Origin of the sequence: Microcoleus sp. AT8-A3 (genome assembly GCF_036705675.1) — a bacterium.
In the GTDB taxonomy this organism is placed as follows: Bacteria; Cyanobacteriota; Cyanobacteriia; order Cyanobacteriales; family Microcoleaceae; genus Microcoleus.
Window position 1 is genome coordinate 1 of record NZ_JAUBVD010000014.1, and the last position, 57,671, is coordinate 57,671.

A 57,671-nucleotide genomic window follows, 5' to 3' on the forward strand; every position below is an offset into this window, starting at 1 on the left:
AAGTTCAATCGCTTTATTATAATCGGTGATCGCCCCTTTTTTATCTCCTAATTCGCTACGGACTGCACCCCGGTTGTTGTAGGCTAAAGCATTCATGTTGTGACTATCACCTTGTACCTGCGTTTTGATATCTGAAGAGAGCGATTCTGGCTTGACTACTTTTATTTTGCCTACTGGAGAATTTGCTATAACTTTTCCGTTAGAATCTGCTATTATTATTGTATCAAGGGGACGACCTAGTGTCTTGAGATAAGATTCATTTTCCTCGCCAGCTATAGCTAAAGAATATATTTGGTCATAATGGTATGACAAATTATGATCAGAATGGTATTGACGGCCATTCCACATTTTGGGGTATAAGTAAGTGCAAATTTTTATGCAAGCAAAAGCCATCCTGTATTCTCGAAATAGGCATAATAGCTTGGCAAGACCGTACCAAAGCATAAACCATGTTTGATTATGACTAAATACTTGATCGTAGTATTTGAAGGCTTGATTGAGATCGCCAGATCTCTTTGACATAATCGACTTATCCACTACGCTTAATAAATCGCTCTGAATTTCAGTGAGGTCAGACAATGACTTCACTTTATTTAGAATATAGGTAGCAGTTTGCTCTTCCCGATCAATGGCATTTTGAATAAACTGAAAAAGTTGACTTTCTGTCACGGATCTATATTTATGGTATCTAGGAAGACTTTCTTCAAAAGCCCCACCCTGATTTAGATAAAAATCTAAATCTCTGAAATACTCTGCACGTTCTCCATAACACTCATAGTTTTCTTCTGTGCCTATTGGATCATTTTGAGAAGTGGGCTTCCCATAATCAGGGTTAAGTTTCTTACGTCGTTTTGCCTCTCCCATAAATTTAACCCTGGTCTAATTAAAGTTTGAACTTGTCTGACTACTTTAGCATTCCACATATTTTATTTCCTGTCAACTCATCAAAAAACACTACTGCCCCAAATCCACAGAGGGCATCGCCCCGCACCCTCACAGAACTCAAAATCTACTGGCAACTCCTAGACTGGGAAAAACACCACATCCTCATTTTAATTTAAGATCAATAACCTTCGTGAATTGATTTACATTCCCAAAATAATCCAGGCCCAACCGTCAAAACTTGTTCTGTTGGCATGAACAATTCCCAATCGGGAAGTCCAGAATCATCTTGGAAATCTGGCTGTAAAATTAGTTGGTAATCACCCTCAAAAACTAGAGTGAGACTAATATTATGAGCATAAATCGCAAAATCAATCAATTCTTTATTTTCCAATTGCTGCAAAACTTTTTTGACAGCATCTATTTCTACCTCATCTATTTCTACCTCATCTATATCTACTGGCAAGGAAGAAGTTAAAATGCGATCGCCTTGCTTGAAAACCCAAGGTGTTGCCCTTGTGCCAAATTGCCAACTACCTTTGCATAGATGTGCTAATTTTGGGTGAGTATAGGCAGACATCTCACCGAAATCTAGCCGTAATTCATCCCCATAACTAAATATAACCTGATGACAAATTTCTCCGATCATCGGTTTAGTAATGACTGAAATAATTTGCTCGATATTTGGCTTCTGATTAGCAATAGATGTTTGAATAGCCATTTAAATATCCTCTAAAAATTCTTTAACCATTTTTTTTGATTACCCGCGAATTCAAAGAAACCAGGTTTTTGGGAGTTTTTAGGAGGTGTAACGAAGTATTCAAGGGAAAAACCCGGTTTCTGGCCACCCGTGCATCATGACTATCAAACACTATTCACTATAATGATTCTTACAAGCTGCGATCGCAATTTCGACCTCCGTAACTTGGTAAACCAAACGATGTTCGTTATCAATGCGCCTCGACCAAAAACCACTTAACTCGTATTTCAGAGGTTCAGGTTTGCCCAATCCTTCAAAGGGCGATCGATCTATATCTTTAATCAATTCTACAATTTTGCGATAAATCTTTTTGTCTAATTTTGCCCATTCATTAAAATCTGCAAAAGCAGAAGATTCAAAAATAATTCTTCTACTCATTACAAATCCTGTAAATCGACTTCAACTAAATTTTGTCTGTCTTTAACATTTTCAATAGCTTTCAACAGTTTGTTTTTATTGACTTCCGATTTCAAAAGATATTCGGTTTCATCGCATTCTGAGACAATTATTTCAATCTCTTTATCTCCAAAAATCGCTTTGATTTGTTCTAAAAATTTACGATCTAGTTCGCTGGCTTTTAAACGATAAACTGTTGACATCGTTTTTACCTATTTTTGATTTCGATAAAAATTAATATTGCCTTTAAATACAGTAGTTTGAAGTTGACACTAAGGGCTGGCAATTTTGCCAGCCCTCAAGTTGTTTTACCGTTTGACCAACTTCTTAGAAACCTTCCGCAAACGAATAGATTGTGGTGTTACTTCCACCAATTCATCCTGGCCGATGTATTCCAAAGCGCGCTCCAAACTCATATCGACTGGTGCTTGCAATTGCGCCAATTCTTCACCACCAGATGCGCGGTGGTTTGTCAACTGCTTCGACTTGCAAATATTCAGCTCCATGTCTTCATCTCGGTTGTTTTCTCCGATAATCATCCCTCTGTAAACCTTGGTTCCGGGGGTAATGAAAAATACGCCGCGGTCTTCAGCATTTTTCAGTGAATAAGTAGTTGCAACTCCTTCTTCAAAGGAAATCAATACTCCGTTGCGACGGGCGACAATTTCTCCACCGAGGGGGCGATAGTCGAGGAAGCTGTGGTTCATAATTCCAGCGCCGCGAGTCAAGCGCATGAACTCGCCTCGGAATCCAATCAAACCGCGAGCGGGGACTGAAAATTCGATTTGGGTGCGACCGGTGCTGCTGACGTGCATATCTTGCATTTCTGCTTTCCGCTGACCGAGGCGTTCGATGCAGCCGCCGACTGCTTCTTCGGGTACGTCTAACACCAAACATTCAAAGGGTTCGCAGGGACGACCGCCGATTTCGCGGTAGATTACTTGCGGTTGAGATACTTGGAATTCGTATCCTTCGCGACGCATATTTTCGATCAGGATTCCGAGGTGGAGTTCGCCACGGCCGGATACGAGGAATTTGTCGGGAGATTCGGTTTCTTCGACGCGCAAGGCGACGTTGGTTTGGAGTTCTCGCATTAGCCGATCGCGAATTTGCCGAGATGTCACAAAACTTCCTTCTTGACCGCAGAACGGCGAATCGTTCACGGAGAAAGTCATCTGCAAAGTTGGTTCGTCTACCTTGATTAAAGGCAGCGCTTGCGGGTCGTTCGGACAGGTAATTGTTTCGCCAATATAGGCATCAGCAAAACCGGCAACGGCGACAAGATTACCAGCAGAAGATTCTGGGATATCAATCCGCTTCAGGCCTTCAAAGCCCATCAATTTGGTAATTTTTGATTTGACAAGCGCGCCGCTTTCGGTGATTAAGACTGCTTGTTGACCGATTCTAATCGTGCCGTTGTGGATGCGGCCGATGACGATGCGACCGACGTATTCTGAGTAATCTAAGGTGGTTACTTGCAGTTGTAGTGGCTTGTTGGGGTCGCCTACGGGGGGTGGTACGTGGTCGAGGATTTCTTCAAACAGGGGCTTCATATCTACCCCTTCGTCTTCGAGGTGTTTTTTGGCGTAACCGCTTAAGCCGGAACCGAAGAGATAGGGAAATTCGCACTGATCGTCGTCAGCACCTAGTTCGAGGAACAGATCCAAAACTTTATCGACGGCTTTGTGGGGGTCTGCTCGCTCGCGATCGATCTTATTCACAAAGACGATCGGGCGCAGTCCTTTTTCGAGGGCTTTTTTGAGCACGAAGCGGGTTTGCGGCATCGGGCCTTCGTTGGCGTCTACGATCAGCAGACAGCCGTCAACCATGCCGAGAACTCGTTCGACTTCTCCGCCGAAGTCCGCGTGTCCGGGGGTATCGACGATGTTGATCAGGGTTTCTCCGTACCTGACGGAGGTGTTTTTGGAAAGGATGGTAATGCCACGTTCGCGCTCGATGTCGTTGGAGTCCATGACGCAATCTGGGATTTCTTCCCCTTCGCGGAAGATCCCGGACTGTCTGAGGAGAGCGTCCACAAGGGTGGTTTTGCCGTGATCGACGTGAGCAATGATGGCGACGTTGCGAATGGGAAGACTCATAATGCGTCTGGAACGTTAAACGGATCGAACTAAAGATTTCTTAATAATTGTAGCGCATGGAGTCAAGGGGCGATCGGGCAATCTGCGGGATTGGCCTCTTGCCTGACTTACTGAGACCCGCATTTTTATAATTTGAGTTATAATAAGCACCAGTGTCTGCGAATCGCGATCGCGGTAGCTCAGCAGCGCTATAGAGCTTATACGCTGACATGTAAAGCATTTAACTTCAGCTAAGCAGGGTCTTTGTATCCAGGAGTTTAAAAAGTGGTAACAATTATAACCAGAGCAGACGATTCGCGGTTTCAACAAGGGCAAATCACCTATCAAGGCAGATATTTAGATGAAATAGTAGCGTTGTTCCCTAATTTCCCAGCTATCACTCTTGACTCTATTGAAGATGTAATAGGTATTTATTGGAAAAAAGAGGAGAATATTCGGAAAGCTAAACAACTCAGAGTAAGTTCGTTTTATCGAACAGACACGCAAGTAATCATTCGGTTTTCTGTTGTAGCTGATTTAAATATTACGTCGGGGGATTTTTACAAACGTCTTCGGGGGCAAATGATCGGGGCAGGAGCGCTCGAACAAGGTGCTTATTTACCTTTCTGCTGTGTGCTGGATAACGACCAAATGAGAGCTGTAATGAAACCACCTAATTCTGGGGATTCAACTCTAACAAATGAAATTAACTTGTTGAAAAATCGCAGTGATTGGGGCGGTATATATAACAAGTTTTCCCCCCTGGATCGTCTCAGCCAGCACCCCCTATGGACAGATGCCGAAATCTTGAGCGAAGTCGGATTTGCCTGTGGGAAGTTAGCCGAGGTTTCGGTAGAAGATATTCCTCGAAAAGAGCCAGAAAAGACTGAATTTTTAAATCGCAAGAGTAAGTATCGCAGTGAAGCGGAAATGCTGCGCCTGCGGTGTGTCGAATTACTGCCGAACAATCCTACTTATTTAGCAAATTTAGCATATTTACACTATCAGAATGCGATGGAACTAAAAACACCTAGAAATAGGCGTGATGGAAAACTTCGACAAGAGGCAGAGCGAGCAATTAAATATTACGATATGGCAATTTCCCTAGCTCCTAATCGCATCAAAGACCACTACCGAAAGGGATATTTACTTGCAGAAGTCCTACCTAACACCTATTGGAAAGAGCGAAATTTAGAACTTGCAAAACAAAAACGTCTAGAAGGAATTGAATCTTTCGAGAAAGCTCTCCAAATTTGGGAATCACTAGATCCTACCAATCCACAGCAAAACCGAGAGCGCAGCCGTTGTCGCAAAGAATATATCAAGTCGCTATACAGCCTCGGCTCTGCCTACTATCAAATGATTGTCAATGAGTGGGACAAAGCAGTTTTTGCATTGAGATTGCGTCACAATATTCGTGAGGAAGATTGTATTACTTACGTTCCCAAAGATTTAGAAAATGCTAACAATGCGTGGCGATATTTTTATAAATGTTGGGAATGTGACAGGCCGGAGGGTGAATCTGCCACAACTGCAATAAATGGTGTTTGTGAGGGTGTTGAGAAGTTGTATTCTCTCGGCAAAACGGCATTTGTTCAATACTGGATTTTGAGCGGTTACGGTCAGTCAGACAAACCCGAAGCTATTGATTATCGCGACCAAGCGGAAAAGTATTTAGTTCAGTCGCTCAACTTGCCTCGTTCTCAGGAAAAGCAAAGGCAAAAAAAAGATTATATCGCTGAACGGCTGGCAAGACTTTACATCACCAAAGAAGAGTATGCAAAGGCTATTCAAATCATTGAAAAGTACCGAGAGCGTAAATTAGACTCCTATGTAATTCATACTTTATCTCTGGGACTAATATTGTTAGGTAGATCGGAGCAAGCAGAAAAAGAATTACAAGCAGCGCTAAATGACAAAGGAAATGTAGATCAAAAAACTTCTAAGTTTTTAATGGGTTGCTCTTTTTTGGGCGCGGGTAAATTCGACCGGGCAAATCAAGTATTTCAGGAACTAAAACAGGAAAAAGAAAAAGATATATTTCTAATTGGAGAAGCATTTGCTGTGGCGAAGTTGAACAGAACAGCAGATGCGATCGAGTGTCTGAGGCAAGCTAATGAAATGAATCCTTGGCGGCTCTCTGTAGGTAAAAGTTTGGAGCAATTGTCAAAGGGAAAGGTTCGCGCCGTGAAGCCCTCTAGATCGCAAAGGGCATTAGATGTGGAAAGCTGTAGGGACGTAGATGTGCACGATTCCGATGGCGAGGGATTAGAGTATTATAGAGCGGTAATGCAGGATGTTTTCGGCTACGATCCAGACGAAACCGACGAGACTTTTGAACAATATTTGGATACTCATGGATATTAGTAGATTCAATTTCCTTAACTCCGTCAAGACTTGTAGTCATTAGAATACAGGGGTCGATAAAATGCCTAAAAGTGTCCCTTACCATCCGTTTAAAATTAAAACTCTCAAAGACCCCAATTTTTCTGCTGGCTACCTCACAGAGATATTTGAGGAAGAATCAGGAGATTTGGAATTAGGAATCATGCTCAAAGCACTTCGAGATGTATTTGAGGCTCTTGGGGAACCAATTATGTCAGATGAGTAGGCCTCATTGCATCTGGAAAAATTAGCTGTTTTGCTGTCGCATCATGGAAGCGTGACAATTTATGCTTTGGCTAATTGGCTGAAGGTTTTGGGATTGAAGTTAACAGTTGCGGTTGATGAAGGGGAGAAAGGGGAAGACGAAGGTTCGGTTAGTGATGTTGCAGAATTAGCTGAGGTTAGTAAGGTTTGATTTTGGGAGCTCGCTCTTTTTATTAACCGGAGATGAACGCACATTAACGCGCTATGGGAGAGGATAATGCGATCGCCCCTTCTCAAAAAGCCGCTAAACACTCTTTCGCTACACAATAAATATTCCGCAGCCACTTTACCTGCGATGCTAACAACCCTTGCTTAATCTTACCTACTAATTTGCCCCAGTTGTAGAGTTCTTCCACACTACGAGACTGGCGAAATTTCCCCTCATAAAAATCTACCCAAAATATCGGTGCTCGGTGTTGGCTGCTTCTCCAGCGTTTCCGCCACCGAATGCAATCTTGCAGCGTCGGCGGTTCGACTCCTAAAATTGGCGGCATATCTCCGTAGCTGACAAACCGACTAATCCCAACTCCCACAACGTGGATGACGTAAGCCCAGCAGCGAATCTCGCGGATCTGTTCGGGCTTGACTTTCAAGACTTTGGCCACTGCTTCTTTGGTTACAAAGCGAGAGAGTGGATTTATTTGCTTGGCTTCTGAGTTTTGTTTTGGTATCATGGTTGGTGACTCGGTGACTCCGACTTGTTTGGGGTGACTGCGACTTGTTTGGGGTGAATCCGACTTGATTTGGGGTGAATCCTACTTTTTGTTGGTGAATCCTACTTTTTGTTGGTGAATTCCAATTTGTCGGTCATTTGAATAAATAGCTGTTCGCTCTTCAGTTTTCGAGGCCGGGGGGCGATCGCTATTTATGATCTAACTATTTCCAGGCCAATACTGGCCTAGTGTCAAGAATGGGATGGGTTAAGTTCGGGATTCGAGAGCTAGCTGCCGAGAAGGGTTGGAATCTGACAGAGGTTTCTGATGGATCGGGAGTTGACTACAGCACGCTTAAGAATTATCTCGTTCACCCGGGTTAGCAACGGTTGACGTTACTCATTTGCAAAAATTAGCTCGAACTTTTGACCTGTTGATTGAAGATTTGTTTGAGGTTGTGGAAGATTAGGCGCCGGGAATGCGGTTGCGGTGGTCGGCGCTTTCAATCTCATATATAGGTGAGGTGAAATTTCACCCTGATGTCAAGAGGGGAATTGGTTAAATTGCGGATCAGAGAGTTTGCTGCTAGGGAAGGCTGGACGCTGAAGGAAGTAGCCGATCGCTCTGGAGTATCCTACAATACTGTTAAAAGTTATGCCCGATCGCCCGGTATGGCAATGGCTGACATCGGTGCTCTGCTAAAATTGGCGCGGACGTTTGATGTGTCGATCGAAGAATTGTTGGATTTTGTCGAACAACAGTAACAAATTACACTTAAAATAAACCAGCGCTACCAGCGCCAACCAGTGCGACATCGCAGGGACGATCGACTGTGGGCCCAAGCAACAGATGCGAGAGTTGGCGGATGGGACGGGGCGAAGTGTGAAAGAGATGATATATTCTCAGCGGCAATTGTAGCTGTTCGATCGCCCATATCGATCTACAATTTGTAACGTTGAGCCTTATTGAAGTGCAGGAGTGGAGCTGGCTTGGATAACGCTAGTCTGTCAAGAAAACCCCCGCAAGCCTCGGAGCTTGTCGCCGACGAAATTCCAGAAGCAGTGCGAGATCACCCATACCCAGAAGCAGGGCAGAGTCAGTCTAAGAAAAAAGGGCTGATTTGGAAACTGCTAGGGTTGGCCGCCTTAGCCTTTGGGGTCAGCATCTGGCTGCACCTCAACTTTAACTTGTTCCCAGCCACCAGTCAGGCAGAGCAAACTCAACAAGACTCAGCGCCCACCAGTTCCGCGTCTCCGTCTGTCCCGAGTCCAGCTACCACCCCAAAAGTCCCCGCACTCCCAGAAAACCTGCTGGGACACTTGCCGTACCCAGAAGCACCAGCCAAAGACTTGGTAAGCGTCACCTCCGACGGTAGCGTCAAACTCCGCACCTCAGCAGCAGCAAAATATCAGGAAATGGTCAACGCCGCCGCAGCATCAGGCATCTATTTCGCTCCCATATCCGGCTTTCGCTCGCTGCAAGACCAACAGCACGTATTTTTTGATGTGAAAGCCGAACGCAGGCAAAACGCCAGCAAGCGAGCCGAAGTCAGCGCCCCTCCAGGTTACAGCGAACACCACACCGGTTATGCGATCGACATCGGCGACGGCAGCGCCCCGGAACACAACCTCAGCCCCAGTTTTGAAAATACCGAAGCATTCAAGTGGTTAGAAGCCAACGCCGTCGCCTTCAGCTTTGAAATGTCCTTCCCCAGAAACAATCGCCAAGGCGTCAGTTACGAGCCTTGGCACTGGCGGTTTGTGGGCGACAAGCAAAGCCTCGAAACTTTCTACAAAGCTCATTCGATGAAAAAGTAGAAGGAAGAAGGAAGAAGGAAGTTCGGCAACGGATTCGCTTGCGCGAGATGTAACGGATGTAACGGATGTCCGTCAGAAGAAGGAAGAAGGAAGAAGGAAGAAGGAAGATTTTCCACATCTCCCACTGCCCCACTCTCCCACTGCCCCACTATCCTACTCTCCCATTCCCCTACTCCTCCACTCCTCCACTCCCCCCCACTCCGTTGAGCCAAACTCGTGATTGCAATCTATCCAGGCAGCTTTGACCCCATTACCTTCGGTCACGCAGACATTATCGAGCGGGGATCTAAACTGTTCGATCGGGTAATTGTTACCGTAGTCAGAAACCCCAGCAAAACCCCTCTCTTCACCGTAGAGGAACGGATCGAGCAGATCCGGCGCTCTACCCAACACTTGCCAAATGTAGAAGTAGACAGTTTTGAGGGTTTGACAGTAAACTATGCTAAGATTCGACAAGCCAAAGTGCTGCTGCGGGGGCTCCGGGTATTAACAGATTTTGAAATGGAACTCCAGATGGCCCACACCAATAAAACCCTTCTGGGTGAAATTGAAACAGTTTTTTTGGCAACTTCTAACGAGTACAGCTTTTTAAGTAGTAGTGTAGTTAAAGAAATAGCCAAGTTTGGTGGCTCCGTAGATCATCTTGTTCCGAAACACGTCGCCCTAGATATTTACAAATGTTACGCCAGCAGGAACCAACTCGCATCGAACCCGACATTACCGGACGCGGCACTGAGAACGAATCACCTCAGAACACAGCCACCTTCGGAGATCCCACCCGAACCGCAGGAGTAGACATCCAGCGGGAATTGAATCGGCTTGAGGAAATTGTTCTCGACAGCCCGCGAATTCCCATGACCAGACGCACTCTGGTGGATGAAGAACAGTTGCTCGATCAGTTAGACTTGGTGAGGCTAAATTTGCCGATCGCCTTTCAGGAAGCCGAGACGATCATCCGGCACAAGGACGACTTGCTTCAAGAGGCAGAACTTTACGCTCAGGAAGTGATAGAAGCAGCAGAACAGAGAGCGGCAGAAATTTTAAACGATATGGGCCTGCTCCAGCAGGCGAAGATAGAGGCAGATCAGTTGCGCCAGCAAGTTTTGCTCGACTGCGAGGCAATTCAGCAGGCGACGCTGGCGGAAGTCGAACAAATTCGCTACCAGGCTCAAGAGGAATTGGAAGAGATGAGAGTCAGGGCGATGGCTGAATGCGAGGAAATTCAAAACGGAGCCGATGATTATGCCGACCAAGTGCTCGATAATATCGAGCACAAGTTGAGCGATATGCTGCGCGTGATCCGCAACGGGCGCGATCAGTTGGATAGTGTTTCTGCGTCCCACATTCATCACAACAACGGTTAGCCCACAGTGAACTCATTGCTTGAACATTTCTAAAAGTCTACCTAATTTAGGTAGATTTTTTTTCGCAGTAGATTTTTTTTCGCAATAGTCTCTATAGCAATCCTCGCATAATTTGTGAATTTCTTACTCCCTCCCCGAAACCGCGGGGAGGGTTGGGATGGGGTAAAAAATTTACGACTCTTTTAGGATTGCTATATAGCACTCCTCGCATCATTTGCATAATTATTGTAGGGGCAATCCCACGCCCGGTTGCCCGATAGATAGGGGGTAGGCACTCTTAGGAATGAGAATTAAATAACTTCCACTCTTGAAAGTGGGATGGGCGGGACGCCCGTCCGTTTTGGACGGGCTATAAGAGCCCATCCCACAATAACAATTAAAATTGTAAGTTATTTAATTCGCGATCCTTAGCACTACCCCAACAAATTTATCTGAATCATTTAGGATTGCTATATGTGTTGTTAGTGTTTTATAAGTTTATTGACGCGGTAAATCCCCTGCTGAAGCTCGGCTTTTTAGTTACGGGGACTTTGTTAGGTTGTTGGGCGATTATTTACCTGTTGCAGAAAGTTTTGCCCAAAAATTACAGCCAGTACATTTTGGGAATTTAATCAAATTTTGTGTTTCAGCGGATGTCTTCATAAAACTGCTTGAGATACCGGGGAGAAACGCCAAAGCCCCACAAAAAACCAATCGCAAGATAGATCGCAATAGCTTTAAATTCGCCCCAACTCGCAACTCGTCGATCGCTACTTTCCACTACCCGATTGACTAACTTAAGTCTCCCGCGTCGCACTAACTTCAAACACAAATCCGCTTCCTCCATAATTGGCAGCGCAGCATCGAAACCCTCGCATTCCCAAAAATCGGTACGGCGACAAAAAATAACTTGGTCGCCAAACAGCAGGCGCAATCCTTGGAAAAATAAATGAGGTCGAAATAACAGCGGCGCGTAATAAGTTTTGAGGTAATTGTGGAGGGAAAAACCCCATTTTGTTTGCTGCGAACCAGCCATCAGGGAGATAAACCCGCCACCGGAAATTTCGGCATCGGACAATGTTTTCTGGATAACTGCTACAATGTCGTCGGGAACTAAAGTATCGGCGTGCAGAAAGCACAGAATTTCACCGGTGGCGACTTGAGCACCTAAGTTCATTTGCAGGGAACGTCCGGCTATACTGCTAGAAATAACGCGGATGCCGGCGGAAAGTGCGATCGCCGTTGTGTCGTCTTGACTGCCGCCGTCTACCACCAACACTTCCCAAGCGGGAGGATTAAGGATGCTGAGTTGGCGGAGGGTGCGTTTCAGACAAGTCGCTTCGTTGAGGGCTGGGATGATAATAGAAACGCGATCCATCGGGTTGAAATTTATGCCAGAGATATTATAATAAAAAACTGTGGCGATTCACAACTAACGAGAACATAGAACTTACGCGCGCGGATTCAGAAACCTGGTGTCGGCCTGCGAACTCGTCAATCGATTTTCGATTTTCGATTGTAGATTTTCGATTGACTTGCGCGAGATAAATGCTCTTTCTTGAGGATTTTCTATTTTCGATTGTGGATTGATTCCACGGGTAAATCACGTGGCGGGTACCACATGAAGAAATTCTTGGTCACGAAACATCCGATTTTCTACAGAAATTGGTTTTTTTGGCGTCAGTCCTATAAAATCACGCAAAAGTGCAATCGCCATCTATATTTTCCACTAATCAGGAATGAAAAAATCGTGCAGAAAACAGAAGTAAAAAATGATTTAGAATTTTACGACGAAAATGCTGATAATTGGTGGGACGAAAAATCTAAAATCTATGCTCTTTACCACCTAAATAAACCCAGATTTGAGTTTTTTGACAGACACGCGACTAATTGGCAAGGGCTGAAAACCTTAGATGTCGGGTGCGGGGGCGGCTTTTCTTGCGAGTTTATGGCCGAGAGAGGTGCTATTGTTTCTGGAATAGATCGATCGGAGAAATGTATTGTAGCCGCTCAAAATCACGCAGTTACCAGCGGTTTTGAGATTGACTACAGGCAAGGTTTTGCCGAAAATATGCCCTACGATGACAATACCTTTGATGTGGTAATTTGCGTGGATGTTCTAGAACACGTTGCTGATTACAAACAAGTTGTGTCTGAGGTTCACAGAATTCTGAAGCCTGGAGGATTGTTCTTTTTTGATACCATCAATCGAACTTTTTCCTCGCAAGTGGTGATGATTGGCCTGATGGAAAATATTTTGCAAGAAATTAGGCGGGGGGTTCACGATTGGGAAAAGTTTATTACGCCGGAGGAACTGTCTGCGGTAATGCGAGATACGGGTTTTGGCAATATTGAAATTAAAGGTTTTGATATGTTTGGAGAAATGGGTTCTGTTTTAGCCCAGATGCACGGTTTTTGGGGGAATTTTACACGCGGAAAGCAGTTGTTTCCTTCCGGGGCAGTTTTCAAACAAGCGGCTCAACTTTTAACAGTTAATTTCGCTAACTATATTGATTACAAAAAGTCTGGGTTGTTTAAAATCCAAATCAATGAGGATACGTCGATTATGTATGTTGGCGTTGGGGCGAAGAATTAGTCGGTTGATTGTTGATTGTTGTCATTAGGGGCGAGTTTGAGACGGATTTGGGCGATCGACAAATCCGGCTATAACCCGCCTCTATTGCATTTTTTAGGGTACGCACGCAGCGGTACACCTTATCCTGTTGAGTGCAATACACATATTCCGTAGGCACTGCGCCGTATCCTTACTGTATTGCGGGCAATTGAGAATTGCTATATTGGCGATCGCACTACAAATATAATTTTAAGACCTAATTGCAAATAATTACTAACTATTTTTTAAGTTAAGCCCTTGCGTCGCGCTGTCTTAGCGTCCACAAACACCGCTCCGTGTGAATTTGGGGCTGCTTGTGCTGAGTTTAAACCTAGTCTGACAGCATTATGTAACAAATCTTAATGGTAGACTCTTGACAATTTATCTAAATTGCATAGTAGCTTATTGAATATTAATTGCAATAAGTGCCGGAAGTTAACAGTACCTGGAGGTCAATCACCGTGACAGCAGCAATAGTTTCCGCATCCGCCGATCGAATCAGCGACGGACAACCCGCCGACAGCCAAAAACTGATGAGTTTGGGTAAAAATTCCGAAATACCTGACCTCGATAACTCCAAAGATGTAACCCTCGCCGTCTTAGAAGGAGGGGGAACTCTCACGGTGTGCGATCGAACAGTCACTTTAAAACCCGGAGTATTTGTGTTTGTACCCGCAGGCATCCCGCGCAGTCTAAAAGTACAAACGACGCTGAATCTGTTACTAATTGACGGAGAAGCAGACCCAGATATGAGCGAGTCAGCTTGGTTGATGAATTTTCAAATTTAACCCAATGAAAAAACAGTGTCCTTGCTGTCTTGACTCCCTGATTTCTCAGGTTTGCCACAATCGCGTCTACTGTTTTTGCATGAATTGCAGGCAGGAAATGCCAAATCCTGACTCAAAAAAAAGAAATCTCAAACCCTGTCAACTTCTACCTTCGGAGTAACAATGTCGAAATCAATTGGTCTTTTCTACGGAACTACAACTGGCAAAACTGAGTCTGTGGCTGAAATGATTCGGGATGAATTTGGTGGCGATATCGTGACTTTGCACGAGATAGGCAGCATTGAAAATGATGATTTTGCTGAATACGAATGTCTGATTATCGCTTGTCCGACTTGGAATATCGGCGAACTGCAAAGCGACTGGGAAGGCTTTTTCCCAGAACTTGATGATATTGATTTTAGCGGCAAAAAGGTGGCTTATTTGGGAACTGGCGACCAAGAGGGCTACCCGGATAATTTTATGGATGCAATGGGGGTTTTGGCTGAGAAAATCACGGAACAGGGCGGCGAAACTGTTGGTTATTGGCCGGTAGACGGCTATGATTTTAATGAATCTAAAGCGGTAGTTAATGGCAAATTTTTTGGTCTTGCGATCGATGAAGACAACCAATCCGATCTGACGGAAGCACGGGTAAAATCTTGGGTATCTCAACTCAAGACAGAATTTGGGATCTAGGATTAATGGTGGGCAGGTTTTGCAATTACTCGTTACCAGGATCTGCCTCCAATTTTACTCCGCGATGCAAAGCCTTTGGACATCGGTTCCCAAGAAGAGTCTGGGAACCAGTTAAAATTATTAATAGCTCCCTTTTCTAACTTAAAAGTGATGAGATATACTTCAGATGATGTGCTATGGCTAAGTGCCAGTCCGAGTTTGCAATTATTCGATATTTCTCTCATTAACTACTTAAATCATTCAGTACCAATACAAATATGGGAATACGAACAAACGGAAGATGAAGCTTGCTCTTTAGATGTCGCCGTTGATCTACTACATCACTATTTGAAAGCGCGGAATAGCCCAATTCATCTAATCGGTCACAGTACCAGCGGACTAATTGGTTTAATGTATGCCCGCCGCTATCCTCACAAAGTCAGCTCTTTGGGACTTTTAGCTGTCGGCTTGCCATCTGCTATTAATTGGCAAGCTCATTACTATACACATCTTTCAGCTTTTTCCTGGAGCCGCAAACAAATTTTAACTCAAATGGTTGGCGATATGTTGGGAGAACAAAATCAGTATATTAATCAAAAATTTGTATCATATTTTGAAGAAGATTTAGCACTTTCGCCTTCGCCTCACTCGTTATTTAGTACGACTAATTTATCCGATGGGGGTGTAGAAGTACCTTTGTTGTTATGCAGTAGCAAGACGGACTTTGTAGTATCTCCTATTGTCATGCGCCCCTGGCTTAAGTTTCTGAAAAAGGGCGATCGACTTTGGGAATGTAAAGAGGGTAGGCATTTTTTTCATCACTTCTATCCAGAACAAGTTGGGGAAGAAATACTAAACTTTTGGCTGTCTCTACACAGCCGCCAACCGATTTTAGATTTGAGGTTCTAGATTCGCGCCACTATTGAGATAAATAACTAACAAGTTTTGGGGTGCTAAAAGCAGTCTCCTCGCCAGCCTGCCAAAATTTACTACAGATTCAACTCTTTATATATCAAGACTTTGCAGCAGTAGCAGCTCCCCGTAATGAAAATTTACGGTTAATGTATTATGATATATTAATGAGTCTTATTCTTAATAATTATGAAAAATATAAGGAGTGCGATCGAGGGCGACAACAGCTCAATCAAGATCCCGCCGTACTTTCGAGTACCGCTGAGCCTCAAAATTATCGTGCCGTTTCTAAGTGTATCCGTCACTCTATTGTTATTAGTCATACACACAGTTAAAATCGGATTTGCCAACACTCTCGAAAAAGGAGTGCGCGATCAAGTTGAAAACCAAGCATTTTTAGCCGTGCGAGACTTCAAAAGTCGATCGACTCAATTGATAATGCAAGCCAAACTGCTATCAGAAGAAGCCGAACTTATTCGCGCTATAGAAAAGAAAAACACAGACATCTTGCGTCAAGATATATTATCTCTAAAAACCACATTTAAACTAGATTTAGTCAAAGTAGTAGATGGGCGGGGCGAAATGGTAGCAGAGTTGCGAGAAGATTCGCTCATACATAAGAAGTTAATCAATAGCGCAGCGATAAATTCAGCACTTAAAGGCTTAGAAAAGTCAAATATTGTCAGCATTGATGGCAAACCGCAAGCATTGCTAGTAGGATTTGCACCGATTAGAAGCAAGAATAGGATAGTTGGTGCTGTAGTCGTCGGTGACTTAGTGACAGACGAAAAATTGGATAGAATCAACATTGATACTAAGAGTAAAAACTACTTCGCAATCTTTAAATCAGGAGAATTAATTGCTACTAATTTTCCCCAAATTCGCTCTAAATCTTGGAAAAAACCTACACCACAGACATCGACTACTAAAATAGATATTGAGCGCCTGTCTTACATAATGAAAACGGTAGAAATCTCCGAAATAGGCGATAGCATAGCTCTAGGTGTGTTTAGCCCAATGGCGACAGTGCAGCAAACGCAATTAACTTTATCTCAACGGCTAGATAGTTTCTTTTGGGCAGGGGTAATTCTAGCCACGATTGTTGGTGCTGTAGTTAGCCGAATCATCGGAAAACCAATTCTAGATTTAACTCAAAATGTGAATTGGATGGCAAGCAATGAATACTTTTCTGGTAGAGTACCCATTCCTTCCTCTGATGAGGTAGGTCAACTTGCGGAAGCTTTCAACTGTATGATAGAACAAGTAGAAAATCGCGATCGTACACTAAACCTACAATTGCACCAACTGCAACAAACGCTTCACGATTTAAAAAATGCCCAATCTCAACTAATTCAAGCCGAAAAAATGTCCAGTTTGGGGTTGATGATGGCTGGTATTGCTCACGAAATTAACAACCCAGTTAACTTTATTTATGGCAACCTCTCTCACGCTAACCAATATACTCAAGATTTGCTCAGGCTTGTAGGACTTTACCAGCAGGAATTTCCGAATGCAAGCGCGCCGATTCAAGACTGCATCGAGGAAATTGAACTCGACTTTTTATCAGAAGATTTGTCGAAGTTACTATCTTCGATGAAAATGGGTACTGAGCGAATTCAGCAAATTGTTTTGTCCCTGCGAAACTTCTCTAGGTTAGATGAAGCTGAAATGAAACCAGTCGATATCCATGAAGGAATTGACAGCACTCTATTAATTTTAAATAGCAAAATCAAAACAGCGATTAAAGTAATTAAAAATTATGGGAAATTGCCCTTGGTAGAGTGCTATCCGTCGCAGTTAAACCAGGTATTCATGAATATCATAGCCAATGCTGCTGATGCACTGTTGAGCAATCCAAATCTGCGAAGCAATGAAATTGAAATCCTCACAGAAATAGCAGGAGTAAATCAAGTGGTGGTGAAGATTAGAGATAACGGTAATGGGATTGACCCGGATGCAATTAATAAGCTATTTGACCCATTTTTTACCACTAAACCTGTGGGTAAAGGAACTGGTTTAGGGCTGTCAATTTCCTACCAGATAATCGAGAAGCATCAAGGGAAAATAGAAGTGAATTCGGAAATAGGGCAGGGAGCAGAGTTTGTGATTTATTTGCCGATTAAAGCCCGCACCAAAGAAGCCGCTTGTTTGTGCCAGAGTTAAGACAGTTGCTTGAATTGAATATCAGTTAGCTATTTGATTAGAGGAGACGGCATTGCCGTATCCCTACCGCAAAATAATCATGAACTCGCGAGGAGGATACGGCACTGCTGTTTCCCTACCCCGATTAATTGTAGGGAAACGGCAGTGCCATTTCCTGATTTCTGAAGTCCTTACTACAAACTTAATATCACTTAATGGCAAGTTGCAGAAACTGGCTCTTTTTCTGACACCGACTCGCCAGGATTTACCCATACATAAATCTCCGTTGCATCGTCGGCGCAACTGCCACACCCGCCGCACTTTTTGGCTTCTGCCATTTTGCTAATTCTGCCTTTACGAATTAGGCGGTTTAACATTCCGCGCAAAGCATCGCCATCCATGCGAAAGTGGATTTTTAGATCCGCGATAGAGGCTCTTTTGTTGTCAGCAATAAATTTTTGGATTTCGCTTAAAATCATGGCTTTTCTCCTTTGTTTGATTCTTAAACGTAGTTAACAGTTAACAGTTAACAGTCAACAGTCAACTAACTACTGATTGCTGCGCGTCGCTTGGGGCGTATTGCACCGATCATTTTTAATCCCGCAAGTGTCAGCGCCATAGCTATTACCAGTCTCACTACCCAAATAACAGAAGATTCTGGATGCTCTGCATATGTCGCGACTTGATAATATAGGACTGCAATCCAGTAACCTAAACCAGTAGTCCATAAGCCTGCGAATACAGTCCATCCCAAGTTAGTTTCGCGGTAAAGCGCAGCCGTTGCGGAGACGCAGGGAAAGTACAGCAATACAAAAAGCAAATAAGCAAAAGCTGCTTGATTGGAACCGAACCGCTGGGACATTTGTCCGTAGGTGCTACCAGAGATACCTTGGTCTTCTTCCGCTTGTTTTTGGTCGGTAATATTAGTAGAATTTAAGCCGAGGGGATCGAAAAGTTGACCGGGAAGTTTTGTAAGATTCTCTGGTATGCTAAAAAATGCTTGGCCGATATTTCCCCAGAAACTAAATTCTTCTTCTTTCTCCGGTTCTCCACTTGCTGCTTTTTGTTCGTCTGCTAGTTGGGTGTACAAGGAATCTAAGGTTCCAACCATTACTTCTTTGGCAAATATTCCTGTTAGCAAACCGACGGTGGCGGGCCAGTTTTCTTGGGTGATTCCCATTGGTGTAAATACAGGTGTTGCCGCGTGGCCGACTGCACTAAGAATTGAGTCTTTGCTGTTGTCTTTGCCGAAGGAACCGTCGGTGCCCACTGAGCTCATGAATCCTAGTATAACCACCATGATCACGATCGCAATTCCGGCCTTTGTGATAAAAGCTTTCAGTCTGTCCCAAGTACGCAGTAACACTCCTTTGAGCTTGGGAATGTGGTAGGGCGGCAATTCCATAACAAAAGGCGCGGCTTCTCCTTGGAGGATGGTATTCTTGAGGATTAGTCCGGTGAGAACAGCGGCTAGAATTCCGATTAGGTAAAGTCCTAATACCATGTTTTGACCGCCGACTTGGAAGAATGCGCCGCAAAATAGGGCGTAAACTGCTAATCTGGCACTACAAGACATGAATGGATTCATCATAATCGTCATTGTACGATCGCGCTTATTTTCCAATGTCCGCGTCGCCATAATTCCGGGGATATTGCAGCCGAAACCGACTATCATCGGCACAAAGGATTTACCGGGAAGTCCGACAAATCGCATCAATCTGTCCATCACGAAGGCAGCCCGCGCCATGTAGCCGGAGTCTTCTAAAACAGACAAACACAAGAACATCATCCCAATTTGGGGGATAAATGTAGATGTGGTTTGAATGCCACCACCAGCACCTTTTGCGAGAAGTCCAATCAACCATCCTGGTGCGCTGATACTTTCTAAAAGTTTAGCGAAACCATCTACAAAAATTGTCCCCAAGGCGATGTCAAAAAAGTCGATAAACACTGCACCAACGTTAATCGAAATGGTGAACATTAGGTACATTACCGCTAAGAATACGGGAATGCCTAAGAAACGGTTGAGAACAATTTGGTCAATTTTGTCAGAAACGTTGGTTTTGACTTCTCTAGAACATTCGGTGACGCCTTGGGTTAGGTTGCGGATGAAGGTGTAACGGCTGTCGGCGATGATAATATCGAGGTCGTCATCGAGGGTTTCATGGACTCGGCGGCGGTGCGGAACGACGATTTTTTCGAGTTCTGTACAGGCGAGTTCCGGGGCGACTTCATCCTGATATTCTAACAGCTTCAGGGCTGTCCAGCGGGCATCTACGGTGCGATTTGGGCTGTGTTTTTCGATGTGCGGGATGAGTTGGACGATCGCATCTTCGATCGTAGCCGGATAAGCGACATAGGCAGATGGTACGATCGGCTGAGACAGCGCCCGATTAATCGCATCACGCAACAGAGGCACTCCGTCATTCGAGGAAGCACTCATCGGCACTACCGTACAGCCGAGGCGTTCTGCAAGTTTATTGACCTTGATTTTGAAATCCCGTTCTTTGGCAACATCCATCATATTCAGCGCCAAAATTGTCGGTACGCGCATCTCCAAAATTTGGGTAGTGAGATACAAATTGCGCTCTAAATTAGAAGCATCAACAATATTAATAATTAAGTCAGATTCCCCAGATAGCAAATAATCTCGCGCTACCAATTCATCGAGTCCAGTATCTCCATCTTCCGCATCAAGAGAATAAACTCCCGGTAAGTCAACAATCGTAATTGCTAAACCATCGTGAGTGTATTTTCCCTCTTTGCGTTCGACAGTTACTCCCGGCCAATTACCTACTCGCTGCTTGGCACCAGTCAGGGCATTAAATAAGGTAGTTTTGCCACAGTTAGGATTGCCTACCAATCCAATAATTTGCTTAGCCATTATTTAACCTCTTCTACAAATAGAGTTTTAGCTTCATCTTTGCGTAAACTGAGTTTGAAACCCCGCACGAGGATTTCGATGGGATCTCCCAAAGGTGCGTAGCGGGTGATAGTAAATTCAGTTCCCGGTGTCAGCCCCATTGCCAACAATTTGCCCTTATAGGCGCGGGCTGTTTTCTCATAGCCAATGACGCGGCAGATTGCGCCGACAGCTAAATCCCCTAGTTGTTTTTTCTCGTTCATCTGTTGTTTGAATGCAGTCTAAATTGGTAAAAATTCAATGAAATTTCAGAATCTGCGAAAATCTCTCTCTTCTGGAGACTCTGCGCCCTCTGCGGTTAATAAAAAAAATCTTTTTCACCAATAAAATAGGATTGCTGTAGATGCAATTTTTCTATGGCAATTTTGAATTCCTACACATAATTTTCTGTGCCATCCCTGCCCCCAAACCGATGCGGTTGTCCCCAATTGCCACGATGACGGAACCGCCAGATGTGCTGACGATTTGAACTTCTATAGTGGGGACTAATCCCATACCAATCAGACGGCGTACCGTGCCTTCTGAACCTTTGAGTTTGACAATCTGCAGTGTCTCGCCGATGCTTGCCATTGCTAGGGGAAATGATTTACCTTCACCCAAAGCAGGCTGAGTTTCTGTGCTGCTGTCTTCGCTTTGAGAGACTTCTGGTGTCTCGCCGTAAAAGGTGAAACCCCCGAAAGACTTGGGGTTTAACTCTTGATTCTGTTGGCTGTATGCTTGGTTTTGTTTCATGGGTCTTCTCACAGTCGATCGGTTTTAGCAGCAAGTTTTTTGGCGTTACTCCCAGGAAACAATTGAGATATATTCTCAATAAACTTTACACCGCAGTCCACGCATCGCCAAACTTCGGTTGTCAGGCTACTTGTTTTCTGGGAAGATTTCGGATACAGTTGTTCCCCGCGATCGGAAATTTGATGCTTTTTTTGCGATCTAGAGTTGAAATCTCTCTTAGGTTAGATGCCAATTTGCGGTTAAATTGCGCGATGGTCAAACTTACTGCTCTTAAGCATCTTATCTGAAAAATTGTTTATTAGCAACAATTCTCAAATATATTAACCAGAAACAGAATCAGCCATTGGTGGGACGCCGCGATACTAAATATCGATCGAATTTTAATGACTCGCCCCAACTCCTAAAATAGCGATCGAGCAAGCATATATACTTAAATGTTAGGGCGGACAGAGTGGCATCGCCCCTACCGATTCACAATTTATCAAGAATTATGCCAGCAAGTTTTCTGCCAAAGTCGATCGCACAACTCACAGAATCTACCTCAATTGCCTTAGCCCAAAGCATTCAACGGGAGGCAATTACAACTCCCCTATCTTCTGAACCAATTGCCACAACCTACGTGCGCCAAGGCAGCGGCAACACACCGATTTTGCTACTTCACGGCTTCGACAGTTCCTTGTTTGAATTCCGCCGCCTGTTGCCGCTGCTGGCTGCCGAAAATGAAACTTGGGCGGTTGATTTGTTGGGTTTTGGCTTTACAGAAAGAGCAGCAGGTTTGGCATTCAGCGCGAGGGCAATTGAAAGTCACCTTTACTATTTTTGGAAAACGCTAATTTCGCAGCCTGTAATCTTAGTCGGTGCTTCAATGGGAGGTGCAGCAGCAATTGATTTTACTCTCAATTATCCCGAAGCTGTAAAACAATTAGTGTTAATAGATAGCGCAGGTTTTGCCATCAGTTCTAATAAGGGGAAGTTTTTAATTCCTCCTTTAGGATATCTGGCAACTTCATTTTTACGCAATCCCAAAATTCGCCAGCGAATTAGCGTCAATGCTTATTTCGATAAAAATTTGGCTTCTGTTGACGCTCAAACTTGTGCTGCTTTGCACTTGGAAATGCCCAACTGGAATCAAGCTTTAATTGCGTTTACCAAAAGCGGCGGTTACGGTGGTTTTGGGGAAAAATTATCGCAAATTCAGCAGCAGACGCTGATTTTGTGGGGAAAACAAGACCGGATTTTGGGGACGGCGGATGCGGAAAAGTTTGCAAGGGCGATCGCAAATTCTCAACTAATTTGGATACCCGACTGTGGGCACGTTCCCCACTTAGAAAAGCCACAGATTACCGCGCAGCATATTTTAGAATTCATCACCAAAAGCGGACTCACGCAAAAAAATTAAACCTAGGGTGCGCTGCGGCGCACCTTACATATATGGTTTCCCTGGAAAATTTGGTATAGTTTGAGGTCAAATAGACAGGTTTCAAACTTTCGGCAAATACTTTTGTACGATCGTCCATCCTGTGAGCAACACAGTCACAAATCCCCCAAACAAGGCCAAATTAGTGCCGATGTGGAGGGGACGTGCCCAAGGATGTTTAGGGCCAATTTGCAGCCCGCTTCCAACAGAAACCAACACCAAAGCCACAACAGCTAACCCCGCCGGTAAATGAGCCGAGTGACCCAAATTGCCGTAGTATCCTAGGGTGCCGACTACACCAATTCCCAGCAGTAAAATTACCAAAGTCGCCATCCCCGCACCAGTGGCTAAATGAAAGGGACGCAGCCATTTTGGGCGCGGTTTTTTGGTACTCCTAGCGGCAAACATCCACGTTCCAGTAACGGCCAGCAACAGGTAAGCCAACAGGGAAACACCCATTGACCAAGCCGCTATTTTCCACAACCACAAGAAAGAAGGCAGATTCATCGGTTGCATCCCTAATTAGGATTTTCCACAAAAGGTTTCTTTCCGATTTTACCTGGACTTGAAAGCAAAAATGAATTATTTTGAGATCGAGTGCGATGTGCGATCGGACTATCCACAGATTGCATCAGTCTTACCTTGAAGTCAAACCCACTTTCTCCGATACTCAGCTTAATTTACGCTCGATATTGGTGGAGCACCTTTTTAGGAGCCACCTTTCCATTCTAGCTGGCTGGTTTTGCTCTCCATGAAAGGCATTTTATAAAACCCTAATTTTTGTTCTAAGATTAACCGGAAAAAAGGCAGACCTTCAATCAAATATCTTTTCCACAACCTTCTCGGTTCACTTAACAGTCTGTACGCCCATTCTATGCCGACTTCGCTCATCCATTTTGGAGCTCTGGCTTTGCAACCAGCTTCAAAATCAATGGTTGCACCTACGGCTAAGAAAATTTTGACGTGTGTTAATTTGCTCCTGTATTTAACCAGCCACTTCTCTTGCTTTGGCGCTCCCACTCCGATAGCCAGAACTGTCGCTCCTGATTTATTGATCGCATCAATTATTGTTTCACATTCTTCCTCATTTTTTTCAAATCCAAAAGAAGGAGAAAGTGCTTCAACCACTATTTGTCTACCAATTTTTTGGTTAATTTTTTCCTGGGCTTTCCTAGCAATACCTTCAGCCGCTCCTAGCAAAAATATTTTAATCTTCTCGTTATCTTTGTGATACATATAAAATGCCGGAAACAAATCCGAACCAGAAATCTTTTCTTTGAGAGGAGTACCCAAAAACTTGGAGGCATACATCAATATTTGACTGTCGCAGACTCTGTAAGTAGATGTATTGTAAGCTTCATAGAAGTCGCGGTCATACTGCAACTTAATCAAGTGGTCTACATTTGGTGTAAATACGACACCACCTTCGCCGTCGAGTTTTTCAAACAACTCTGTGATTGACAAGTTATCTATCGAGACATTCAATAAATTAACTGTTTTCATTTATTATGCCCTTCCCGGTTTATATTAAACTACAACTCAAACTATTATAGCCCACAATACAGTTGCGTGTTGTAACTAGGCGCTTCAGTGAACATAGTTTTCTCAGTATATCCTCCTATGCCCTACCTGTCTAGTCAGGATTTTTAAAGATTATGTAAAGAATCAGCTCGTTTTAGAAAAAGTGTATAAAGCCAATTTTTAAGTTTATAAGTCGCAAGACAGTTTCAAGTAAAAAGCCATCCAGTGCTAATACTTGTTGAAGCATTGCAAATGAATGTAAAAAAAAGAGTTTATGAGATTAAGAGTTTAACCTAGTGACAAATATCTGGCAACTTCCGAACGGGATTTCATCCAAAAGTGGTAGATTTTTGAGTTTTTGGTCTCTAGGGAAGGCAATATAGTCTCCAGCTTGAAGTGAAGTGGCGATCGTATTCCTGAAAATCATCCTGATTTTTGGTGAACCAGCGAATGTCTTCTTGGTGGCGAACTGGTTTTCTTGGCCTTAAGACTTTCTGGAGCTTTTAAGACGAGACCCGATATTCCTCCAGCAATCAGCGCAAAAATCGGGTTAGTCATAGCATTCAAAACACAGTCAAACACGTACATAGTTAAGGCTACTCCCAGGACGGCAGCGGGCGCTACTTTGGGATTTGACCAGGTTCTGGCGGGATACTTGAACAGGGTAAAGACGATAACAGGAAGTAACAAAGAAGAAAATAAACTAGCTAAACCGACTGCACCGTTGACGCCAAATGCAATAATCCATAAGCTGTCGGTGACCGAGATATCTTTACCCGACTCGTCGTAAACGCGGTTTCCGCCGGAATCTCCCCAGCCAAAAAGAAATCTTTGCCGCGCTTTTTCCCCCAAAATCTCTTCCATGTCAAATCTAAACTTCAGAGAGGCGGAGCGTTCTTCGCCAAATATTGGAGTGATGAAGTCCATCACGTCTTTGCTCGAAAATTGACCCGATGCAGCGACGTACAGATAAAACACTATATATCCAATTATGAATAGCAGGGGCAAAGGGGTGCGAAACCACTTGGCAGAGAATAATACGAGTAACCCCATTGCAAATAAACTGTAGGCGCCAGTAGAACGGCATAGGAAAAAAGCGATAGTTAATATAATTGCTAAAGTCTTGATGTTACGACCCTGAAACTTTTTGAGCGTCCCAGTTTGCCAAAGCCAAAGTGCGATTAAGGCGGCTGTCATCATCCATAGACCCACCATCAAACCGTGCTGCATAAATACTACCGGTCTCCACCCCCCCAGGCGCCTTGCTTGACCCCAGTCCTCAAAGGCATTGACGCCGTAAATCATTAGGTGCAGAATTGGGCCCCTAACCCCTTCAATTAAAGTAAAAGGAATGTAGGCCAACCCACCTGCAAAAATCCCGATCGCCAATTGTCGCAGCCCGTCTAAACTACCTAGATACAAGCGTCCTAAAAAATAAGGCAGACCCCAAGTAACGATTTGGTTGATAGTCGGAGAAATTGGACTGCCGCCATTACTAACTTGTGAAACAATTGGACACAAACAGTAAATTACCACTGGCACGTCCAGCCAACCGGGCTTAAAAGATGTGAGGCGCGCAGGATCGTAGATAAGAGTCCCCAACAAAACGCCGTAGCAAGCAGCCGAGATTTTGGTATAGGATGGCAATGAGGGGATGGGATAAGAAGCTTGCGGCAAAAACAGCCACCCTACCACAAAACTTATAATTACTGCACGCTGAGCCGGAAACCTCACAAACAGGTAACAAACGACTGGAATAAAGCCGAACAGAGCAAGTGGGATTAATGCAACCATAGGTATTTTTTGGCAGTAAAATTTTAGAAAGACAACTCAAATTGCCCGCTCAAAATTCTTGATTAAACGATCGCCCAACCCCAATCTTTTCAATCAACCTCAATTTTACGTGTTGTTGGTTAATTGTGCCTGACGTTCCAAAGCAGTGTACAGTGCCGCATCGAGGAGATTAGTTGCATCGTCCATAACAGCAAGTTCGCACTTACCAGCCTATTTTTGCCTTTTCTGCGGGGTGCGGATCTCTGCAGGAGGCGATCGTCACTTGATAGTCTAGCCGATCTTACTTTGTCGTCAGGGACAAGTCCCAATTACAAATGGGCAGATGTTTGATGACTAGACAAGTTTAGCCTGTAACGGAGCCAGCCTGAAAACCTCCGTCGCCCTCTGGTTCAGATTTTGGCTGAGCAATTTATAACCAGTATTCCCACGTCAGTGCGGTCAGAACTCGTGTCGAGACTGCTGCGTAGAAAACAGGACACGGGCGATTTTAGTTGTGGCAGAAGAAACCCACCAGAGGATATTGATTTTCTCCCCAGAATCCCGCACCTAAAACGCCCGTAGCGCCGAGTTTCAAATGGCGGCGCGGCACTTAGCATCGAACTGGAATTTTTTCCTTCGCAGAGTAGGGAGAAAAGGAATCTACGTTAACGTCGCGCTGTTTAGATTTGTCTACAGCAACTTTCAATGCCGCTTCAAAATGATCCGTGGCATCTTCCCAAGTATAGTTGTTCACCTTGGCATAGGCGGCTTCAGACATGGCTTGCCACTTGGAATTTGGCATCTGACAGATAGACTCTATGGCTTTTGCCATTTCTTCGGGATCTTCTGGTGTTACAAGTATGCCAGTACCGCCGCTCAAAATTTCAGGAGCAGCACCTGCTGGGGTACTGATGACGGGAGTGCGGCACGCCATCGCTTCGATAATTGGCAAGCCGAAGCCTTCTGAGCGGCTCGCCAGCAGCCAAGCATCGCATTTGCTGTAATAGTCTTTGATTTTGTCTTGGTCGGGTTGAATTACATACTCGGCATTGGCCGGTAGGGGCAATTCCGAGGATGGGGCCCCTGTACCGAAGGCAACCAGACGCAGGTTGGGGATCTTTTCTGCCGCTAGGGAAAAAGCTTTGAGGGCGATGTCGGTTCCTTTCCAGTAGATTGTAGAGTACATTAGGCCAACTGTAGGAACCGATTGTTTGTTGCGAGGACAGGCGTAAAATTGCTTGGTGTCCACGGTAGGAGGAGCTAAGGAAACTTCGCGATCGCCATATTTAGTCCGAGCTAGGTCAACTAACCACTCAGAGATCGTAATTTTGTGCATGGGCAGCATCCAGGTTGCTTCTACTCTTCCTTGAGGTAGATAGTCAAAAATTTCGTGGTGCTGGATAAAATAAGCTTTTGCTCCTTTGCTAGGAGAGAGTTTGGCTACCCACTCGGCGGTTTCCCACCAGGTGGCCACTACTACGTCAGCGTCAGGTACATCTTTGTCTTCTACGGGGCGGTAGCGATCGGTAATTTTGTGTTCTACACCTAAGTTATCGAAAAATGAGGGTTCATTTTCAGGTGGGGAAATCCAACCCCCTCCTCGCAGCAGCGACTTGACTTGCTGGCGCATACTCGGCTGGGGACTGGGTACAGAGATGACGAACACGGAGTGTCCTCGCTTTCTCAAAAGTTCTGCGAAAATAGATATTACTCGTATTCCACCAGTTAGAGACAGAGTAGGAAGAACAAAGGTGATTTTCATTTTTAAGTCCCGCTGAAGACTTTTACTCGCTTTCGGCGCTGCTAGCAGCGCTGATGTTAGAGCCCAAAAGGAAAGAGGGGCGGGTGAATATTAATTACCGCTTTCCTGGTGTTTACATAGAATCGAACCGATCGACTGTTCGCAACACCCCAATATCTATCTGCCACAACTTGAATGTCGTTGCATTGATCATAAGGATTGATGTTAGCCAGAAACAGTTCCCATCGGGATAATTTGCAGATCGGCGAAAGTTCAGCCCGAAGATAGATACCTCATCAAATAGAAGCTTGTTTCGCGACAAACACCAAGCTCTGTAACAGCCTCTGTTCAAGATAACATCATTTGAGCCAACAGATAGGAATGTACGGTAAACCGAATAGCAGCAAACTTTTCATGTGAGGGATAAAGGTAGCATCTGCAACAATCTTCAGTAGATTGACATCGCCTTTGGCAAAATTTTATACTGGATTCAAGAGGGGACTTCTTACCTTGAGAATGTTGATCGATCCATGAAAATAACAGATATAAATACCATCAGTGGCTGTAATTTTTTGGTAAATGTGCTGTAGGTATTGCTTGACACAATATCCTATTTGGTCAAGATTCAGAGATGGTGGTTTTCTCAGAAACCTGCAGGGGCGCGATCGCGCGAATCATCGTCGTGGAGCCGCGAATGAGGGGATAAAGCGGATTTTTAAAGCGATCCCCCTCGCCCTCAGTTTTCGTCTGTTCATAAAAAAACCTAGTTGATGCGTCCACTGTTTGAAAAAATAGGTTTCCCAATCGTGCTACAGAACATAGAGTTTCACCAATATAAATTTAATTAGCGGCATGAGTTTTAAATTTGTTAATAAAAGGCGATCGCCTGAAAAAGTTCCCACAAGAGACTGCCAGTGGGGGGCAGAGTATATGTAGCGTTCCTGCCCAATTCCAGTCTAAGTAATTACCGTAACAAAAATTCAGCAGCAAATTATCAAATGACCCTATCAAGATCCAAGGAATACTCAAGGTGGATTGGTCAATATCGTGCAAACTTTGACTCCTAAGTAGTAGCAGCAGCTTCGTGGAATGTATCAAACGATTTCGCCTACAAAAAATTTGATGTTATGAAATCATAATTTTTCCTAAGTTGGCAATTCCCGATGACAATCGGTGTGATCTTGGGGGCCGGGCCGCCGATGCTTGTAGCGATATGTTGGCCTGTTTTTATGCAGCTAAAATTATGCGATCGCCAGCAAAACCAAACCTAGAATTAAAAGCAGATGCCTGAACGGAAAGCATCTTCCGGTGGGAAGATATGAACTTCGATTATTGCACAGCATCAATCAATAGCCGAGTTCGGATATTCCGGCTGCTGAAGAATGGATTAGTTTCACAGTCAGCGATACTGGAATTGGAATCAAGCCAGAGCAAATTGAGAGAGTATTTCAAGCTTTTACGCAAGCGGACGATTATACTCCTCGCAGGTACGGCGGTACGGGTTTGGGACGGGCAATCGCCCAGAAATTCTGTGTGATGATGGGGGGAGATATTAGTCGGGAGAACGATTTGGGAAAAGGGTCAATGTTTACTGTATAATTGCCGACGATTGTAGCTGAAAAAGCAGCTAGTTAAAAAGGATTTGCCAACCAATAATTGCCAGGGCTAAATCTGCGATCGCGTGGCTGATATAACTCGACCAAAGCGAACGGTAAGTCAGATAAGAATGCGACCAAATTATCCCGGCGGTGAAGACAGCTAAGGAACCTAAGATCACAGCCTGCCAGTCGCTGTAAGCTGCGATTACAAAAATGTGGTGGAGGGTGAAAAATAGCGAACTCAGAAATATTGCTTTTGTACCCGGTATGAGAATCTGGCACTTGTTGCAGACAAACCACCGCCAAGTAAATTCTTCAATCAGCGAGTTAACTAGCACAAAATATGCTTCGACAATCAAGTAAATAGTAGGGCTGCTAATACCTAACTGGTACGATTTTTCTTTAGCAACTACAGGATCGATCCACTGCTGACCAAAAAGGCTATAGATACCCAGAATTACCGCAAACATGAATATTCCCCAAATAGATCCAGCCAGCAATTCTTGGGGCTTGGGCAGGGATAAACTGAGCTTTTTGCGATCGACAAAAACAGACCACGCGATCGGAAAAACCAGCAACCAAACTTGACAAAAGACTGAGAGTGTTTGTCCCCAGCTTCCAGGGGCAAGATACAAGGCTGCTATGATACCGATACTAGCGGCAGGGACAAGCAATGTTAAAGCCAATAGTGCTGTTTTGCGATCGCCCATGTCCAACATTTTGCACGATTCCTTAAAAAATTGGATTGAGATCGAATGAAAAAGCTTGGTGGAGGCGGACAGATTATACCACTTTCAAGAAACAATGCAACTGTAGGGCCGCGATCCAAACCCTTATGCAGTCAGTCATTCTCACGTTTTTAATCTAAAAGGTATGAGTTGTGTGCAGTTTATAAAATTTGCGTTTATTTCTTGAAACTAAAAATTGGTAAAATGGCGATCGCACGGACGATCCTACTAACCCGGCATTACTCTAAATCTACTCAGTTGTCTGCTTTCTGAAATCCGAGCGATCGTTCTATTTCAGGTTCAGCACCATTTTGCAGCCAATCAAGGGGTTTTTCTGCTATTTGGGCTGGGTTTACCCATATAATATCTTTTAGCGGATCAACATCTACTGCTACTTTAGCAAAACATTGTCTCACTTTGTTATCAAGTGAAATTACTGTGCGATCTGTAGCGATCGCAGCTTCCACCAAGCGCAAATCTTTAACCATTACTTCCCGCTCTTTATCGCTCTCGGCTATTGCTTCAACTTGACACCACAAATCATTATCTACCTCGATATCGAAGAAACATAATTTATTCTTGGCCACCATCTGGGACCGCCATTTACGAGCAAATTTTGATTGATGTTTGTTCCACTCATCTCTAATATCTGGAGTCATCACAATTCGGTGAGAAAGATCCAAGACAGCTTGGAGAAATTTCCGACAGTAAACCGATGTGGGATAGGTTGCATCTTCTCTACCAGTAGCACGCGCAACAGAAGCATCTATTACCAGGCGTTTAGAAACTTTATCTGCCATATTAACGCTTCCACAAAACAGCTTCTGCTGCATCCAAATAGCGGCTTTCTAGATGCAAAGAAACATCGCCCAAATCTTCAGGCCACTCTCCAAAAGCTCCCGTCTCGTCTAAATCGGCACTGGTGACTTCTGTAACACCATCGTCGCGCCGTTTAAACCAGTGAAGTTTTACTAAATCCGGTAGTATTTTACCCTCGGCAACTAACGATTGAACTGCTAAAAGCAGCAATTCGCTGTGAGTTTCTAGAACTACTCGCACACCTCTATTTGCAGAATCCACTAAGATTTGTGCTAAAGCAACTTGAGCGCGAGGATGCAAGTGAATTTCCGGCTGTTCTAGATAAACTAATTGTCCTGGTTCTGCTACAAGCAAAGCAACTAAAACAGGCAAGGTTTGCGATACTCCCAAGCCAACATCAGCAATACTAACAGTATCGCTTGCACTCCCGCTGCGGGATAAACGACCTACTAGCAGTTCAATTTGTACGTCATTAATCTGTCTGGCTTCAACTTTCCAGTTAAGTCCTAATAACTCAAAAGCTTGACCCAATTTTATCAGTCGCTCGTCTTTTGTTTCTTGCCAGTAATTAACTATACTAGCAACATAATTTTCAAAAAGACCCGGAAATTCACTGCCAACTCCTGCGGTATTGTAGGTGCGTCCTGGATTGCCTCTCAACCCGGGAACGTGGACTATGCGGCGAATATGTTTGGGGAAATTCGCCGAATAGAGTGAATCAAACTGACTGTCGCCAAATTTCAAATCTAGAAAACATCGGACATTACTCACACTCAATAATGGCGGTTCTTCGTAGGAGTTATTATCTAACAATAAATTGTAAGTTTCAGCCAGATATTCGGAAATAGTTTTCAACAATTCTTGATGCTGCATTCCGGGAAATATAGTAATATTTTCACCATCGTAATAAGGAATACAGTAAGTCGCTTTAACAACTTTAATCCCGTGCTTTGGCTGCTTTCTGAATAAGCTGATAAAAAAATTATCTGTGTCTATATTCAGCCTGAGAGAAAACTCATCCCTGTATTTTTCTGGAGAAAGTTTAGACAATACCTGTTCTGCTGATGTAAATTTAACATTAGGCCCGTCAAGTTTCAAACCACCTGGGTCGTAAGGGGCTTCTAGCGTTTGCTTCATCAGCAATAGTGGCTGCATGATGCTAGACTTACCAGAACTGTTGGCACCGGCTAGAATTGTCAGCGATCGCACTTCAATCTGGCACTCTTCGTAAATAGACTTGTAGCCGCATACTGCAATTTCAGTAATTCCCTGTACAGGCTCTTCGTTCTCGGTTTCAAAGAAAGTGGATTGAGTCATAATATTATGTTGGTCTTTGCCGCTCCAAATACCATATTATAATCTAATCCCTAGTAGCTGTGTATTTTGGCTGAATGACGATCGCAATTGATTTTGGAACTAGCAACACCGTCGTCGCTCGCTGGAATCAAGTCCTCCAGCAGCCCGAAACTTTAAAATTACCGGGATTGTCGGCAATCTCGGCTCAAAATCCGCCCCTAATTCCGAGTTTACTCTACGTTGAGGACGCTGCTGCAAATAAAGTAATACTCGGTCAGCAAGTCCGCGACAAAGGTCTGGATTTGAGCGGAGATTCTCGGTTTTTTCGCAATTTCAAGCGGGGAATTGGCACTTCTGTTCAGGGTTTTGTGCCAGAATTTGACGGGCAACTAATTACTTTTGAACAAGTAGGCGAGTGGTATTTGAGCCAAATTGTAAACTCAATTCGCGAAGTGCCTTTGCCGATCGACTCTTTGATTTTTACAGTGCCGGTAGATAGTTTTGAAGCTTACCGCCATTGGTTGGGCAAAGTGTCTCAATCTCTGCAAGTAGAACAGGTGCGGATGCTGGACGAACCTACGGCGGCTGCTTTGGGTTACGGTTTAGCCGATCGCGAAAATCTGTTAGTCATTGATTTCGGCGGCGGAACTCTCGACCTTTCTTTGGTGCGTTTGGACGCTTCCTCCAACAAAAAGCCCCTCGGTTTTATTCTCAAGTGGGGCGAAAAGCTATTAGCTGAATCTTCAGCGCAAAAAACAAAAGTTGCCCGGGTTTTGGCTAAAGCCGGACAAAATTTAGGCGGTTCTGATATTGATAATTGGCTAGTTGACTATTTTGTTCAAACAAAAGGGCTGGCAAAATCTCCGATTACAACGAGATTGGCAGAACGGTTAAAGATTCAGTTATCTTTAGTAAATCAGGCAGTTGAGGTTTATTTTGATGATGAAAATTTTGAGAGTTACGAATTAGAATTAGATCGATCTCGTTTTGAATCTATCCTCGGTGAACATCAGTTTTTTGACAAACTCGACGAGTGCATGAATCAAGTATTGCAGCAAGCGCGGCGCCAAGGCTTAGAAATTGGCGACATCGACGCAGTTTTGCTAGTTGGCGGTACTGTACAAATTCCCGCTGTTCAGCGTTGGGTGCAGCAATATTTCGAGCCGACAAAAATTCGCTGCGACAAACCCTTTGAGGCGATCGCCCAAGGTGCTCTGCAACTGAGTCAAGGCATAGAAATCAAAGATTTTCTCTATCACAGTTACGGAATTCGCTACTGGAACCGCCGCGACAATTGCCACAGTTGGCACAGTTTAATTAAATCCGGCCAGTCTTATCCGATGAGCGAACCGGTAGAATTAGTCTTGGGGGCTTCTTTAGAAAGTCAGCCAAGTATAGAATTAATTATCGGCGAATTGGGAGCGGAAACTGGCGGCACGGAGATATATTTTGATGGCGACAGACTAATTACTCGCCAACTCGCGGGCCAAACATCGGTACAGCCCTTAAATGATAAAGAAGGAGCCCGCAGCATCGCGCAATTGACGCCGCCTGGGTATCCGGGGAGCGATCGCATCAAAATCTTCTTCCGCGTTGACGAACAGCGCTTTTTACGAATTACCGTGGAAGATTTGCTGACAAATGAAACTTTGTTAGAGGATAAACCCGTGGTGCAGCTAAGTTAAGCATTCCTGAACGCATAGGAGCTCAGAAACCGGGTTTTTTAGGAAAATCATTCGTTGCAGCCCGCCGATTAAGTGAAAAACCCGGTTTCTTTGATGGAGTGTGTCCAAGACTAAAATTATTAAAAGCAGATGAACTACAAACTAGAATGTTCACTCTCTCCAGAACTAGAAAAGTATCGCGACAGAATCGAAGCTACCATTAAACCTTACATCGAAATTCAAACCCAGAATAATGATGACGTTAATTGGTGGCAGAGTAAATTTGGGGGATTGCCCTATTTACCTAAAGGCTTTGAATATCCCAAAACTTGTGACGGTAAATATTTATTTTTGCTAGCGCAACTCAACTTTGATGAAATACCGCCTTTAGATGGTTTTCCCGATCGGGGTATCTTACAGTTCTATATAGCTGACGATGACCTATATGGTTTAAATTTGGACAATTCTGCTAATGCAGATAATCATACAATCGAAGACAGATTCAAAATAATGTATTTTCCTCAGCCCGACTTCAAAGTTGAAAACATTATTACCAATTATGATTTTTTGCCGGAACCAGAATATTTTCCCGTGCATGGCTGCTGCAACTTGCAATTTACTAAAAAATATGCGCCGATTAGTATCAGTGACCGCCAATTTACCCAACTTTTAGGAGAAATTGATGAGTTTTTTACCACCGAGCATAAAATTTACCTTGAGTACCAAGACATATCATCTTTTCGAGGTCATAAAATAGGTGGTTATCCTGATTTTACACAAGAGGACGTAAGAAAATATAGTAGTAACTCCGAGCAAAAACCAAAGCTAGACATTCTTATATTGCAAATGGATACCGATTGCAATGAGACAGTAGATATCATGTGGGGAGACACTGGTGTAGGTAACTTTTTTATTGATGAATCAGCACTCAGAGAATTAGATTTTAGTGAGGTTTTATATAATTGGGATTGTGCTTGAAGGCAGTAATGAAGTAAGCAAGCTAAAAAAAACCACAACTGATGAAATCCGATCGAAGAAACCGGGTTTTTGACCGAATCTACGGCTGTAACGCAGTATTTCCCAAAAAAACCCGGTTTCTGACCACCGGTGCATCAGTTCTAATAATGTTCGACTATGCCCAATTCCCTAAACCTGAGATTTGTGCACCACCACGGGTGTTCCCACCGAAGCCCATTCAAATAGCCATTTAGCATGATTGACAGCTACATTTGTGCAGCCGTGAGTAACGGGATTGCCAAACAAATTGTGCCAGTAAGCGCCGTGAATTGCCATGCCTCCGTCGTAATACATTGTATAGGGAACGTCGGGCACGTCGTAGTCATCCCCAGTCATTCTAGTAACGCGGTGTTTGGTTTGAACGGCAAAGGTTCCCGTGCGGGTGGGAGTCGATGATTTGCCGCTGGAAATAATTACCGCGTAAACTGGTGTATTTCCTTCCCAAGCTATTAACCTTTGTCTTGACAAATCTATTTCAATCCAGCGTTCGCTGGATTGCTGCAACAGCATAATTTTATTTGCAATTATGTTGTGCTGTTCGCTGGCAAATGCGGTCATTGAACCGCCGCAGAATGCAGCAAAAGTGAGGGCGCAGCCGGCACAGAAAGTTCCAGCGCGGCGGAAGTAAGTTGAGTTGATAATGCTGTTCATTTCTCACACCTCGTACTATTTTAGATTTTAGATTTTAGATTTTAGATTGGCTTGTCCTATTTTAGATTTTAGATTTGAAATGTTGGATTTGGAAACAGGGCTTAACAAGTTGTTAAGTTTTGGGAGAGAGTTTGGGCAATTTGGACGATCGCCCGCCAATCGCTATTTTCCACTAAGTGTTTAGGAAATAAGTCTCCGGCTAAACCAACGGCGATCGCCCCGGCGTCAATAAATACTTTCGCATTTTCCAGCGTCACCCCGCCAGTGGGAATTAAAGGAATGTTTCCCAGGGGGCCTTGCAGGCTTTTCAGGTAAGCCGCGCCTCCCAAAGCCGATATCGGAAACACTTTAACGCAGGTAGCGCCTGCTTGCCACGCGGTTACAATTTCCGTGGGAGAAAAAGCACCGGGGACGATCGGCACTCCGGCGTCAACGGCTGTTTTAATCATAGCTAAATCGGTGTGCGGAGTAAACAGAAATTGAGCGCCGCAGTCTATTGCTTGTTGCAACTCTTCTAAGTTTAATAAAGTGCCGGTGCCAATACTAAAACTAGGGAATTCGGAGCGGAGTTCGGCAATTAATTCAGCAGATTTGTGGGTATTCCAAGTAATTTCAATAAACTGGATTCCTCCTGCTGCTACCGATGATGCCATCTGCCGAGCGAGTTCTTTTTCGGAGGAACGGATGACTGCGATCGCCCGGTGTTTTTTTAGTAGTGTCAACCAAGATTGATCATTCATACAATTTTAGATTTTAGATTTTAGATTTTAGATTTGGGAAGGCTCCCAAATTGTAAACTCATATGATTGTGACTCGCATCTAATTTTAATACAGGTTGCTAACTTCGATATATGGCAATTTACAATATGTGCGGCGTTCAATTTTTAACGGACAATCTAGGCAACAAAACCGCTGCAATTGTTGACCTCAAAAATCACAGAGATTTTTGAGCTGACGTGCTGGCTGAATGCGGCGAACCGACAGATTTTCAGTTTTTATATCAATTCCTGTTGTATCGGAATGATGAAACCACAGAGGACACAGAGGATACAGAGAAAGGGAAGAGAGAGATGAATAATACGGATTTGATATTAGTTGAGTCTCAAGGCTAAAAAGTCGTGGTGCTGCTTGACTTCCAGTACCCAGACGATATCTGGGAGGATGTTGAGGACTGTGTGATTATTGAATCTAGAAAAGATGAACCAAGATTTCTCTGGGAAGAATTTAAGCGCTAGCTGCTGGAAAAAGGTATGCTGAATGTCTGATATCATGTCCGATCGATTGACCGTAATATCCCGGCCGGGCGGGTTTTTGAGATTGTCAATTATTGGCCGATATTATTGGTGAACCCGCCCCTACCTGATTTCGGGCGAAGCGACCGGACATAATATCATTCTTTAGATTTAATCTAAAATCCAAAATTTAAAATCTAAAATCGATCGATCGCACTCATAAAAAAATCGGGGCGATTCCAGACAATCCCAGAATCACCCCCATTATCGATTTCAAACTTTAGATTTAATCTAAAATCCAAAATCCCAAATCCAAAATTGATTAGGCGATCGTCGCCATTTTCACATCGCTATTAGCTAACAAATTTTGCAATTCATCCGCATCCACAGTTTCCTTTTCAACTAGCATATCTGCCAAAGCATTAAGGACGTGGCGGTTGCCGACGAGTACATCTTTAGCGCGACGGTAAGCTTGCTCTACCAACAAACGCACTTCATCGTCGATCGTCGCTGCGGTTTCTTCAGAGAAATCGCGTTCGGCCATGATATCGCGACCCATGAACATATTGCCTTGTTGGCGACCGAGAGCTACAGGGCCTAGCCGATCGCTCATTCCGAAGCGAGTCACCATTTGGCGCGCTACTCTGGCTACTTGTTGCAAGTCGTTCGACGCACCGGTTGTTACTTCTTCTTCGCCGAAGACAATTTCTTCAGCAATGCGGCCGCCCAAAGCTACCGCCATTTGATTTTGCAAGTAAGACCGAGAATACAAGCCAGAATCCATCCGATCTTCGCTGGGTGTGAACCAAGTCAAACCGCCAGCGCGGCCGCGGGGGATAATGCTAATTTTCTGCACGGGGTCATAATCGGGCATCAGCGCGCCGACTAAAGCGTGACCGGCTTCGTGGTAAGCTACCAAAGTTTTGCGCTTTTCGCTCATCACGCGGTCTTTCTTTTCTGGGCCAGCGAGCACGCGGTCGATCGCGTCGTTGACTTCATCCATCGAGACTTCGGTCAAGTTGCGGCGGGCGGCTAAAATTGCTGCTTCGTTGAGTAGGTTGGACAAATCCGCACCGGTGAAACCGGGTGTCCGGCGGGCGATTTTTTCCAAGTCCACGTCTTTCGACAAAGTTTTGCCGCGGGCGTGAACGTTGAGAATTTCTAGGCGGCCTCCGAAGTCGGGGCGATCGACCACAACTTGGCGATCGAAGCGACCCGGACGCAGCAGCGCCGCATCGAGCACGTCGGGGCGGTTCGTAGCAGCAATCAAAATGATGCCAGTATTACCCTCAAAGCCGTCCATTTCTGTCAGCAACTGGTTCAGGGTTTGTTCCCGTTCGTCGTTACCACCGCCCAAACCAGCTCCCCGCTGGCGGCCTACGGCGTCAATTTCATCGATGAATACGATACAAGGAGCGTTCGATTTAGCTTGTTCAAACAAGTCGCGGACGCGGGAAGCACCGACACCCACGAACATTTCCACAAATTCTGAACCGGAAATCGAGAAGAAGGGAACGCCTGCTTCTCCAGCCACTGCTTTTGCGAGCAGGGTTTTGCCTGTTCCGGGAGGGCCCACCAGCAGCACGCCTTTGGGGATTTTTGCTCCGACTGCGGTGAAGCGATCGGCATTTTTCAGGAAGTCCACGACTTCTGCGAGCTCTAGCTTGGCTTGTTCGATGCCCGCTACGTCGCCGAAAGTCACCTGAGTTTGTGGCTCCATTTGGACTCTAGCTTTGGATTTGCCGAAGTTCATGGCTTGGTTGCCGGGCCCGTTTTGGGCGCGCCGCACCAGGAAAAACAGTCCCACCAAGAGCAAGATCGGGAAGAACAGGCTGCTGAGGGCTTTTACCCAGAAGCCTTCGTCGCTTTGGGGCAGAACTGAAATATCTACGTTATTTTTGGTCAGGATGTTGATCAGTTCGGGGTCGTTGGGCAGGTTAACGAGTACCTTGTTGCCGTCCTGGGCTGTGACCAGGGCTTTGCTGCGATCGGAACTGATATTTATTTTGTCTACTCTCTTGCCTTCGACTTCCTGAATGAATTGACTGTACTTCCAAACTTCCCTACTTGGGGGCTGTTTGTCAAAAAATGCCGTTGCTAAGGCAATGACTACAATAGCCAGCAGTGCGTACAGGCCAGCGTTTCTCCAGCGTTTATTCACCGAGGTCGATCCTCCTAATTTTTAGTCCCTGTGATTTGGGATTTTTTATTTATGTTCATCAATCTTAACGTAATTGTAACTTGTTTTTGTGTGGTGAGGATTCCCGGCCATGCTGCGGCGGTCTCAGGTGAGGTCGTGGGAACGGAACAGCCCTGGGCGTCGTCAGGAGATGCGGGTGCTGCAATCACGAGTTACCTATACCATAAATAAAAAATTGTCAAGCCTTTAGTCGCAGTAATTTTTAGGGAGCTGATTCCTGATAAGATATCTGAGTCAGGGCTATATTGTTGTGGAATGTTCCTGTTTATTCACAAGCCATATGGTAAACCCTTGAGGAACCGTCCGAAGAGTTCAATCGTCAGCATAAAAACAGTCTAGCCGATCGCACTGCAATCACTTAGGACTATTATAAACTTAGTTAAGTCTCATAAATATTCGGCATTCCAACACAGGCAGTTACTTGAATAAATTTGTAAGTTTAAATAATTAAAATGAAATGCAATATTTGTGATTTTCCAACCAACACCTTTGCTGCAGCTAGGGTACTAAAAAAATATAACGTCGAGTATTTTCAATGCTCAAATTGCGGCTTTGTTCAAACGGAAGAACCCTACTGGCTTGAGGAGGCTTATTCAGAAGCCATAGCTAGCAGCGACGTGGGAATGTTATCGAGAAGCACGATGTTCTCAAACGCCGCCAATAATATTATTTTTAATTTATTTAATCACCAGGCTAAGTTTTTAGATTATGGAGGTGGCTACGGTGTATTTGTTCGGATGATGAGAGATTTTGGATTTGATTTTTATTGGTACGATAAATATTGTAAAAATATATTATCTCAAGGATTTGAGGCAGACGAAAACAGCAGCTACAGCTACGAATTAGTGACAGCTTTTGAAGTATTTGAGCATTTTGTTAAGCCGCTGGAGGAGATCCAAAAAATCTTCAAATTTTCCCGCAATATTTTATTCAGTACCAAACTGCTGCCAGCCAACAATCCCAAGCCCAGCGAATGGTGGTACTATGCGCTAGATGAAGGTCAGCACATTTCTATTTATACCAGCAAGGCACTCTCGATAATTGCCGAAAAATTTAATTTAAACTTTTACTCTAACGGCGATTCTTTGCATATTTTTTCAGACAAGAAAATTCAGCCTCAACTTTTTCATAGCTTATCATCTTACAAAGAGCCGGAATTGAAAAAACCCTCATTACTCCAACAGGATTACGAGGAAGCCCTGAGAAAAATCGCAGACAGAGAGAACCGCAAATCAATGATAACTCCCGCAGCCATGCCTCCTACTAAAACAAGTAGAAAAATTGTGATAGACGGCGTATTTTTTCAGCTCAACAGCACGGGCATTGGTCGCGTCTGGAAATCGCTGCTAGAAAACTGGGCAGAAAATGGTTTTGCCAAACAAATTATAGTTCTTGACAGAGCGGGAACCGCCCCCAAAATTCCCGGCATTCAGTACCGGAATGTAGCTCGCTACGACTACAGCCAAACCGATGCTGACCGCCAAATGCTCCAACAAATCTGCGATGAAGAAAAAGCCGATTTATTTATTTCTACTTATTATACAACGCCTTTGTCAACGCGATCGGTCTTCATGGCTTATGACATGATCCCAGAGTTGATGGGGCAAAATATTGGTCATTCCGAGTGGAGAGAAAAGCATTGCGGTATCCGCCACGCCTCGGCCTACATCACCATTTCCGAAAATACAGCCCGCGATTTAGTAAAGGTTTTTCCGCAGATTTCTTCAAATTCGGTCGCTGTAGCGCACTGTGGCATTGATGCCAATTTTTCGCCATCCGATAGAGAAGAAATTTCAGGCTTTAAGTCAAAATACAGCATTACCAAGCCCTATTTTCTTTTGGTAGGCGAAAGGGTAGGCTGGCATGGTTACAAGAACGGAATATTATTCTTCAAAGCCTTTTCTCAACTTGCCAACAAGTTTGACTTTGATATAGTCTGTGCAGGTGGCAAACCTGCATTAGAACCAGAGTTGAAATTGTACTGTTCTGGGAATACTGTCCACACGCTGCAACTAAGCGACAGCGAACTGAGAGCTGCTTATTCTGGTGCTTCAGTGTTAGTTTATCCGTCGAAATATGAAGGCTTTGGGTTGCCAGTCCTTGAGGCAATGGCTTGCGGTTGTCCAGTCATCACCTGTCCAAACGGTTCGATTCCTGAAGTAGCAGGAAAAGCAGCGGTTTATGTAAATGGAGATGATGTTATTGGGCTTGTCAATGCTTTGCGGGAAATACAGAATCCCGGTGTCCGCAACTCATTAATTGCGGCGGGTTTAGAGCAAGCTAAGAAGTTTTCCTGGTCGAAAATGGCTGCAATTGTTAGTTCAGCTTTGGTTCAAGTAGCCGATCGCGCACATTCGGAGAATGCTTCCGTTCAACAGCAAACTGATGCAGCTTTGCAGAGGGAATTCGGGAATGGTGAGAACTCCCAGCCTGTCCCGTCCGCTTTTAAAGTATCTGCTATCGTTTCTACTTACAATTCCGAAAAATTTATCCGCGGCTGCTTGCAGGACTTGGTAGAGCAAACGCTGTACAAACAAGGCCAACTCGAAATCATAGTAATTGACAGCGGTTCCCAAGAAAACGAACAGTCTGTTGTGCGGGAATTTCAAGCGAAATATCCGAATATTGTGTACGATCGCACTTCTGACCGCGAAACATTATATGCAGCCTGGAATCGAGGCATTAAGATGTCGCGCGGAGCTTACATAACTAATGCTAACACCGATGACAGACACCGCCCCGATGCCCTAGAATTCATGGCGAAATACTTGGATGAAAATTCCCCAGTAAGTCTGGTTTATGCTGACCAATTAATCACCAACACAGCGAACGATACTTTTGCAAAAACCCAAGCAGAAAAGCGTTGGAATTGGCCAGCCTTTGACTACAGCGAACTCGAACGGCGCTGCATTATTGGTTCCCAACCGATGTGGAGAAAATCGCTGCACGAAAAATACGGCTATTTCCGAACCGAATTTACGGCTGCTGGCGATTACGAATTTTGGCTGCGGATTGGCAAAAGCGAAAATATTGTCCACTTGCCAGAAATTCTCGGCTTGTACTGCGAAAATCCACAAGGTTTGGAACATTCATCGCCAATATCGCAGCAAGAAACTCGGCAAATATGGGGTGAATATGGGATCACCCGCCGAGGTGTAAAACCAGCCATTACAGTACCTGTTTCCATCACTCCATCACAGCTAAATGCCATGCCCTACCGCACCTCCGCAGAAACACTCGTCAGCGTCATTATCCCCTGCTACAACCACGCAACTTTACTCAGAGAAGCTGTTGAAAGTGTTGTCAGTCAAACTTATCCAAACTGGGAGTGCATAATTGTCAATGATGGCAGCACTGATGATACCAGCAACTTCGCCAATTATTTAATTAAACTGTATCCTCAAAAATCGCTTCGCCTCATAGATAAACCCAACACGGGACCCGCTGATTCGAGAAATGTTGGCGTTCAGCAGTCGTCAGGAAAGTTTATTTTATTCCTAGATGCGGATGATAAACTTCATCCCAAATTTCTAGAGGAGTGCGTGGAAATTTTATTAGCAAAACCAAAGGTGGGTTTTGTCTATACAGATGTGCAGCACTTCGGAGCAAATTGCGATTTAGTTGTTCACGGTGACTTTGATACTAATCGATTTTTGAGAGACAATCAAGCCCCTGCTACTTCCCTATTTAGAAGGGAGATTTACGAGCAAGTAGGCGGCTTGAAAAAAGTAATGAAGCTGGGATGCGAAGATTGGGAATTTTGGATTTCTGCCTATGAAAAAGGCTGGTTAGGCGATCGATTACCTAAGCCTTACCTCTATTACAGGCAGCACGGCGACGGATCTAGCAGAACCCAAAAAATGGCTGGCGATCGCCCAAAACTAGACTTAATGAGAGCCACAATTATTCACCTCCACTCTCAACTTTACAAACCAGAAGAAGTGCGTTGGTCACAGCAAATTTTGCAGCAACACGGCAATTTAATAGCTAATGAATTAGTTGAAGTTAACAAACCGGAACAATTTTTAACTTTGCTGTCCCAATATGTGGGAGAGTATCAAAAAGACCAAGCTAATGAAGTAAACCTCGCTAACCTCCGCCAATCCCGGCAGCAACTTGCCAATTATTGGCTGAATCTGCCCGCAGAACAACTGGCAAATGCCTATGGCGGTGATGCAGGTAAGGCGCATCAGCTACTGCTAAACAGCAATATCAAAGATGAAGCGCTGACAGATGCCGAAAAGACTGTTATCGATCGACTAGCAGCACATCTCTCCCAGGGAATTCAAACTCCCAAAGACATTAACTACCTACTAGCAGCGGCCCTCTATCGTCGTGCAGATCAGTTACTGCTGAACTATGAAAAGGCAGCTATACCTAATTGGTTTGTCAACGACTATCTCAAATTTATGTTTGCCGCGCCTACTCTATTTCAAGAAATAGGAGAGGCTGATAATTATTGCCGGTATGTCCAGGGATGGGTCAGTTATTTGCATAGCAATATCTTCAAAAACCCAAACTCACAAGTGTGGCAGGATATCGCCTGGTTTTTCACTCAAAATGCTAACTTTATTCCTCTGTACTTCAATAATAAAAATCTCAAGGATATCTACACAAAGCGGGCAGATATTATTGAATATGCCATGAAAAATCGTGGCGCTGCGATTGATTGCATTTTTCCGGCTAGACCAGCAAACAGGCAGAAAATTCGCCTGGGTGTCCTGACTAAACATTTCGGGGCGATGACGGAAACTTTCGCCACGTTACCCGCTTTTGAATATCTGAATCGAGAGCAATTTGAAATTATTTTATACGCTCTCAATCTCGACGGGAATAAACTAGAACAGTATTGTCAGAGTCGCGCTGATAGACTGGTTAAACTGTCTAATGACTTGCCAAGTCAAGTTCAGACAATCCGCGCTGATGACTTAGATATTCTGCTGATTGCTACCAATATTACTGCGGTTACTCATCCCATTAGTTTACTAGCACTGCATCGATTGGCGCGGGTACAAACTACCTGTTTTAATTCTCCGATTACCACAGGAATGCGACACATTGACTATTACATTGCTGGTAAATTGATGGAACCTGCCCCTGAAGGACAAAATCATTATCGCGAGCAATTAGCCACTATTGACGGGCCTGGCTGCTGTTTTAGCTATACCCTCGAACCTTACACTCCTAACATTAATTTCACCAGAAATAGTATCGGCATTTCCGAGGAATCGGTGGTCTTTATTTCGAGTGCGAACTTGTATAAGCTAGTGCCGGAGTTAAGGGAAACATGGGCAAAGATTATGGCGGCTGTTCCTAATTCTGTGCTGTTTTTAATGCCCTTCGGCCCTAGCTGGACTAATCATTATCCTGGGGGGGCTTTTGTGAATAATATGAAAGCCGTATTTGCTAAGTATGGCATTGAGAGTAATCGTTTGCGGGTGTTGAAGAGTTTTCCTAACCGTGCTGATGTTAAAGAAGTTTTGAAGTTGGGAGATGTTTATTTGGATTCCTATCCCTATGCGGGGACTACTTCGCTTGTAGATCCGTTAGAGGTGGGACTTCCCACTGTTGTCAGGGATGGCGATACTTTGCGATCGAGAATGGGGGCTGCGGTGGTACGATCGCTCTCTATGCCTGATTTAATTGCCAATAGCGAAGCATCTTACATTCAGCTAGCCGTTACCCTCGGCACTAACCCGCAATTGCGGCAGCAAAAACGGCAGGAAATTCAGCAAAAAATGCAAGCTAATCCGGCTTGTTTTGACAGTGTTGCATACTCTGGGGCGATCGGCAAATTATTCCAAGAACTCTTTGGCAACTGGCAAAGCAGCCACCTGGAAGCATCGCGCAACTTACAGGATAGCATTCCCAAGCAGCCAGCTTTGGACGAGATTCTCTCGAACACCCTCAACCTTTATCAGAGAAACTCATCAAACATCTCAGCAATATCCGAACTGCGTCAAATCCGCAAACAAATCGCTGATTTTTGGCTGAACCTTCCCGCCGAAAACCTCGAAACCGCCTACAAAAGCGTTTCAGGTAACAGCTATAAAATCCTGCTAAAGAGCGATTTCCAACGTCAACCGATGATCGAAAGCGAACAAATATTTTTGCAGCAATTAACCCAGATTAGCAAAGGATTAGTGCATCCCAAAGCTGTCAATGCCTTGCTTGCCGCGATGCTGTATTTTCCGCCGGGAACCATGCGAATTCCCGACGCTCGCAACCGTTTGCCGCACTGGTTAATTGGGGATTACGAACAAGTTTTTGAGATGGAAGCCACCGTCAAGTCTGAGTCCACTTCTGACTTGCTCGCTCAATATATTCAATCCCCGCAATTTGCGAATCAACTGTTAGGATGCGTCAATCTTTACCGCATCGATCCGTCTGACGAATCGGTTGTTTTGGAACTCCGCCAAATCAGAAAACAAATGGCAGATTTTTGGCTAACTCTTCCTTCAGAGAAACTCGAAAGTTTTTACCGAGGAGAGGTTCGCAAGGGATATCAAGCAATACTTAGCTGTGGCTTGCAAGCAGAATCAATGAGTGAAGCCGAACAAAAATTTTTGCAGAGATTGACTGAAATTAGTAAAGGGTTGGTGCAGCCTCAAGCTATCAATGCTCTGCTGGGGGCGATGCTGTATTTTGTTCCGGGTAAAATGCGGGTTCCCGATGCTCGCACCCGCTTGCCGCAGTGGTTGCTTGAAGATTACGAAAAGGTGTTTGAGAGCGCATTTGCGACAACCGAACAAACAGTTGTCAAACAAGATTATATGCCGCAGTTTCTCAATCAATTAACTGCTGCCGTCAATCTTTATGAAATCGACCCGACGGCTGAATTGGTAATAGCAGATTTGCGGCAGATTCGCAAGCAAATTGCCGATTTGTGGCTGAGCGTTTCCGGCGAACAAGTAGAAGTTTTGTACCGGAGCGATTTTGGCAAGGGTTACAAAGCAATGTTGGGCAGCGGGTTTATTAACGAGCCATTGAATGAGAGCGATCGCGAGTTTTTTAAATCGTTGGTTGTTGAGTTGAGTAAAGGGTTTGGAGCGCCTAAAGCTGTGAATAATTTGTTGGCGGCGATGCTGTATTGTCGCCCTGGACAGTTGCGGGTTCAGGATGCGAATACTTGTTTGCCTCCGTGGTTGTTGGCGGATTACGAGCAGTTGGTTGGGGGTGCGGTGAAGGTGGCTGTGGGGTAAACGAAGGCGGAGTAGGCGATATCTGTAGGGAAACGGCACTGCCCATTAGTGTCAACTTAAGCTTTTAGTCCGCCAGTTCTCCCGCTCACCCGGCAGTCCGCCAGGGAATGAATTCCCTGTCTAATAGCGAAAGTCCTCTGAAAGAGGACTGAGAAGAAGAATTCTTAACTCATTAGTCCTCTTTGAGAGGACTTTCGCTTTGAGGCAGGGGTTTCAACCCTTGCCGGACTATGGGTTTTACCTTAAGTTGACACCCCTTGGGCACGGCGCCGTGTCCGTAAGAGGAGACGGCAGTGCCGTTTCCCTACTGGAATACGCTTGATTGTTAAGGGCAAAAGAAATGCTTCAATTATATAGAAACGGTGAAAATGGAGAAATAATTCGGGGTAAAGGGTTGTCGGCCTTTATACACAACGGCGACTACTACCAAACCATCATCCGAGTTTTTGAAGACGGTATGATCGATTGTTGGGAATGGGTTAACTTTGAGGAATTCAAAACCAAAGTTGCCGAGGGATGGGTTGTTACCCAAGTTCCCAAGGGTGCGAGGATAAGCTGTCACCATCTCTACTACGGAAATTCGACTTTAGAGTTTTATTATATAGAGATTGATGAGTTTGTAAAAGAAGTAGAAGATACCATCGCTCAGCTTCAGGGAAAGCAAACAGTTGCAGATACTTGTGTTCAAGCCTTTGCTAAATTCCTAACATTCCCAACAAAAGAAAATAAAAGTAGCTTGCGAGAAGCTTACAATGCTATTCCAAAACATCTGAGAATTTATGTTCTTGGCGATATGGATTGTAAAGATTCCGCTATCATAACCTGTGTCAAAGATACAGAAGTTTCCCAGGAAATACTAAAAAGCGTCTATAGGCGCTATGAATATATCTGGAAAAGGTTAAATTAAGCCAATATCTGAATCCTCAGTATTGTCCCAAACTGTATCTAGTGATGTTTGACTGGCTTGAAGCCAAAACTCAGCTTCTTCATCAGGTAAAACTGTTACTAATACTTTTGCCCCTTCGGGTAACTCTGATAACTCCAGCAGTTCTATTTTCCCTTGTCGAACAGTAGCCCAAAGTGTTTTCAGCATATCCACCTCATAAACTGTGCTTTATCCAATCTGCAGATTTCTGGTACATTGTCGCACTGAGCGACTAATTACAACCTCACATACATAGATCGAGGAAGTATTTAAGCCTGATTTAGGATCAATTTAACACAAGTTCTGGCTGCTGAGTCTCAAACAAAGGGCGAGTTACCTGACGCACTAGCACTGTTTCTAAACTGCCTTCTACTACATTTGCTGCTTCTATTTCTAACTCGCCCCACAATAGCCGATCGCCTTGATTGGGCATTTTACCTAAATTGTGGATCACGAATCCGGCGATTGTTTGGTAAGCTTGGTTAGTTGGCAGGTTTAACCCTAGTTTTTCGTTAACTGCTGTCACTTCCCATAGGCCAGAAATGAGTGCCGAATGAGCATCTTTTTGAACGAAAGTTGCCTGGGAAGATGACACCAGCGGTTGAGACTCTTTACTGGTAATCCAACCAGTCAGCAGCCACACGGTACCGTTGAGAATTACTAGCAGCGGCCACAGTAATTTTGAGCAGAGTTCGAGGGCCGGCATCAGCAGCAAAGCGGTACGTTCTGGGGCGTGGGTTGCTAATACTTTGGGGATTAGTTCTCCTAAGACTATTTCTACGTAAGTTACTAAGATAAAAGCTACGGGAACTGCGATCGAATGAGCAGTCAGCACGGCAGAAAAATGACCGATCGGCAATTTGTCGATCCACGGTTCAATCCAGTGTACAGTCGCTCCCTCACCCAACCAACCCAACAGCAAACTCCCTGCTGTTGTGCCAGTTTGGGTCACAGACAGGTAATGCGGTATGTTGTTTTGAGCTTGGTGGACGAGTTGGGCGGTTTTGGCGGTTGGGCGATCGTGCAAGTGGGCGAGTTGGCGGATTTGATGGCGATCGGCTGATACTAATGCTAGTTCTGACGCCACAAAAAAGGCGATTAAAAGTGTTAAGCCCACCAACATTGCTAAACTCAGCATTGTTTGGGCTACTTCTATTTCCAGGCAAGTAAGGTTGTTCAAGATAGATATCTAATATGATAGATGTTTTATGTTCATGCTTTTATTTTAGCTTGGGACTCAGATAGGTTTATCCCCCGACATTTCGGATATCCCCACTACCCATATTCCTAGGTGTGCATTGCACACCTTACCCGTAGAACTTGTGAACTCTTTCTCTTCTCTTCCTTCGCGCCCTTGGCGTCTTCGGGGTTCGTTTTAACTGAGATATTGCACCATTCTCAATTACTTTTTTAGGAACAGGCTTTTCGGCCTGTTCCACAAGAAAATTCATCTCTTGTGGAACAGGCTTTTCGGCCTGTTCTTGACAATGGTGCAAGATGCGAGTAAAAAAAAAGAATCTAATTCACAACACCGGAACTCATTGCAGTATCAACTCTCCCTTACTCCCCGGAGCGAGTTAATTTCCGTAAAAGTCTGCACCGGATCGGACTTCAACCCGCCTTGAATGTAATTCAACTTCACTTCTTCTAACAAATCCGACAGCAGCGACTGCAATTCCGCGAGAGTTTTCTCATCTTGCAATTCCCGCCGTAAACTTTGATTAAATTCTTGGCTGAAATTATCGAGAATTTTTCTACCTTTATCGTCTTCATAAGTAGTAGCTACCACATCCACCGCAGTTTGAGCTAAATAATTTGCTAGCTGTTCAGTCATCTCCGTCGGCAAAATATTAATCGGAGAGAAAGTTTGCAGGATTTGATAGAAATCAGACTGTTTGATTGTTGTTTCCAAATTGTGGTGCAGCAATTCTTCTAAATCCGGTTGCACCTGTGGCAAAACTTTGTAAATTGTCAGATCCAAAATCCGTTTGGTAATTTGTTCGATCGTATTTTCCTGATTGACGTGAAGGTACGGCTGCTGCGCCAGCAACATCTGCGCCACGTCGCCCTGTTTGATCGAACTTTTAGCTTGATTGATAAACCGCACCATCATGTATTCCGACATCGTATTGGCTAAATAAGCCACCGGTTCATAGGTAACTTGAGCAACTACGCGATCGAGATTCACCAAACCAGACTTGTGCAGCCGCACCAATACTGGCAGAATCCGCCACCCCTGCCAAATCGGCATCACCAGAAACACCTCGTACCAGCGCCTCAGCACAAAATCAAACCAAGTTACCCCCGGTTTACGGCGGGTGTGGAACAAACTTTTAATCAAAAATTCCGCCCCAAAAAAACCAATAAAAAACGTATCTATTCGCCAAAACTGGTCAGCACTTTTCAAATATTCGGGATTAGCTAAACTCGAATCAATGCCTTTAATCGGGTCATAAATTTTAACTAAACCCGGAAAATAGCTCTGATAAACAGGGCGCAACTGAAGGTAACTGAAATGAAAAAGCACCAGCAAAAAATTGACCACCCCTACTAATGCGCTAATTTTTGCCCAAGAAATTGCTTTTTTGGACAGTTTTACCTCGGTGTTGTTAACAGTTGTGTGGGAATCTGACATAAAAATAATCTTCCGAATTTGCTAATCGATAAATCTATCTTGTGGCTGAGGCTAAAAAACTCTTAACCTAGTATAATTCTTTATACTCTAAGTATAAGGAAACCAAATGCCGTGAAATTAAAAACAGTCATATCCCTGCTCAAAGAAACTTTTACTCAATGGCAAGAAGATAGAGCGCCAACCCTAGCAGCCGCCCTAGCCTATCACACAGTCTTCTCCCTGGCCCCGCTGCTAATTATCGTAATTGCGATCGCCGGTTTAGTCTTTGGTGCAGACGCAGCCCAAGGTCAAATCGTCGGTCAACTCCAAAGTTTAATCGGCAAAGATGGCGCCGAAACCATCCAAGAACTCATCCTCAAAGCCTCCGAACCAAAGTCGGGAATGATTGCTACTTTACTCGGTATCGCTACACTTTTGTGGGGGGCTTCCAATGTGTTTACTAATCTCAAAGAAGCCCTCAATACTATTTGGAATGTTTCACCGCCTCCCGGACGCGGGATCTGGGGATTTCTGCAAGACCGCGTATTGTCTTTTGCAATGATTTTAGGCATAGGCTTTCTACTGCTAGTATCTTTAGTCCTGAGCGCCGTTTTAGCGGCCGTCAGCTTTTGGTTGAACGGCTTGCTGCACTTACCAGTGGGTATTTGGCAGATTGTGGACTTTGCTCTCTCCTTTGGCGTAGTTACGCTGCTTTTTGCTTTAATTTACAAAGTTTTGCCCGATGTCCATCTTGCCTGGAATGATGTTTGGATCGGCGCCGCCATCACCTCAATGCTGTTTACGATCGGCAAATCCTTAATTGGAGTTTACCTAGGAGGTAGCGGTATTGCCTCTACCTACGGTGCTGCTGGCTCGTTCGTGATTATCTTACTTTGGATCAATTATTCAGCTCAGATTCTCTTCTTAGGTGCTGAGTTTACTCAAGTTTGGGCTAACCGCTACGGTTCCCTGATGCTGGCAAAACGCAAAAATTTGCTCAGCATTCAAGCTGAGGAATCCTCCGGGTCCAAACACCGACAGAATTCTTAATATTAGATACAAAAAATGCGATCGCTCACTTTTGAGTCAGCCGAATGCCAGCACCTTGAAACCTATGTCAGTTGGGAGGGCGAGGCCTGTGGAATCACTAAATTTTAGACTCAACCCATCGCCAAATCTGCCCGTGAACTTGACCGGGCGAACACTTAGTAGTATCACTGGATATGGTTGAAACCAGTTTATCTTGATCCCTGTCGCTCCCCTTCGGTGATGACCGAAAAATTTGAAGTTTGCGATCGCCCCGAAAGAGATTTTTTTCCTTGCCAGTCCCCAATTTCAAAGGTGAAACCAATCTCAAGTCCACAAACTGGGATATTTCAACCTGAACTGATATCAGGAGGTACTTTTGTACGCATCAAAACATCTGGGAAGCCACCTGCTCCCTATGTCAGACATGGAGCTAATTCGCCTGTGGGTAAACCGCAAATCCCCCCGCAACCGGCGCTTTAGCTGGCAGGCGGCCAACCATTTTCGAGTGTTTGTCGCAAAACCGCTGGCACAAGTTACTCTGACTGATGTCGAGACTTTCGCAGCAGCGATGAGAGCTCGGAAACTTCCACCGCGTTTCTACCAGCAAACCTTGCTAGCGCTGAAATCGCTGTTCGCCTTCGGCCAGCAAACGAAAATTTTGCCCGCAACACTCCCCCTTCACCGGTGGCCGGTTCTGCGCCGGAATCGGTCTAAACGCCTTCGTTTTCAACTCTCTTGGGGTTTCTTAATCTGTTTGTGCTTTTTCTTAGGTAGAATGACGCCGAGACTGTGGGGACAATCGGTCTCGGCAGGAAGCTCGCCCGCCCCGAAACGGCTGCCGGAAGTTGCGACGATCGACTCACCAGACAAACGAGAGAATAACATCGATCGCGATCGATCGCCCGAAACTCCAACCCAGAATTCACCAGAGCCCAGACTCGATAGCAGACTCGATAACATCAGCCCCGAACGTCGAGTCAAAGCCTTTCTCGACACCATCGCAGCCGCCGAAGGAACCGCTAGCCCCGACGGCTACCGCACCCAGTACACCGGCACGAAATTTGTCAGCTTTCAAGATCATCCCAGAGAAATGAGGTGCGGCCGTCGCTACGGCAAAAAACTCTGTTCCGACGCAGCGGGGCGATATCAGTTTCTCAGCACAACTTGGGACAGATTTGCCAAAAAATTTGGCGTCCGCGATTTCAGCCCCCAAAATCAAGATTGGATGGCTATAGAGTTAATCCGAGAAAAAGGTGCATTAGAAGATATAGAAGCGGGTCGATTGGAGCCAGCAGTCAGAAAACTCGCTTACATCTGGCCTTCTTTTCGGCGTTATGGCGGTTCTGTAGAATCGTCGATGCCCAAACTCGAAGCAATGTACCTGCAAAATTTGGGGATTTACCGGCAAGGATTGGTTGTTAGCAATTAGTGAACAGTCCCAGGACGAGTTTAGATTGGGGTGTGGCAATTTTGGATTAAATTTTGACATCCAAAATTGAAAATGGGGTAGTTATGGGTGATGTCTATTCTGGTTGTATCGGAATGATTAAACCACAGAGGGCACAGAGGACACAGAGAAAGAGAATAGAGAGATAAGAATTCCGATGTCAACGGATTAGATATGATGTCTATTCTTCGGAAATTTAAAAATTAGGCTAATTTTCCATCTTCCATGTGAACGATGCGATCGGCAATATCCAAAATTCGGTTATCGTGGGTTACTAACAGAATAGTACAACCCTGTTCTTTGGCAAGTTGCTGCATCAAATTCACCACTTCGCGACCGGATTTGCTGTCCAGGGCGGCTGTTGGTTCGTCAGCTAAAACAATTTGCGGTTGACTGACCAAAGCGCGGGCGATCGCAACTCTTTGTTTTTGTCCTCCAGACAAATCATCTGGATAATAGTTAATCCGCTGTTCCAGTCCTACTAACTCTAGCATTTTTGCAGAGCGATCGCGCATTTGAGAACGCGACAAATTCCCGTGAACTTCCAAACCCATCTGCACGTTTTGTAGCGCCGTCAAACTGCGGTGCAAGTTGTGCGCCTGAAAAATATAACCAATTTTGCGTCGCGCCTTTACCAATTCGTCTGCGCTCGCTTTGCACATTTCTTGACCGATAATTTTGAGACTTCCCGATTGACCGGATCTCAGCCCGCCAATCAAAGTTAAAAGCGTTGTTTTTCCCGAACCAGAAGGCCCCGTCATCAGCACGATTTCACCTGCATTAATGTCGAGATTAATGTCAAAAAGTACCTGTTTTCGCAGTTGACCTTGACCGAAGTAGTGGTCGAGTTGGTGCGCGGAAATTATAGGTGAAGGAATCTGTAAGGCGTTGGTTGTCGGGTCGAGAGTAGTAGAATTCATAACTTCTTGGTTTGAGGTTTGAGATTGAATGATTCATCGCTTACATCGCCTAAATAGCCGAGTAAAAAGAAGAAAATAAGTTGACAAAAAATATGTTGGCACTCAGGAATTTCTACCAAATTTAGCTTTAATACCCCTTTATTTTTTAGTCTGCGGAGGCGGACTTCATTTGTGTAGGAAAGGTTTCAATCACCGAGTATGATAAAGTGTTTTATAACCCGGATTTAGTGTCCTTCAGACTCACTTATATCATGTCCGGTCGAGCGACCTCGATTTTTGTAGGGGCGGGTTCACCAACAATACCGGCCAATAATTGACCATCTCAAAAACCCGCTCCGACCGGAATATTATGGTTAATCGTGAGGACATGATATTCTTCATTTTCCCTTAAAACATATCTGCTGGATCGGCTGATTGCAGCTTGCGAGTGGCAATTGCTCCCGAAATAGTACACATAATCACGTTCAAAAGTAATACTATAAATGCTCTAAGCAGCGTCATATAAAGGGGTAAGTTTGTAGCTTTGCGAGTTAAAGAATAAAGTCCGAAAGAAACTCCTACTCCTGGCAAAAAACCGAGGACAGAAAGAATTAGAGCTTGTTCAAAAACGATGCCCAGTAAATAAACATTGCGGTAGCCCATCGCTTTGAAAGTAGCGTATTCTCCCATGTGGTCGCTGACATCGGTTGAGAGAACTTGATAAACAATAATTACTCCTACTACAAAACCCATCGCGACGCCTAAATTAAACACAAAGCCGATCGCAGTATTCTTAGCCCAATAGTTTTTCTCAAAATCGATAAATTCTTGTTTTGTTAATACCTTGACATCCGGCGGCAAATATGCTTTTAAAACTTGTTGAACTTCCACGGGGTCAGCACCCGGTTGCAGTTGAATTAATCCGGCATTAACACTCGCGGCGTTTTGTCTCGCAAACAGGCGCAGGTAATTTTGATCGCTAGTCATCAAAATACCGTCGGCGGCAAAAGATGCTCCAACTGTGAATAAACCGCTGACGTTAATCGTGCGCCGCTCTACCTCAGCTTTAACAGCTTTTCCTCGATCGATTTGCGCGATCGTCCCTTGGTAATCTCCCCTAGAAGCTCGATCGAACAACACGGTATCCGGCAATTTAATCGCGTTCAAATTTTGGTTAACTTCGGGAAGCGCAAACGCAGGGCGATTCGGATTGAAACCCACCACCATCAGCGACGTTTCGCGCCGAGTTTCGGGATTTTTCCAGTTAGCAATTTTCACGTAAAGCGGTTCGGCTGATTTCACGCCCGGTACGTTCATTGCTTGATACAATCGGCGCCTGGGGAAGGAAGACAAATTAATCAAATTTCGCGCTTGGGGGTGAATCAAAACTAAGTCTGTTTGCAAGCTTTGGTGCAGCCGCGTATTGCTGGTGTAAAGCGCATTTTGAAAGCCCAACTGCATGAACATCAAAACGTCAGCAAAGGCAATTCCTGCTACTGCAACGAGCATTCGCCCTTTGTCGTGACTCAGTTGCAGCCATCCGAGGGAAGTTCTGCGTCTTAATTGTTCTAAGGGTTTGATTAGTGCAATCATAGGATTTTAGATTTTAGATTTTGGATTTTGGATTAAAGACAGCAACCTGATGTTGGAACAATTCTTAATCTTTAATAATTAAGTCAGAATGATTCATCTCTCTATTCTCTTCCTCTGTGTCCTCAGCGCTCTCTGTGGTTAAAAAATTCTTAATCCTTAATTTCCCCGATCGCCACTTTGACTTGCAAATTGGTTAATCCCGCTACTTTCTGGCTGGAAGCTGCATCCAAACGCACTTTTACTTCCACAATTCGACTATCAATATTCGCAGAAGGATCGGTGTTAACAATGTTTTGCCGCTGCACTTGCAAACCAATATGTTCGACAGTTCCCCGCAATTCGCCGGTCAAAGCATCGCTAGTAATTTTGGCGGTTTGTCCGAGGCGTACTTTGTCCACATCGCTTTCGTAGATTTCCGCAACAGCCAGCATCTCGCGAGTTTGTCCGAGTTCGACAATGCCGTCGTTTCCCACTTTTTCCCCCGGATGCGTATGAATTTTCAGGACTTGGGCGTCTCTGGGAGCACGGATGTAAGCTAGATCCAGATTGGCTTTGGCTTGTTTGGCTGCTGAAGCGGCGGCACTGACTTCGGCGGCTGCTGCTGCTATGTCAACGGGACGCACTTCGGCGATGCGATCGAGATTTGCCACGGCTTCATTAATCTGCTGTTGTCGAGATTGCTCAACTTGGCTGAGTTTGGCTTGCGCTTCGTTAATTTGCTGTTGGCGAGATTGTTGAATTTGATTTAATTTGGCTTGGGCTTCGTTAATTTGCTGTTGGCGGGATTCCTGAATTTGATTTAGTTTTGCCTTTCCTTCGTTGAGTTGCTGTTGAGTTGTTTCGGCGGCGAGGCTTTTGCTGTCGCTAGTTGAGGCGGAAATTGCTCCCTGTTTATACAGTTGGGAGTAGCGCCGATCCTCGCTTTGGGCGTTGCGGAGTTCGGCTTGTAGACGGGCAATTGCGGCTTTTTGGGTTTGAATTTCCCCTTGCTGTTCGGCCCTGATGCGGGCAATTGTGGCTTGTTGCGCTGCGATTTCGGTGCTGCGATCGACTTCTAGGCGGCTGACGATCGCCTGTTGCGCTGCGATCTCGTTGCTGCGATCGGCAGATAAACGGCTAATAGTCGCTTTCTGGGCTTGAATTTCGCCGTTTTTGGCTCCAGCTTTGACTTTTGCTAGGTTTGCTTCGGCGACGCGCACTTGTTCTTGAGCTTGGTCGAGGGCGGCTTGCAGGCGATCGCGACTATCCAAAATTGCGATCGCTTGGCCTGTTTTCACCCTGTCTCCCTCTTTAACTAAGAGTCGATCGATCCGGTTTCCTTCCGCCGCGCCGGAGGCGGAGACTTTAATTACTTCTCCTCTGGGTTCGAGTCGTCCCAAGGCTGTAACTGTTGTTAATTGGGATGCTGTGACGGCTGCTGCTGCGGCTACTGCGTTCGGATCGGGTATGCGCGATCGCCAGATCGTGTAGCCTGTGGTTCCCGCTGCCCCCAGGGTTGCTACTGCTGCCACAACTAGGAGTTTTTTAACTAGGGATGGATTTGAGGATAAGCTGTCTGCTGTTGGTTGGTGTACCATGACATACCTCTTTGTGAGAAAATAAAACTAAACGGTTTAGTTACGATGTCTTTTAATACTAAACCGTTCAGTAGAATAATGTCAAGCTCCCAAATAAAAATTACAGAAGCAAGGTATGGCAAGGACAAAACCGATCGAACCAGACGCAGCAGGAGGTGACAAAACCGAGCAAATCCTGCAAGGTGCGATGCAAGAATTTTTAGCCCACGGCTACGCGGGCACGAGTATGGACAAGGTAGCGAAGACGGGGGGAGTGTCCAAAGCCACGGTTTACAGCTATTTTCAAGATAAAGAGGGATTGTTTGCGGCTTTGGTACAGCGACTGGCGCGAAAAAAAGTCCATTTTACAGTGCTGGATGAAGAACCTGCCGTAGCGCTGCGATTCGCTGCCACAACTATATTGGATCAGGCGACCCAGGAACCAGAATATCTCAATTTTGTGAGGTTAGTGATTGCGGAGTCAGGGCGTTTTCCCCAGCTCGCGCAGACTTTTGTGAGAAACTTAGCTAAACCGGGTATCGAGCGGCTAGCGGAATATTTGGCATCGCATCCAGAGTTAAAATTGCCCGATCCGGAGGCAACGGCGCGAATTTTTATCGGATCTTTGGTATATTTTCAGTTAATGCAGGAAATGATGCACGGTAAAGAGATTATCCCAATGGAGCGCGATCGACTGATCGATGGTCTGCTGCATTTGATTTTAGGGCCGGAGTCCAATTCCTAAGTGCGACAAAATCTAGGATTTTTTTTCGAGAATCATTTAAATGCCATAAAGAGCGAGATCCCTTTATGGCTGCGATCGCAGGTTTTAGTCAGGTGTTTTTCCTAACCTTTCCCTCAATTCCTCCGCCGATAACTGCGGCAGTTGTTCTACAAACAATGTCAATTCTGCCACAGGCAATGCCAATAAATTAGTAACTGCAGCAGGCAGAAGATCGCCCAATTCAGGCGATCGTATTTGCAAGACACTTTCAGCCAACAATTTCACTGCTGATTCCCGCCCAGATTCATCGACTGTTAACATCGATATTGCCAGCAACAGCACTGTAAATTCCGCCGCCGCCAACTTGGATATTGGAGATAGAAAAAGTGCCATTTTTGGACTTAATTCTCCAAATCTAACTCGCAGAAAGTTTTCTAAGGATCGTCGATTAAATAACTTCGTAGGTTGGGTTTCGTTCCTCAACCCAACCTACAAAAAATGCAAGTTATTTAATTCTCATTCCTAATATTAAGCGCTGTTGTTCTTGTCGGCCTTGTTCTAGTCCTTGTTCTAGTCCTTGTTCTAGTCCTTGTTCTCTAGCTTGTTGCTGTGCTGCTTGTATTTGTTGTTGAAAAAGTGGTGCAATGGCCATAATTAACTCCCGCTCTTCTGGCTCTAATAC

At 44.7% G+C, this 57,671-nt stretch carries 52 protein-coding genes; 22 read left to right on the top strand and 30 right to left on the bottom strand.

Annotation, left to right across the window (positions count from 1 at the left end):
* The 5 genes from QUB51_RS10765 to typA all read right to left on the bottom strand — a co-directional run.
* Positions 1-864 (bottom strand): hypothetical protein (locus QUB51_RS10765; RefSeq protein ID WP_333261262.1); only part of this gene is annotated, 864 nt, incomplete at its 3' end.
* 199 nt (positions 865-1,063) lie between these two features.
* Positions 1,064-1,603: a hypothetical protein gene (locus QUB51_RS10770; protein ID WP_333261265.1), complete on the bottom strand. Its 540-nt coding sequence runs from the start codon at positions 1,601-1,603 to the stop codon at positions 1,064-1,066.
* Positions 1,604-1,753: 150 nt separating this feature from the next.
* Complete coding sequence (locus QUB51_RS10775; protein ID WP_332967907.1) at positions 1,754-2,020, bottom strand: Txe/YoeB family addiction module toxin; 267 nt, start codon at positions 2,018-2,020, stop codon at positions 1,754-1,756.
* Positions 2,020-2,241: a hypothetical protein gene (locus QUB51_RS10780; RefSeq protein ID WP_333261268.1), complete on the bottom strand. Its 222-nt coding sequence runs from the start codon at positions 2,239-2,241 to the stop codon at positions 2,020-2,022. Before QUB51_RS10780 ends, QUB51_RS10775 begins: the two co-directional genes overlap by 1 nt.
* A 105-nt stretch (positions 2,242-2,346) precedes the next feature.
* Positions 2,347-4,137 (bottom strand): translational GTPase TypA, encoded by a 1,791-nt coding sequence (gene typA / locus QUB51_RS10785; RefSeq protein ID WP_333261270.1) that lies wholly within the window; start codon positions 4,135-4,137, stop codon positions 2,347-2,349.
* A gap of 264 nt (positions 4,138-4,401) precedes the next feature.
* Here typA and QUB51_RS10790 point away from each other — a divergent pair, with 264 nt between their 5' ends.
* The 3 genes from QUB51_RS10790 (at position 4,402) to QUB51_RS10800 (ending at position 6,916) form a co-directional block, all read left to right on the top strand.
* Positions 4,402-6,483: a hypothetical protein gene (locus QUB51_RS10790; RefSeq protein WP_333209010.1), complete on the top strand. Its 2,082-nt coding sequence runs from the start codon at positions 4,402-4,404 to the stop codon at positions 6,481-6,483.
* Positions 6,484-6,544: 61 nt separating this feature from the next.
* On the top strand, positions 6,545-6,727 hold the full coding sequence (locus QUB51_RS10795) for a hypothetical protein (RefSeq protein WP_333209012.1): 183 nt from the start codon (positions 6,545-6,547) through the stop codon (positions 6,725-6,727).
* A gap of 6 nt (positions 6,728-6,733) precedes the next feature.
* Positions 6,734-6,916 (top strand): hypothetical protein, encoded by a 183-nt coding sequence (locus QUB51_RS10800; RefSeq protein ID WP_333209014.1) that lies wholly within the window; start codon positions 6,734-6,736, stop codon positions 6,914-6,916.
* Between the two features lie 82 nt (positions 6,917-6,998).
* On the opposite strand, the gene QUB51_RS10805 is transcribed toward QUB51_RS10800, so the two are convergent.
* Positions 6,999-7,439, bottom strand: coding sequence for a hypothetical protein (locus QUB51_RS10805; RefSeq protein ID WP_333261273.1), 441 nt, complete (start codon positions 7,437-7,439; stop codon positions 6,999-7,001).
* A gap of 518 nt (positions 7,440-7,957) precedes the next feature.
* Here QUB51_RS10805 and QUB51_RS10815 point away from each other — a divergent pair.
* The 5 genes from QUB51_RS10815 (at position 7,958) to QUB51_RS10835 (ending at position 11,210) form a co-directional block, all read left to right on the top strand.
* Positions 7,958-8,182: a helix-turn-helix transcriptional regulator gene (locus QUB51_RS10815; protein WP_333055442.1), complete on the top strand. Its 225-nt coding sequence runs from the start codon at positions 7,958-7,960 to the stop codon at positions 8,180-8,182.
* A 225-nt stretch (positions 8,183-8,407) separates the two neighbouring features.
* Complete coding sequence (locus QUB51_RS10820; RefSeq protein ID WP_333055441.1) at positions 8,408-9,235, top strand: M15 family metallopeptidase; 828 nt, start codon at positions 8,408-8,410, stop codon at positions 9,233-9,235.
* A gap of 216 nt (positions 9,236-9,451) precedes the next feature.
* Positions 9,452-10,030 carry a pantetheine-phosphate adenylyltransferase gene (coaD, locus tag QUB51_RS10825; RefSeq protein ID WP_333055440.1) on the top strand — a complete coding sequence of 193 codons (579 nt, stop codon included), beginning with the start codon at positions 9,452-9,454 and terminating at the stop codon, positions 10,028-10,030.
* On the top strand, positions 9,913-10,599 hold the full coding sequence (locus QUB51_RS10830) for a DivIVA domain-containing protein (RefSeq protein ID WP_333055439.1): 687 nt from the start codon (positions 9,913-9,915) through the stop codon (positions 10,597-10,599). Before coaD ends, QUB51_RS10830 begins: the two co-directional genes overlap by 118 nt.
* 455 nt (positions 10,600-11,054) lie before the next feature.
* Entirely contained in the window at positions 11,055-11,210 is a 156-nt protein-coding gene (locus QUB51_RS10835) for a hypothetical protein (RefSeq protein ID WP_333055438.1), read from the top strand.
* Positions 11,211-11,224: 14 nt separating this feature from the next.
* On the opposite strand, the gene QUB51_RS10840 is transcribed toward QUB51_RS10835, so the two are convergent.
* Positions 11,225-11,956 carry a TIGR04283 family arsenosugar biosynthesis glycosyltransferase gene (locus QUB51_RS10840; protein ID WP_333055437.1) on the bottom strand — a complete coding sequence of 244 codons (732 nt, stop codon included), beginning with the start codon at positions 11,954-11,956 and terminating at the stop codon, positions 11,225-11,227.
* Between the two features lie 372 nt (positions 11,957-12,328).
* On the opposite strand from QUB51_RS10840, the gene ubiG reads away from it, so the two are divergent.
* The 5 genes from ubiG to QUB51_RS10865 all read left to right on the top strand — a co-directional run bounded on the left by ubiG (position 12,329) and on the right by QUB51_RS10865 (position 17,709).
* On the top strand, positions 12,329-13,174 hold the full coding sequence (ubiG, locus tag QUB51_RS10845; RefSeq protein WP_333055436.1) for a bifunctional 2-polyprenyl-6-hydroxyphenol methylase/3-demethylubiquinol 3-O-methyltransferase UbiG: 846 nt from the start codon (positions 12,329-12,331) through the stop codon (positions 13,172-13,174).
* Positions 13,175-13,653: 479 nt separating this feature from the next.
* Positions 13,654-13,980 carry a cupin domain-containing protein gene (locus QUB51_RS10850; RefSeq protein ID WP_333055435.1) on the top strand — a complete coding sequence of 109 codons (327 nt, stop codon included), beginning with the start codon at positions 13,654-13,656 and terminating at the stop codon, positions 13,978-13,980.
* Positions 13,981-14,142: 162 nt separating this feature from the next.
* Entirely contained in the window at positions 14,143-14,655 is a 513-nt protein-coding gene (fldA, locus tag QUB51_RS10855; RefSeq protein ID WP_333055432.1) for a flavodoxin FldA, read from the top strand.
* A 150-nt stretch (positions 14,656-14,805) separates the two neighbouring features.
* The gene (locus QUB51_RS10860; protein ID WP_333261278.1) at positions 14,806-15,543 is read left to right on the top strand and encodes an alpha/beta hydrolase; all 738 of its coding nucleotides are present in this window, start codon (positions 14,806-14,808) and stop codon (positions 15,541-15,543) included.
* Positions 15,544-15,735: 192 nt separating this feature from the next.
* Complete coding sequence (locus QUB51_RS10865) at positions 15,736-17,709, top strand: ATP-binding protein (protein WP_333261281.1); 1,974 nt, start codon at positions 15,736-15,738, stop codon at positions 17,707-17,709.
* A 191-nt stretch (positions 17,710-17,900) separates the two neighbouring features.
* Here QUB51_RS10865 and QUB51_RS10870 read toward each other — a convergent pair whose 3' ends face one another.
* From QUB51_RS10870 to QUB51_RS10885, 4 genes are all read right to left on the bottom strand, one after another.
* A complete protein-coding gene (locus tag QUB51_RS10870; protein ID WP_333055429.1) occupies positions 17,901-18,167 on the bottom strand; it encodes a FeoC-like transcriptional regulator in 267 nt (88 codons plus the stop codon).
* A 65-nt stretch (positions 18,168-18,232) separates the two neighbouring features.
* Entirely contained in the window at positions 18,233-20,572 is a 2,340-nt protein-coding gene (feoB, locus tag QUB51_RS10875; protein WP_333209031.1) for a Fe(2+) transporter permease subunit FeoB, read from the bottom strand.
* The gene (locus QUB51_RS10880; RefSeq protein ID WP_333209033.1) at positions 20,572-20,814 is read right to left on the bottom strand and encodes a FeoA family protein; all 243 of its coding nucleotides are present in this window, start codon (positions 20,812-20,814) and stop codon (positions 20,572-20,574) included. The genes feoB and QUB51_RS10880 overlap by 1 nt, the downstream gene beginning before the upstream one ends.
* 151 nt (positions 20,815-20,965) lie before the next feature.
* Positions 20,966-21,343 (bottom strand): FeoA family protein, encoded by a 378-nt coding sequence (locus tag QUB51_RS10885; RefSeq protein WP_333055426.1) that lies wholly within the window; start codon positions 21,341-21,343, stop codon positions 20,966-20,968.
* A 490-nt stretch (positions 21,344-21,833) separates the two neighbouring features.
* Here QUB51_RS10885 and QUB51_RS10890 point away from each other — a divergent pair, with 490 nt between their 5' ends.
* A complete protein-coding gene (locus QUB51_RS10890; RefSeq protein ID WP_333055425.1) occupies positions 21,834-22,742 on the top strand; it encodes an alpha/beta hydrolase in 909 nt (302 codons plus the stop codon).
* Between the two features lie 81 nt (positions 22,743-22,823).
* Here the strand turns inward: QUB51_RS10890 and QUB51_RS10895 are convergent, their stop codons facing one another.
* The 4 genes from QUB51_RS10895 to QUB51_RS10910 form a co-directional block, all read right to left on the bottom strand.
* Positions 22,824-23,267 (bottom strand): DUF4079 domain-containing protein, encoded by a 444-nt coding sequence (locus QUB51_RS10895; protein WP_333055424.1) that lies wholly within the window; start codon positions 23,265-23,267, stop codon positions 22,824-22,826.
* A 201-nt stretch (positions 23,268-23,468) separates the two neighbouring features.
* On the bottom strand, positions 23,469-24,263 hold the full coding sequence (locus tag QUB51_RS10900) for a WecB/TagA/CpsF family glycosyltransferase (RefSeq protein WP_333055423.1): 795 nt from the start codon (positions 24,261-24,263) through the stop codon (positions 23,469-23,471).
* A gap of 441 nt (positions 24,264-24,704) precedes the next feature.
* Positions 24,705-26,075, bottom strand: coding sequence for an O-antigen ligase domain-containing protein (locus QUB51_RS10905; protein WP_333055422.1), 1,371 nt, complete (start codon positions 26,073-26,075; stop codon positions 24,705-24,707).
* A 589-nt stretch (positions 26,076-26,664) separates the two neighbouring features.
* The gene (locus tag QUB51_RS10910) at positions 26,665-27,816 is read right to left on the bottom strand and encodes a glycosyltransferase family 4 protein (protein ID WP_333055421.1); all 1,152 of its coding nucleotides are present in this window, start codon (positions 27,814-27,816) and stop codon (positions 26,665-26,667) included.
* A gap of 1,365 nt (positions 27,817-29,181) precedes the next feature.
* Here QUB51_RS10910 and QUB51_RS10915 point away from each other — a divergent pair.
* Positions 29,182-29,394: an ATP-binding protein gene (locus QUB51_RS10915; RefSeq protein WP_333209093.1), complete on the top strand. Its 213-nt coding sequence runs from the start codon at positions 29,182-29,184 to the stop codon at positions 29,392-29,394.
* 28 nt (positions 29,395-29,422) lie between these two features.
* On the opposite strand, the gene QUB51_RS10920 is transcribed toward QUB51_RS10915, so the two are convergent.
* From QUB51_RS10920 to QUB51_RS10930, 3 genes are all read right to left on the bottom strand, one after another.
* Positions 29,423-30,112, bottom strand: coding sequence for a CPBP family intramembrane glutamic endopeptidase (locus tag QUB51_RS10920; protein WP_333055420.1), 690 nt, complete (start codon positions 30,110-30,112; stop codon positions 29,423-29,425).
* A gap of 263 nt (positions 30,113-30,375) precedes the next feature.
* Positions 30,376-30,921 (bottom strand): hypothetical protein, encoded by a 546-nt coding sequence (locus QUB51_RS10925; RefSeq protein ID WP_333055419.1) that lies wholly within the window; start codon positions 30,919-30,921, stop codon positions 30,376-30,378.
* A gap of 1 nt (position 30,922) precedes the next feature.
* A complete protein-coding gene (locus QUB51_RS10930; RefSeq protein WP_333055418.1) occupies positions 30,923-32,257 on the bottom strand; it encodes an AAA family ATPase in 1,335 nt (444 codons plus the stop codon).
* A gap of 74 nt (positions 32,258-32,331) precedes the next feature.
* On the opposite strand from QUB51_RS10930, the gene QUB51_RS10935 reads away from it, so the two are divergent.
* Both QUB51_RS10935 and QUB51_RS10940 read left to right on the top strand, forming a co-directional pair.
* Positions 32,332-33,921 carry an Hsp70 family protein gene (locus QUB51_RS10935; protein WP_333055417.1) on the top strand — a complete coding sequence of 530 codons (1,590 nt, stop codon included), beginning with the start codon at positions 32,332-32,334 and terminating at the stop codon, positions 33,919-33,921.
* Between the two features lie 129 nt (positions 33,922-34,050).
* Positions 34,051-34,878: a DUF1963 domain-containing protein gene (locus QUB51_RS10940; RefSeq protein ID WP_333261285.1), complete on the top strand. Its 828-nt coding sequence runs from the start codon at positions 34,051-34,053 to the stop codon at positions 34,876-34,878.
* A gap of 168 nt (positions 34,879-35,046) precedes the next feature.
* Here the strand turns inward: QUB51_RS10940 and QUB51_RS10945 are convergent, their stop codons facing one another.
* The 4 genes from QUB51_RS10945 to ftsH3 all read right to left on the bottom strand — a co-directional run bounded on the left by QUB51_RS10945 (position 35,047) and on the right by ftsH3 (position 38,961).
* The gene (locus QUB51_RS10945) at positions 35,047-35,568 is read right to left on the bottom strand and encodes a L,D-transpeptidase (RefSeq protein WP_333055415.1); all 522 of its coding nucleotides are present in this window, start codon (positions 35,566-35,568) and stop codon (positions 35,047-35,049) included.
* 101 nt (positions 35,569-35,669) lie between these two features.
* Positions 35,670-36,308, bottom strand: coding sequence for a bifunctional 4-hydroxy-2-oxoglutarate aldolase/2-dehydro-3-deoxy-phosphogluconate aldolase (locus QUB51_RS10950; RefSeq protein ID WP_333261288.1), 639 nt, complete (start codon positions 36,306-36,308; stop codon positions 35,670-35,672).
* 351 nt (positions 36,309-36,659) lie between these two features.
* Positions 36,660-36,839, bottom strand: a complete 180-nt coding sequence (locus QUB51_RS10955) for a hypothetical protein (protein ID WP_333055413.1) — start codon at positions 36,837-36,839, stop codon at positions 36,660-36,662.
* 283 nt (positions 36,840-37,122) lie between these two features.
* On the bottom strand, positions 37,123-38,961 hold the full coding sequence (gene ftsH3 / locus QUB51_RS10960; RefSeq protein ID WP_006633639.1) for an ATP-dependent zinc metalloprotease FtsH3: 1,839 nt from the start codon (positions 38,959-38,961) through the stop codon (positions 37,123-37,125).
* A gap of 491 nt (positions 38,962-39,452) precedes the next feature.
* Here ftsH3 and QUB51_RS10965 point away from each other — a divergent pair, with 491 nt between their 5' ends.
* Complete coding sequence (locus tag QUB51_RS10965; RefSeq protein ID WP_333261293.1) at positions 39,453-46,202, top strand: glycosyltransferase; 6,750 nt, start codon at positions 39,453-39,455, stop codon at positions 46,200-46,202.
* A 340-nt stretch (positions 46,203-46,542) separates the two neighbouring features.
* Positions 46,543-47,109, top strand: coding sequence for a DUF7638 domain-containing protein (locus tag QUB51_RS10970; protein ID WP_333055411.1), 567 nt, complete (start codon positions 46,543-46,545; stop codon positions 47,107-47,109).
* Here the strand turns inward: QUB51_RS10970 and QUB51_RS10975 are convergent.
* The 3 genes from QUB51_RS10975 to QUB51_RS10985 form a co-directional block, all read right to left on the bottom strand.
* A complete protein-coding gene (locus QUB51_RS10975; protein WP_333055410.1) occupies positions 47,101-47,295 on the bottom strand; it encodes a hypothetical protein in 195 nt (64 codons plus the stop codon). The genes QUB51_RS10970 and QUB51_RS10975 overlap by 9 nt on opposite strands.
* Positions 47,296-47,413: 118 nt before the next feature.
* Positions 47,414-48,307 carry a CNNM domain-containing protein gene (locus tag QUB51_RS10980; RefSeq protein ID WP_333055409.1) on the bottom strand — a complete coding sequence of 298 codons (894 nt, stop codon included), beginning with the start codon at positions 48,305-48,307 and terminating at the stop codon, positions 47,414-47,416.
* A 369-nt stretch (positions 48,308-48,676) separates the two neighbouring features.
* Positions 48,677-49,762, bottom strand: a complete 1,086-nt coding sequence (locus tag QUB51_RS10985) for a hypothetical protein (protein ID WP_333055408.1) — start codon at positions 49,760-49,762, stop codon at positions 48,677-48,679.
* Between the two features lie 111 nt (positions 49,763-49,873).
* Here QUB51_RS10985 and QUB51_RS10990 point away from each other — a divergent pair, with 111 nt between their 5' ends.
* Positions 49,874-50,791, top strand: a complete 918-nt coding sequence (locus QUB51_RS10990) for a YihY/virulence factor BrkB family protein (protein ID WP_333055407.1) — start codon at positions 49,874-49,876, stop codon at positions 50,789-50,791.
* Between the two features lie 394 nt (positions 50,792-51,185).
* Positions 51,186-52,199, top strand: a complete 1,014-nt coding sequence (locus tag QUB51_RS10995; protein WP_333261297.1) for a glycoside hydrolase family 104 protein — start codon at positions 51,186-51,188, stop codon at positions 52,197-52,199.
* Between the two features lie 221 nt (positions 52,200-52,420).
* Here QUB51_RS10995 and QUB51_RS11000 read toward each other — a convergent pair whose 3' ends face one another.
* The 3 genes from QUB51_RS11000 to QUB51_RS11010 all read right to left on the bottom strand — a co-directional run bounded on the left by QUB51_RS11000 (position 52,421) and on the right by QUB51_RS11010 (position 56,286).
* A complete protein-coding gene (locus QUB51_RS11000; RefSeq protein ID WP_333209054.1) occupies positions 52,421-53,137 on the bottom strand; it encodes a DevA family ABC transporter ATP-binding protein in 717 nt (238 codons plus the stop codon).
* A gap of 387 nt (positions 53,138-53,524) precedes the next feature.
* The gene (gene devC, locus QUB51_RS11005; RefSeq protein ID WP_333261300.1) at positions 53,525-54,709 is read right to left on the bottom strand and encodes an ABC transporter permease DevC; all 1,185 of its coding nucleotides are present in this window, start codon (positions 54,707-54,709) and stop codon (positions 53,525-53,527) included.
* A gap of 149 nt (positions 54,710-54,858) precedes the next feature.
* Entirely contained in the window at positions 54,859-56,286 is a 1,428-nt protein-coding gene (locus QUB51_RS11010; protein WP_333261303.1) for an HlyD family efflux transporter periplasmic adaptor subunit, read from the bottom strand.
* A 115-nt stretch (positions 56,287-56,401) separates the two neighbouring features.
* Here QUB51_RS11010 and QUB51_RS11015 point away from each other — a divergent pair, with 115 nt between their 5' ends.
* A complete protein-coding gene (locus tag QUB51_RS11015; RefSeq protein ID WP_333238236.1) occupies positions 56,402-57,010 on the top strand; it encodes a TetR/AcrR family transcriptional regulator in 609 nt (202 codons plus the stop codon).
* An 84-nt stretch (positions 57,011-57,094) separates the two neighbouring features.
* On the opposite strand, the gene QUB51_RS11020 is transcribed toward QUB51_RS11015, so the two are convergent.
* Together QUB51_RS11020 and QUB51_RS11025 are read right to left on the bottom strand one after the other, a co-directional pair.
* Positions 57,095-57,382: a hypothetical protein gene (locus QUB51_RS11020; protein ID WP_333055401.1), complete on the bottom strand. Its 288-nt coding sequence runs from the start codon at positions 57,380-57,382 to the stop codon at positions 57,095-57,097.
* A gap of 112 nt (positions 57,383-57,494) precedes the next feature.
* Positions 57,495-57,641: a hypothetical protein gene (locus tag QUB51_RS11025; protein ID WP_333055399.1), complete on the bottom strand. Its 147-nt coding sequence runs from the start codon at positions 57,639-57,641 to the stop codon at positions 57,495-57,497.
* Between the last annotated feature and the right edge of the window lie 30 nt (positions 57,642-57,671).

What these genes read in the sequence shown, in the direction of transcription:
- QUB51_RS10940 (WP_333261285.1), top strand. Translation starts at nt 34,051, where the DNA reads ATGAACTACAAACTAGAATGTTCACTCTCTCCAGAACTAGAAAAGTAT.
- QUB51_RS10770 (WP_333261265.1), bottom strand. Translation starts at nt 1,603, where the DNA reads ATGGCTATTCAAACATCTATTGCTAATCAGAAGCCAAATATCGAGCAA.
- QUB51_RS10950 (WP_333261288.1), bottom strand. Translation starts at nt 36,308, where the DNA reads ATGAATGATCAATCTTGGTTGACACTACTAAAAAAACACCGGGCGATC.
- QUB51_RS10945 (WP_333055415.1), bottom strand. Translation starts at nt 35,568, where the DNA reads ATGAACAGCATTATCAACTCAACTTACTTCCGCCGCGCTGGAACTTTC.
- QUB51_RS10860 (WP_333261278.1), top strand. Translation starts at nt 14,806, where the DNA reads ATGAGATATACTTCAGATGATGTGCTATGGCTAAGTGCCAGTCCGAGT.
- QUB51_RS10965 (WP_333261293.1), top strand. Translation starts at nt 39,453, where the DNA reads ATGAAATGCAATATTTGTGATTTTCCAACCAACACCTTTGCTGCAGCT.
- QUB51_RS10900 (WP_333055423.1), bottom strand. Translation starts at nt 24,263, where the DNA reads ATGAAAACAGTTAATTTATTGAATGTCTCGATAGATAACTTGTCAATC.
- QUB51_RS10885 (WP_333055426.1), bottom strand. Translation starts at nt 21,343, where the DNA reads ATGAAACAAAACCAAGCATACAGCCAACAGAATCAAGAGTTAAACCCC.
- QUB51_RS11020 (WP_333055401.1), bottom strand. Translation starts at nt 57,382, where the DNA reads ATGGCACTTTTTCTATCTCCAATATCCAAGTTGGCGGCGGCGGAATTT.
- QUB51_RS11000 (WP_333209054.1), bottom strand. Translation starts at nt 53,137, where the DNA reads ATGAATTCTACTACTCTCGACCCGACAACCAACGCCTTACAGATTCCT.
- fldA (WP_333055432.1), top strand. Translation starts at nt 14,143, where the DNA reads ATGTCGAAATCAATTGGTCTTTTCTACGGAACTACAACTGGCAAAACT.
- QUB51_RS11015 (WP_333238236.1), top strand. Translation starts at nt 56,402, where the DNA reads ATGGCAAGGACAAAACCGATCGAACCAGACGCAGCAGGAGGTGACAAA.
- QUB51_RS11025 (WP_333055399.1), bottom strand. Translation starts at nt 57,641, where the DNA reads ATGGCCATTGCACCACTTTTTCAACAACAAATACAAGCAGCACAGCAA.
- QUB51_RS10985 (WP_333055408.1), bottom strand. Translation starts at nt 49,762, where the DNA reads ATGTCAGATTCCCACACAACTGTTAACAACACCGAGGTAAAACTGTCC.
- QUB51_RS10890 (WP_333055425.1), top strand. Translation starts at nt 21,834, where the DNA reads ATGCCAGCAAGTTTTCTGCCAAAGTCGATCGCACAACTCACAGAATCT.
- QUB51_RS10930 (WP_333055418.1), bottom strand. Translation starts at nt 32,257, where the DNA reads ATGACTCAATCCACTTTCTTTGAAACCGAGAACGAAGAGCCTGTACAG.
- QUB51_RS10805 (WP_333261273.1), bottom strand. Translation starts at nt 7,439, where the DNA reads ATGATACCAAAACAAAACTCAGAAGCCAAGCAAATAAATCCACTCTCT.
- QUB51_RS10925 (WP_333055419.1), bottom strand. Translation starts at nt 30,921, where the DNA reads ATGGCAGATAAAGTTTCTAAACGCCTGGTAATAGATGCTTCTGTTGCG.
- QUB51_RS10815 (WP_333055442.1), top strand. Translation starts at nt 7,958, where the DNA reads ATGTCAAGAGGGGAATTGGTTAAATTGCGGATCAGAGAGTTTGCTGCT.
- QUB51_RS10920 (WP_333055420.1), bottom strand. Translation starts at nt 30,112, where the DNA reads ATGTTGGACATGGGCGATCGCAAAACAGCACTATTGGCTTTAACATTG.
- QUB51_RS10780 (WP_333261268.1), bottom strand. Translation starts at nt 2,241, where the DNA reads ATGTCAACAGTTTATCGTTTAAAAGCCAGCGAACTAGATCGTAAATTT.
- typA (WP_333261270.1), bottom strand. Translation starts at nt 4,137, where the DNA reads ATGAGTCTTCCCATTCGCAACGTCGCCATCATTGCTCACGTCGATCAC.
- QUB51_RS10975 (WP_333055410.1), bottom strand. Translation starts at nt 47,295, where the DNA reads ATGCTGAAAACACTTTGGGCTACTGTTCGACAAGGGAAAATAGAACTG.
- QUB51_RS10795 (WP_333209012.1), top strand. Translation starts at nt 6,545, where the DNA reads ATGCCTAAAAGTGTCCCTTACCATCCGTTTAAAATTAAAACTCTCAAA.
- QUB51_RS10895 (WP_333055424.1), bottom strand. Translation starts at nt 23,267, where the DNA reads ATGAATCTGCCTTCTTTCTTGTGGTTGTGGAAAATAGCGGCTTGGTCA.
- QUB51_RS10870 (WP_333055429.1), bottom strand. Translation starts at nt 18,167, where the DNA reads ATGATTTTAAGCGAAATCCAAAAATTTATTGCTGACAACAAAAGAGCC.
- QUB51_RS10955 (WP_333055413.1), bottom strand. Translation starts at nt 36,839, where the DNA reads ATGATATCAGACATTCAGCATACCTTTTTCCAGCAGCTAGCGCTTAAA.
- QUB51_RS10840 (WP_333055437.1), bottom strand. Translation starts at nt 11,956, where the DNA reads ATGGATCGCGTTTCTATTATCATCCCAGCCCTCAACGAAGCGACTTGT.
- QUB51_RS10970 (WP_333055411.1), top strand. Translation starts at nt 46,543, where the DNA reads ATGCTTCAATTATATAGAAACGGTGAAAATGGAGAAATAATTCGGGGT.
- QUB51_RS10830 (WP_333055439.1), top strand. Translation starts at nt 9,913, where the DNA reads ATGTTACGCCAGCAGGAACCAACTCGCATCGAACCCGACATTACCGGA.
- feoB (WP_333209031.1), bottom strand. Translation starts at nt 20,572, where the DNA reads ATGGCTAAGCAAATTATTGGATTGGTAGGCAATCCTAACTGTGGCAAA.
- devC (WP_333261300.1), bottom strand. Translation starts at nt 54,709, where the DNA reads ATGATTGCACTAATCAAACCCTTAGAACAATTAAGACGCAGAACTTCC.
- QUB51_RS10935 (WP_333055417.1), top strand. Translation starts at nt 32,332, where the DNA reads ATGACGATCGCAATTGATTTTGGAACTAGCAACACCGTCGTCGCTCGC.
- QUB51_RS10995 (WP_333261297.1), top strand. Translation starts at nt 51,186, where the DNA reads ATGTCAGACATGGAGCTAATTCGCCTGTGGGTAAACCGCAAATCCCCC.
- QUB51_RS10880 (WP_333209033.1), bottom strand. Translation starts at nt 20,814, where the DNA reads ATGAACGAGAAAAAACAACTAGGGGATTTAGCTGTCGGCGCAATCTGC.
- QUB51_RS10910 (WP_333055421.1), bottom strand. Translation starts at nt 27,816, where the DNA reads ATGAAAATCACCTTTGTTCTTCCTACTCTGTCTCTAACTGGTGGAATA.
- QUB51_RS10905 (WP_333055422.1), bottom strand. Translation starts at nt 26,075, where the DNA reads ATGGTTGCATTAATCCCACTTGCTCTGTTCGGCTTTATTCCAGTCGTT.
- QUB51_RS10865 (WP_333261281.1), top strand. Translation starts at nt 15,736, where the DNA reads ATGAAAAATATAAGGAGTGCGATCGAGGGCGACAACAGCTCAATCAAG.
- QUB51_RS10775 (WP_332967907.1), bottom strand. Translation starts at nt 2,020, where the DNA reads ATGAGTAGAAGAATTATTTTTGAATCTTCTGCTTTTGCAGATTTTAAT.
- QUB51_RS11010 (WP_333261303.1), bottom strand. Translation starts at nt 56,286, where the DNA reads ATGGTACACCAACCAACAGCAGACAGCTTATCCTCAAATCCATCCCTA.